The sequence below is a fragment of the Eubacterium sp. 3_1_31 genome, from assembly GCF_964249515.1.
Lineage (GTDB): Bacteria > Bacillota_I > Bacilli_A > Erysipelotrichales > Erysipelotrichaceae > Longicatena > Longicatena caecimuris.
This window is the reverse complement of record NZ_CAXUBY010000001.1, coordinates 115,343-173,013: the sequence shown is the minus strand read 5'-3', so window position 1 is coordinate 173,013 and position 57,671 is coordinate 115,343. Positions and strand designations below refer to the sequence as shown.

The 57,671-nt window shown below is 39.6% G+C and carries 42 protein-coding genes and 1 pseudogene (2 of these 43 running past the window's edge); 38 read left to right on the top strand and 5 right to left on the bottom strand.

Annotated features, from left to right (window positions below; all coding sequences use genetic code 11):
• From ACESSZ_RS00780 to ACESSZ_RS00635, 30 genes and pseudogenes are all read left to right on the top strand, one after another.
• On the top strand, window positions 1-589 hold the end of the coding sequence (locus tag ACESSZ_RS00780; RefSeq protein WP_023922641.1) for a CD1107 family mobile element protein. Its footprint begins 842 nt before the window's first position; only the last 589 of its 1,431 coding nucleotides appear in the window; its start codon lies off the left edge, out of view; its stop codon occupies window positions 587-589.
• Entirely contained in the window at window positions 590-2,662 is a 2,073-nt protein-coding gene (locus ACESSZ_RS00775) for a DNA topoisomerase 3 (protein ID WP_012744292.1), read from the top strand.
• 68 nt (window positions 2,663-2,730) lie between these two features.
• Window positions 2,731-9,060 carry a SpaA isopeptide-forming pilin-related protein gene (locus ACESSZ_RS00770; protein WP_499842661.1) on the top strand — a complete coding sequence of 2,110 codons (6,330 nt, stop codon included), beginning with the start codon at window positions 2,731-2,733 and terminating at the stop codon, window positions 9,058-9,060.
• A gap of 14 nt (window positions 9,061-9,074) precedes the next feature.
• Complete coding sequence (locus ACESSZ_RS00765) at window positions 9,075-9,314, top strand: hypothetical protein (RefSeq protein WP_499842660.1); 240 nt, start codon at window positions 9,075-9,077, stop codon at window positions 9,312-9,314.
• Window positions 9,289-10,377: a DUF5688 family protein gene (locus tag ACESSZ_RS00760; protein WP_227199199.1), complete on the top strand. Its 1,089-nt coding sequence runs from the start codon at window positions 9,289-9,291 to the stop codon at window positions 10,375-10,377. Before ACESSZ_RS00765 ends, ACESSZ_RS00760 begins: the two co-directional genes overlap by 26 nt.
• A 68-nt stretch (window positions 10,378-10,445) precedes the next feature.
• Entirely contained in the window at window positions 10,446-18,128 is a 7,683-nt protein-coding gene (locus tag ACESSZ_RS00755; RefSeq protein ID WP_499842659.1) for a helicase-like domain-containing protein, read from the top strand.
• An 81-nt stretch (window positions 18,129-18,209) separates the two neighbouring features.
• A complete protein-coding gene (locus ACESSZ_RS00750; protein ID WP_161286444.1) occupies window positions 18,210-20,969 on the top strand; it encodes a YodL domain-containing protein in 2,760 nt (919 codons plus the stop codon).
• 27 nt (window positions 20,970-20,996) lie between these two features.
• A complete protein-coding gene (locus tag ACESSZ_RS00745; protein ID WP_161286443.1) occupies window positions 20,997-21,203 on the top strand; it encodes a PIN domain-containing protein in 207 nt (68 codons plus the stop codon).
• Window positions 21,204-21,487: 284 nt separating this feature from the next.
• Window positions 21,488-21,727, top strand: a complete 240-nt coding sequence (locus ACESSZ_RS00740) for a helix-turn-helix domain-containing protein (protein ID WP_054337273.1) — start codon at window positions 21,488-21,490, stop codon at window positions 21,725-21,727.
• An 87-nt stretch (window positions 21,728-21,814) separates the two neighbouring features.
• On the top strand, window positions 21,815-22,552 hold the full coding sequence (locus tag ACESSZ_RS00735; RefSeq protein WP_227199131.1) for a LytR/AlgR family response regulator transcription factor: 738 nt from the start codon (window positions 21,815-21,817) through the stop codon (window positions 22,550-22,552).
• Window positions 22,549-23,844 carry a sensor histidine kinase gene (locus ACESSZ_RS00730; RefSeq protein ID WP_499842658.1) on the top strand — a complete coding sequence of 432 codons (1,296 nt, stop codon included), beginning with the start codon at window positions 22,549-22,551 and terminating at the stop codon, window positions 23,842-23,844. Before ACESSZ_RS00735 ends, ACESSZ_RS00730 begins: the two co-directional genes overlap by 4 nt.
• Before the next feature lie 102 nt (window positions 23,845-23,946).
• Window positions 23,947-24,105 (top strand): cyclic lactone autoinducer peptide, encoded by a 159-nt coding sequence (locus tag ACESSZ_RS00725; protein WP_015528432.1) that lies wholly within the window; start codon window positions 23,947-23,949, stop codon window positions 24,103-24,105.
• Complete coding sequence (locus tag ACESSZ_RS00720) at window positions 24,105-24,674, top strand: accessory gene regulator B family protein (RefSeq protein ID WP_499842657.1); 570 nt, start codon at window positions 24,105-24,107, stop codon at window positions 24,672-24,674. The genes ACESSZ_RS00725 and ACESSZ_RS00720 overlap by 1 nt, the downstream gene beginning before the upstream one ends.
• A 114-nt stretch (window positions 24,675-24,788) precedes the next feature.
• Entirely contained in the window at window positions 24,789-25,535 is a 747-nt protein-coding gene (locus ACESSZ_RS00715) for a thioesterase II family protein (protein WP_499842656.1), read from the top strand.
• Window positions 25,525-27,801 carry an AMP-binding protein gene (locus ACESSZ_RS00710; protein WP_499842655.1) on the top strand — a complete coding sequence of 759 codons (2,277 nt, stop codon included), beginning with the start codon at window positions 25,525-25,527 and terminating at the stop codon, window positions 27,799-27,801. The genes ACESSZ_RS00715 and ACESSZ_RS00710 overlap by 11 nt, the downstream gene beginning before the upstream one ends.
• 14 nt (window positions 27,802-27,815) lie before the next feature.
• Window positions 27,816-32,306: an amino acid adenylation domain-containing protein gene (locus ACESSZ_RS00705; RefSeq protein WP_499842654.1), complete on the top strand. Its 4,491-nt coding sequence runs from the start codon at window positions 27,816-27,818 to the stop codon at window positions 32,304-32,306.
• Window positions 32,306-34,441 (top strand): bifunctional Gfo/Idh/MocA family oxidoreductase/class I SAM-dependent methyltransferase, encoded by a 2,136-nt coding sequence (locus ACESSZ_RS00700; protein WP_186582096.1) that lies wholly within the window; start codon window positions 32,306-32,308, stop codon window positions 34,439-34,441. The genes ACESSZ_RS00705 and ACESSZ_RS00700 overlap by 1 nt, the downstream gene beginning before the upstream one ends.
• A 1-nt stretch (window position 34,442) precedes the next feature.
• A complete protein-coding gene (locus ACESSZ_RS00695) occupies window positions 34,443-35,168 on the top strand; it encodes a VOC family protein (RefSeq protein WP_499842653.1) in 726 nt (241 codons plus the stop codon).
• A gap of 2 nt (window positions 35,169-35,170) precedes the next feature.
• The gene (locus ACESSZ_RS00690) at window positions 35,171-39,442 is read left to right on the top strand and encodes an amino acid adenylation domain-containing protein (RefSeq protein ID WP_499842652.1); all 4,272 of its coding nucleotides are present in this window, start codon (window positions 35,171-35,173) and stop codon (window positions 39,440-39,442) included.
• 54 nt (window positions 39,443-39,496) lie between these two features.
• Window positions 39,497-40,198 carry a cyclase family protein gene (locus ACESSZ_RS00685; RefSeq protein WP_499842651.1) on the top strand — a complete coding sequence of 234 codons (702 nt, stop codon included), beginning with the start codon at window positions 39,497-39,499 and terminating at the stop codon, window positions 40,196-40,198.
• A gap of 41 nt (window positions 40,199-40,239) precedes the next feature.
• Entirely contained in the window at window positions 40,240-40,929 is a 690-nt protein-coding gene (locus ACESSZ_RS00680) for an aspartate/glutamate racemase family protein (RefSeq protein WP_161286439.1), read from the top strand.
• A gap of 628 nt (window positions 40,930-41,557) precedes the next feature.
• Window positions 41,558-41,809 carry a hypothetical protein gene (locus ACESSZ_RS00675; RefSeq protein WP_161286437.1) on the top strand — a complete coding sequence of 84 codons (252 nt, stop codon included), beginning with the start codon at window positions 41,558-41,560 and terminating at the stop codon, window positions 41,807-41,809.
• Between the two features lie 302 nt (window positions 41,810-42,111).
• Window positions 42,112-42,351: an ErpK protein gene (locus ACESSZ_RS00670; RefSeq protein WP_161286435.1), complete on the top strand. Its 240-nt coding sequence runs from the start codon at window positions 42,112-42,114 to the stop codon at window positions 42,349-42,351.
• Window positions 42,352-42,546: 195 nt separating this feature from the next.
• Window positions 42,547-43,509 (top strand): helix-turn-helix domain-containing protein, encoded by a 963-nt coding sequence (locus ACESSZ_RS00665; protein ID WP_161286434.1) that lies wholly within the window; start codon window positions 42,547-42,549, stop codon window positions 43,507-43,509.
• Window positions 43,510-43,622: 113 nt separating this feature from the next.
• Window positions 43,623-44,219, top strand: a complete 597-nt coding sequence (locus tag ACESSZ_RS00660) for an MptD family putative ECF transporter S component (RefSeq protein ID WP_161286433.1) — start codon at window positions 43,623-43,625, stop codon at window positions 44,217-44,219.
• A 3-nt stretch (window positions 44,220-44,222) separates the two neighbouring features.
• Complete coding sequence (locus tag ACESSZ_RS00655; protein ID WP_161286431.1) at window positions 44,223-44,906, top strand: energy-coupling factor transporter transmembrane component T family protein; 684 nt, start codon at window positions 44,223-44,225, stop codon at window positions 44,904-44,906.
• Window positions 44,894-46,315 carry an ABC transporter ATP-binding protein gene (locus tag ACESSZ_RS00650; protein ID WP_161286429.1) on the top strand — a complete coding sequence of 474 codons (1,422 nt, stop codon included), beginning with the start codon at window positions 44,894-44,896 and terminating at the stop codon, window positions 46,313-46,315. The genes ACESSZ_RS00655 and ACESSZ_RS00650 overlap by 13 nt, the downstream gene beginning before the upstream one ends.
• A complete protein-coding gene (locus ACESSZ_RS00645) occupies window positions 46,308-48,074 on the top strand; it encodes an ABC transporter ATP-binding protein (protein ID WP_161286428.1) in 1,767 nt (588 codons plus the stop codon). Before ACESSZ_RS00650 ends, ACESSZ_RS00645 begins: the two co-directional genes overlap by 8 nt.
• On the top strand, window positions 48,059-49,792 hold the full coding sequence (locus ACESSZ_RS00640; protein WP_161286427.1) for an ABC transporter ATP-binding protein: 1,734 nt from the start codon (window positions 48,059-48,061) through the stop codon (window positions 49,790-49,792). Before ACESSZ_RS00645 ends, ACESSZ_RS00640 begins: the two co-directional genes overlap by 16 nt.
• An 11-nt stretch (window positions 49,793-49,803) precedes the next feature.
• Window positions 49,804-49,956 (top strand): annotated as a pseudogene (locus ACESSZ_RS00635) (metal-dependent transcriptional regulator); the annotation flags it as partial.
• 209 nt (window positions 49,957-50,165) lie between these two features.
• On the opposite strand, the gene ACESSZ_RS00630 reads toward ACESSZ_RS00635, so the two are convergent.
• Window positions 50,166-51,545: a relaxase/mobilization nuclease domain-containing protein gene (locus ACESSZ_RS00630; RefSeq protein WP_161286425.1), complete on the bottom strand. Its 1,380-nt coding sequence runs from the start codon at window positions 51,543-51,545 to the stop codon at window positions 50,166-50,168.
• Window positions 51,512-51,835: a MobC family plasmid mobilization relaxosome protein gene (locus ACESSZ_RS00625; protein WP_161286424.1), complete on the bottom strand. Its 324-nt coding sequence runs from the start codon at window positions 51,833-51,835 to the stop codon at window positions 51,512-51,514. Before ACESSZ_RS00625 ends, ACESSZ_RS00630 begins: the two co-directional genes overlap by 34 nt.
• Window positions 51,836-52,085: 250 nt before the next feature.
• On the opposite strand from ACESSZ_RS00625, the gene ACESSZ_RS00620 reads away from it, so the two are divergent.
• Window positions 52,086-52,457 carry an MmcQ/YjbR family DNA-binding protein gene (locus tag ACESSZ_RS00620; protein ID WP_161286423.1) on the top strand — a complete coding sequence of 124 codons (372 nt, stop codon included), beginning with the start codon at window positions 52,086-52,088 and terminating at the stop codon, window positions 52,455-52,457.
• Window positions 52,454-52,888 (top strand): flavodoxin domain-containing protein, encoded by a 435-nt coding sequence (locus tag ACESSZ_RS00615; RefSeq protein ID WP_330585611.1) that lies wholly within the window; start codon window positions 52,454-52,456, stop codon window positions 52,886-52,888. The genes ACESSZ_RS00620 and ACESSZ_RS00615 overlap by 4 nt, the downstream gene beginning before the upstream one ends.
• A 58-nt stretch (window positions 52,889-52,946) precedes the next feature.
• Here the strand turns inward: ACESSZ_RS00615 and ACESSZ_RS00610 are convergent, their stop codons facing one another.
• Window positions 52,947-53,147, bottom strand: a complete 201-nt coding sequence (locus tag ACESSZ_RS00610; RefSeq protein ID WP_054335619.1) for a helix-turn-helix transcriptional regulator — start codon at window positions 53,145-53,147, stop codon at window positions 52,947-52,949.
• Between the two features lie 57 nt (window positions 53,148-53,204).
• A complete protein-coding gene (locus ACESSZ_RS00605) occupies window positions 53,205-53,939 on the bottom strand; it encodes an XRE family transcriptional regulator (protein WP_117457278.1) in 735 nt (244 codons plus the stop codon).
• A 192-nt stretch (window positions 53,940-54,131) separates the two neighbouring features.
• On the opposite strand from ACESSZ_RS00605, the gene dinB reads away from it, so the two are divergent.
• From dinB to ACESSZ_RS00580, 5 genes are all read left to right on the top strand, one after another.
• Window positions 54,132-55,379, top strand: a complete 1,248-nt coding sequence (gene dinB, locus ACESSZ_RS00600) for a DNA polymerase IV (RefSeq protein ID WP_161286422.1) — start codon at window positions 54,132-54,134, stop codon at window positions 55,377-55,379.
• A gap of 14 nt (window positions 55,380-55,393) precedes the next feature.
• Entirely contained in the window at window positions 55,394-55,606 is a 213-nt protein-coding gene (locus ACESSZ_RS00595) for a LexA family protein (RefSeq protein ID WP_161286421.1), read from the top strand.
• Window positions 55,607-55,618: 12 nt separating this feature from the next.
• Entirely contained in the window at window positions 55,619-55,858 is a 240-nt protein-coding gene (locus ACESSZ_RS00590; protein ID WP_161286420.1) for a hypothetical protein, read from the top strand.
• 250 nt (window positions 55,859-56,108) lie between these two features.
• The gene (locus ACESSZ_RS00585) at window positions 56,109-56,681 is read left to right on the top strand and encodes an ArpU family phage packaging/lysis transcriptional regulator (protein WP_161286419.1); all 573 of its coding nucleotides are present in this window, start codon (window positions 56,109-56,111) and stop codon (window positions 56,679-56,681) included.
• Between the two features lie 9 nt (window positions 56,682-56,690).
• Window positions 56,691-57,062 (top strand): hypothetical protein, encoded by a 372-nt coding sequence (locus ACESSZ_RS00580; protein ID WP_055059686.1) that lies wholly within the window; start codon window positions 56,691-56,693, stop codon window positions 57,060-57,062.
• A 76-nt stretch (window positions 57,063-57,138) separates the two neighbouring features.
• Here ACESSZ_RS00580 and ACESSZ_RS00575 read toward each other — a convergent pair whose 3' ends face one another.
• On the bottom strand, window positions 57,139-57,345 hold the full coding sequence (locus ACESSZ_RS00575; protein ID WP_161286417.1) for a DUF6219 family protein: 207 nt from the start codon (window positions 57,343-57,345) through the stop codon (window positions 57,139-57,141).
• A gap of 179 nt (window positions 57,346-57,524) precedes the next feature.
• Here ACESSZ_RS00575 and ACESSZ_RS00570 point away from each other — a divergent pair, with 179 nt between their 5' ends.
• Window positions 57,525-57,671: the beginning of a helix-turn-helix domain-containing protein gene (locus tag ACESSZ_RS00570; protein ID WP_008688152.1), read on the top strand. Its footprint extends 171 nt past the window's final position; 147 of the gene's 318 nt are visible here — the first part of the coding sequence; its start codon is at window positions 57,525-57,527; its stop codon lies beyond the right edge, outside the window.

Below are 57,671 nucleotides of genomic sequence, written 5' to 3'. Positions count from 1 at the left end.
TAATAAAGAAGGCGAGACAGCAGATTCTGTTACTAAAACAGCTACGGAAGGCACAAAAGAGTTTTATACCATTTCAACTAAGAGTGGTAAGATTTTTTATCTGATCATCGACAATTCAAAATCTCAGGATAATGTGTATTTCCTTACAGAAGTCAGCGAGAAAGATCTGATGAACTTCACACTTTCTGATTCCGTGACACTTCCGGAAGTAGATACTGTTTATGCAGAACCAGAGAAACAGGCTGAAGAAGAAAAGCCGGAAACAACTGAGACAGCTGAGAAAGATAAGGTAGAGGATGAAATCCAGATGCCAGAAGATAAAAGTCCATTTGGAACGTATCTTCTGATTGCACTGGTTGCAGTAGGAGCTGCGGCAGGAGGATATTACTTCAAAGTCTATAAACCAAAGCATGAATATGATGACGAGGATGAGATGGAAGAGGATGAAGATGAATCCGAAGATTCAGAATCTGAAAAGCGGGAAGTAGACGATGCAGATGAGCAGGAAGAAAGTATAGAACCAGAAATCCTGAGAGACGAGGATTTTGATGATGCTGTGCTGGAAGATGAAGAAGAGGAGCAGGAGTAAATGAAGTTAGTGATTGCAGAAAAGCCATCGGTTGCGATGGCACTGGCTTCCGTGATTGGAGCCAGAACAAGAAAAGATGGCTACGTGGAAGGAAACGGTTATCTCGTTTCCTGGTGCGTAGGACATCTGGTTGGATTATGTGATGCATCAGAATACGATGAAAAATATAAAAAATGGAGATATGAAGATCTGCCGATTGTGCCGGAATGTTGGAAACACAGGGTATTGGAAGGCACGAAAAAGCAGTTTGGAATCTTGAAAAAACTGATGCGAGATTCCAAAGTAGATGAAGTAATCTGTGCTACAGATGCCGGGCGGGAAGGAGAACTAATCTTCCGTCTGGTGTATGAGCAGGCAGGATGCAAAAAGCCGATGAAGCGGCTCTGGATCTCTTCCATGGAGGAACAGGCAATTAAAGATGGATTTGCGTCATTAAAAGACGGTTCGTGTTATGACAGTCTCTATCAGTCAGCACTTTGCAGGGCAAAGGCAGACTGGCTGGTGGGAATCAATGCGAGCCGTCTTTTTTCCGTTCTGTATAACCAGAATCTGAAAGTTGGAAGAGTACAGACACCAACACTTGCCATGATCGTGGATCGAAATCAGAAGATCAAGGAATTTACCAAAGAAAAATATTATATGGCTCATATCAAGTTTGACGAGATGGATGCGGTCACAGAGCATTTTCAGAAAAAAGAAGATGCAGATAGAGTGGCTGCGGACTGTATGGAGCGTATGTGCGAAGTGGAAAAGGATGATGTGAAAGAAAAAACGGTCCGTCCTCCGAAGCTCTATGATTTGACCACTCTGCAGAGGGAAGCAAACAGAATGTTTGGTTATACCGCACAGCAGACATTGGATGCCGTGCAGGAGATGTATGAGCAGAAGCTGGTCACTTATCCGAGAACAGACAGCCAGTATCTGACAGATGAGATGGGAGAAAGCACTGAAACACTGATTCAGATGTTACTTGGGAAAATGCCTTATGCTGAAGGTCTGGAATATCACCCAGACGTGAGTAAGGTATTAAATTCAAAGAAAGTATCCGATCACCATGCGATTATCCCAACCATGGAAGTAGCCAAAGCAGATATTGGTGAACTGAAAGAACGAAACCGCAAGATTTTGTATCTGATCAGTGCCAGGGTTCTGACAGCAACTGCAGATCCTTATATTTATGAAAGCCATAAATGCCAGATCACCTGCAATTATCATACGTTTTATCTCACAGCAAAGAAAACAAAGCAGGAAGGATTCAAGGCGATCGAAAATAAATTGAAACAGTTCTTTGGCGTAAAGATTGAGAAAGAAGAGCCGGAGCTGGATATCTGGGCAGGCAAGCATTACGGTCCCTGTGATTCTTTGGTATCGGAGCATTTCACACAGCCACCGAAACAGTACACAGAAGATACCCTGCTTTCTGCGATGGAACGTGCAGGGAATGAAGAACTGACCGAAGATACAGAAAAGAAAGGACTTGGTACTCCGGCAACAAGGGCAGCAATCATTGAAAAACTGATTCAGTCTGGTTTTGTGAAAAGGGAAAAGAAAAATCTGGTGCCGACAGATGATGGTAATGTATTGATTACAGTTCTGCCAGATGAGATTAAATCTCCGAAGATGACCGCAGAGTGGGAAATGGCATTGAATCACATTGCCCAGAATACAGAGACAGCAGATGAATTCCTAAATGGGATTACAGAACTGATGCAGGAACTGGTTGCCAGGTATCAGGGAATTTCAGAAGAAAAGAAAAATCAGTTTCAGGGAAAGGCAAAAGGAGAAGTCATTGGCAAATGTCCCCGATGTGGAGCAGATGTCCAGGAAGGGAAAGTAAACTTTTACTGTTCTGACCGGAACTGTACTTTTACCTTATGGAAGAATGATAAATTCCTTGCGAGTCAGGGAAAAAAGATGGATAAGACGGCAGCAAAGAAGTTCCTGTCTAAAGGAAAAATCCATTATAAGGATCTGGTATCAAGAAAAACAGGGAGACAGTACGAAGCAACTGTGGAGATGGTTGATCCCGGAGAGGGAAATGTACAGTTCAATCTGATTTTTCCACAACGATAAGTAGTGTATTGCAGGCAGTCTAAGGACTGTCTGTTTTAATACAAATATATGAAAGAGAGGACCTTAGCATGAAGAAAAAAGGTAATTTTAGAAAAGTAGTATCTGGCTTGCTGGCAGGCATGACAATGCTTAGTACAGTGCTATCTCCGATGACGGCATATGCAGCGGAGATCCAGCCAGAGGAGAAACCTCCACTTTATGAGGAAGTGAAAGACCTTCTGGATGAAGATGAGGTGGTGACTGCCAAAGATTATGAAATCGAAACAGGCAGTGTATTTAATGTGAAATCAGATTATACCGGACTGGAAATCAAGGATGATAACAAGGTTAAAGTCACATTTGAGGAAGCAAAGAATGATAAGAATGAGGATTTTACGACAGATCATGCGGACACTTACAAAGCGGTCTATTATGTGGAACCGGTAAATCAGGAGCATCCGAAGTACCAGATCAGCCGAAAGCTGATTGTGCGTGAGAAAGAAACAGAAGTGCAGACAGAAACTGCAGGGAGTGAAGCAGTAACCGAATCAGAAACAGCTGGCAGTGAACAGCAGACAGAGGAAACGGAGAATTCAGAAGCAGACTCGGAATTGCTTCCAACAGAGGAAGTGACGGAAAGCGAGATAGAAGAATTTGATTCTCAGGCAAGCGAACTATTACCGGATATGGAAGAAGATACTGAAAATACAACGGATTCGGAAACAGGTCTTACAGTATCGGATGCAATGGAGCAGGCGGAAGAGGAAGGAATTGATTTATACGCCATGGAAGCTGGTGAAACAGTCACTTTTATGGCAAAGACAAGTGCAAGAAGTGTACAGAAAGTATCTGTTACAAGAGGAACTCTGTATCGTTATGCGGATTATGGTTATGGTTCTTATCTTACCTATCAGTATACGGTTCAGTTTGGAAATGTATCTGCGACTGCTTACTGTGTACAGCCATCAAAACCGGGACCAGGAACAGGTAATTACACGATTAGTAAAGTCGGAGATGGAAAAACATTAGCTAAGGTATGTTATTACGGAACCAAGGCAGCAGGAGATGAAGGATTCTTTACAGAAGAGAATGGTTATGGAAATCTTAGTGCTGGAGCAAAATTCATTCTTGTTCATCTGGCGGCTTCTTATGCTAATGGAAGTGGCGACGCTTTTTCCGGAGCGAATAGTACAGCCAAGAATTTAGCAATGAAATTGTATAATTATTGTGTTTCACAGCCAGAAATACCGGATGTAGCAATGTCATTTTCTGATGGAGATGTAAAAGCTTATGTGGATGGCAATTCACAGAGAACCAAAGATATTACATTCAAAGCAGATAAGCTACAGACAATTACGATGAAGCTTCCGTCTGGTGTGAAACTTCATAATCTAAGCACAGGCACAACAAGTAAAGCTGGTGCAAGTGTAGAAATTTGCGGAGGAACAAAGTTTTATCTTTCTGCACCACTGACACAGGTGAGTGACGTGGCACAGAGCTGGTCTTCTACAATGAAGGGAAGTATTACAAAAGATTACTCTGCTTATAAAATCACCACCGGATCTGACACGCAGGATCTTGCGTTGGTATTTGGTGAAGGTGTGACAGATGAAAAATATATTGATTTCAAAGTGTCTTGGATTGAACAGGCTACGATCGAAATCGTAAAGAAAGACGATACAGCGGATGTCAATCTTGCAGGTGCAGTATTCGGTGTATACAGCGATGAGGCATGTACAAAGCTGATCACTCAGATGCCGGCAACAGATAAGAATGGAAAATCCTCTGTTACGATCATCAAGACACAGGATACCGTTTATCTGAAAGAGATCACAGCGCCACAGGGATATGTAGTAAATGCAACGGCAACAAATGTGAAACTGGTAGCAAGTAAGACCTCGGCTGTGACCGTGGAAAACAAGGAGCAGCTGGCAGAGCTTACCATTTACAAAGAAGGTCAGGTTCTTATCGGTGCAGAAGTCAGTGAGAGTGGAACCGTATTCCAGTATGAGAACCGCAGACAGAAAAATGCAGTATATAACGTGTATGCCGGAGCGGATATCGTAACTGCTTATGGCACAAAAGTGTACAGCAAAGGTGACTTGGTAAAAGAAAATCTGACAACAGGTGAGAATGGTTCTGTCACACTGAAAAACCTGCATCTTGGAACCTATGTGGTAAAAGAAGCAAAAGCACCGGACAATTTCTATAACGGCAGCGAAGAAAAGCCAGTGACTCTGACCTATGCCGGACAGAATAAAGAAGTTGTATTTGCAGATGTGACTTTTAACAACGAGAGACAGAAAGCAGATGTTTCCGTAGTAAAACAGGATAAAGACACCAAGAAACCACTGAATGGCGGTATTTTTGCTCTGTATGCATCCGATGATATTAGAAATGCAGACGGAACCGTTGTTGTGAAAAAAGGAACACTGATTGAGAAAGCAACTACTGGAGCAGATGGGAATGCAAAATTCACAGCGGATCTTCCGATTGGATATTCCTATTTTGTAAAAGAAGATCAGGCACCGGAAGGCTATGTAAGAAATACAGAAGATGTGTATACGTTCAAGTTTTCTTACACCAATGATAAAGAAGCAACCGTATCTTTTGCCCATACCTTCAGTAATGACCGTGTGACAGCAAAGATCAATTTATTCAAAGTTGATAAAGAAACAGGAAAAGCAGTACCGCAGGGAGATGCCACACTGAAAGGTGCAGTTTATGGTCTGTATGCCCGTGAAGATATTGTGCATCCGGACGGAGCAACCGGAACTATTTATAAAGCAGGAGAACAGATAGCATCTCTTACAACAGATGACAAAGGACAGGCTTCTGTAAATGGCTTGTATCTTGGCAAATATTATATCAAAGAGATTACACCTCCGACCGGATACCTGGCAGATACAGAAGAGCATGATCTTACGTGCAGTTATGAAGGAGATATGACAGCAGAAGTGAAAAGAGAGTGCACTTCCAGTGAGCAGGTCATCAAGCAGCCATTCCAGATTATTAAAGCAGCCAACAATGGAAAGACAGATGCAGATCTGTTATCCGGAGCTGGATTTACAGTTTATCTGAAATCTTCCCTTACAAAGAAAGCAGATGGAAGTTATGATTTTGATTCTGCAAAACCAGTAGTGAGTGGAGAAAAAGGAGCAACTGAGATTTTCACAGATGAAAAAGGGTATGCCTGCAGTATTCCATTACCATTTGGAAGCTATATCGTGCGTGAGACAACAACACCGCACAACTACAAGCCAGTCGATGATTTTGAAGTGAATATCACAGAGCATCATCCAAATGAGCCGCAGATCTGGCGTGTGCTTCTGGATGAAGAGTTTAAGGCAAAACTGAAAATCGTGAAAAAAGACGATGAAACAAAAAAATCCGTCCTGATTGCAGGAACAGAATTTAAAGTGTACGACCTTGACAACAAAAAGTACGTGGAACAGGTAACAACTTACCCAGTGACAACCACTCACAAGTCCTATTTTACCGACAGTCAGGGATATCTGATCATGCCGAAGAATCTGAAAATCGGACATTACCGGATTGAGGAAGTCAATGCACCGGAAGGGTACACAATCAACAAGAACTATGTAGAGATTGCAGTGGATGCAAACACAGCATACAAGATGGATTCTGAGAGCGGAGATGCCATTATTACGGTAGATTACGAGAACCATCCAGTAAAAGGAAAGCTGACAATCTATAAAAAAGGTGAGATGCTGACCGGATTTAAAAAGGATTTTGTTTATGAAGAAAGATACCTGAAGGGTGCGGAATTTAATGTATATGCAGCTGAAAATATCTATACACCGGATTATCAGAAAGATGAAAACGGAAACAGGCAGCTGATCTATGCGAAGGATGCACTGGTAACAACTGTTACGACCGGGGAAGATGGAAAAGCAGTTGCAGAGAATCTGCCGCTTGGTTCTTACTATGTGGTAGAAAAGACTGCACCGGAAGGATTCGTTCTGAACCATGACAGATCAGAAGTCGCATTTGTCTATGCCAATCAGGATACACCTGTGATCGAACAGGAAGTGACTGTTGGTGATGACCGACAGAAAATTGCGATCCAGGTAGAAAAACAGGATGCAGAAAATGGTACAACCGTAGCTGGAGCTGTCTTTGGTATCTATAACAAAGAAGATATCAAGGCAGATGGAAAGGTGATCGTAAAAGCAGAGACACTCTTACAGGAAATGACTTCTGATAATGATGGTCTTGCAGCATGTACGCTGGATCTGCCACTTGGACAGTATTATGTAAAAGAGTTAAAAGCACCGGCTGGATTTGTATCCTCTGATGAAGTTCTGAATCTGGATGCTTCTTACCAGGGACAGGATGTGAAGACAGTAAAACTGAAAACAGTGAAAAAGAACCAGCCGACAACAGTAGAAATCACGAAATCTGATGTAACAACAGGTGTGGAGCTGGATGGGGCAAAACTCACCGTTCTTGATAAAGAAGGAAATGTTGTGGATCAGTGGACTTCTGTAAAAGATCAGCCACATGTGATCAAACGACTGACAGTTGGTGAGGAATACACTCTTCGTGAGGAAATGGCACCTTATGGATATCTGAAAGCAATGGATGTGAAGTTCACGCTGAAAGATACAGCCGAGATTCAGAAAGTAGAGATGAAAGATGAAGTTCCGACAGGACTTCTGATCATCAACAAAAAAGGAGAGTTTTTGGATAAAGTGACACTTCTGGACCATGTAAAAGGTACTGTGGAGCATCTCTTTGAATATGTAACCGGAAGTATTACAGATGTAACTTTCGATGTATTTGCTGCGGAAGATATCAAAGCGGCAGATGGTGTCAGCGAAGATTATTTCAAAGCAGATGAAAAAGTGGGAACTATTACTACAGATTCCAATGGCATTGCACAGATGGGAGATCTCCCGGCTGGAAAATACTATGTGAAGGAAGTAAAAACAGCCCATGGTTATGTGCTGGATAAAGAGCCGAGATATGTTGACCTTTCCTACCGGGACCAGAATACACCAGTCATCACTTATGATGAAAAATGGCAGAATGCCCGTCAGAAAGTAAAGGTTACGGTTCTGAAGAAAGAAAAAGACACAGAACGTGTTCTTGCAGGTGGTGTATTCGGTCTTTATACCAGTGAAGATATCAAAAATGCAAAGGGCGAGGTACTTCTTGAGAAAGACAGTTTGATCGAGCAGCGAGTAACAGATGAAAAAGGACAGATTACTTTTACGGCAGATCTTCCGGTAGATGGAAAATACTATGTGAAAGAAATCTTTGCGCCGGACGGATTTGTTACAACAGATGAAGTACAGGAGTTTACCTTTGAATATGCCGGAGAAGACCAGGCAGAAGTAAGCTACGACTTTACTTTTGAAAATCAGCCAACCACAGTAGAGCTGACCAAAACAGACCTGACTACAGGTAAAGAACTTCCAGGTGCACACCTGAAAGTAACGGATTCAGATGGCAATACAGTGGATGAATGGACTTCTACGGAAGAATCCCATGTGATCAAAGAACTGGTTGTTGGTAAGGAATACACCATGACAGAGACAAAACCGGCAGATGGATATGTCACTGCAGAAAGTATTACTTTCACAGTAGAGAATACAGCAGAGGTTCAGAAGCATGAGATGAAAGATGATGTGACAAAAGTGCAGATCAGTAAGACGGATATCACAGGAGAAACTGAGATTCCAGGTGCAAAACTGACGGTTCTTGACAAAGACGATCAGGTAGTAGAGAGCTGGATTTCCACAGAGGAAGCACACTATATCGAAAAACTGCCAATCGGTAAATATACCTTACGTGAAGAGCAGGCACCGAAAGGATATCTTCTGACAGCCGATGTGACGTTTGAGGTGAAAGACACCGGAGAAATCCAGAAAGTGGCTATGAAAGATGATACTGCCAAGGGAAAAGTGATTCTCAATAAGACAGATAAATCGTCAGGAGAACCACTGAAAGGGGTAGAATTTGAACTTCGTGACAGCAAAGGCAAGGTTCTGGAAACCTTAAAGACAGACGCTGCCGGTCATGCTGAAAGTAAGCTGTATGAGATTGCCACATTTAAGAACGGCAAATATGATACAGCAATCAAGTATTATCTGGTGGAAACAAAAACACTGGATGGATACACACTGGATCAGACCAAGCATGAAGTGACATTTGCTTATGCGAATGACAGTACACCAGTCGTGGAAGTTACTTTCAATCTGACAAATGAGAAACCGGAAGTTCCAGAAACACCGAACACACCGGATACACCACAGTCCCATGAAGAGACAAAAGTATCAAATGCACCAAAAACAGGTGACAGCACGAATATTTGGCTGCCGATTCTGCTTCTGGTAATTTCCACAGGAGGTATGGCAGGACTTTATATCTGCAGAAAAAGGAAAAACAAATAAGGAAACCAACGGTTATGATTGGGAGCTTCTATGTGAGGCTCCCTTTTTCATACAAAAAATTACAGAAAGGAACAGAAAACTATGATGAAAGCAATGGAAAAAAGACAGGAAGCACGAAAAAACCAGGAGAAAACTTTAAAGAGAATGATGGCTTATCAGAAGAAAGCCGAGCAGATGGTCAGCAGAAAAAGAATGAACCATCACATGATCAGAAAGGGGTAAAAGCGTATGATGAACAGAAAAGAATTTTATGAATATGTCAAAGACAATGTAAAGGAGTATCTGCCAGAGTCTTATAAGGACGCAGAAATTAAACTGCAGGAAGTAGAAAAAAACAACGGGTTGAAGTTGACAGGTATTACGATTCCAAACGGAGATCAGAGAATCGTACCGACAGTCTATCTGGATTCCCTCTACCAGGAATATATTCATGGAAAAGATGTAGACTCTTGTGTTGGCGATGTGGCTGATATGCGTATTGAGGCACAGGGAAAAGCAGAATTTTTTGATATGGGAGTTCCGGATATTCTTGATTATGAAAAGATGAAGGACAAATTACAGGTGAGAATTTGTGACAAAGAATGGAATACCGATCGTTTGGCAGACAAAGTAGTCACAGAACACGGAGATTTTGCAGCTTATTATGCAGTAAATCTGGAGGAAAATGGAGAGGGAATCAGCAGTATTCCGGTAACTGTTTCTCTGATGAACGAATGGGGAGTATCTGTCGAACAGATTCAGGCAGATGCGATGATGGCAGATAAGAACAGAGGAGTGCAACTGGTGGATATGACACAGATTGTCGAATCCATGATTTTTGGAGGAACACCAAAGAATCTTTTGAATGAAAAACTGGATATGGAAACTGTGGAGAATCCAATGTTCTGCCTTACCAATGAATCTAAGATGAATGGGGCTTCCCTGTTACTGCAGGAAGATATTCGTAAACAGATTGGGGAATGCCTGGGTAGTGATTACTTTGTCATCCCATCTTCCGTTCATGAAGTGCTGATTCTCCCTGATAACGGAATTTTTCAGGTCCCGGAATTAAATGCGATGGTACAGGAAGTCAATGAGACACAGGTGGAAAGACAGGAACAGCTTTCAGATAAGGTTCAGTTCTGTGACAAAAAGACCGCAGTAATGGAAAATGCTGAGCGCAGGGAAACTCGTCTGGAGAAGGAAAAAGCAGCCGAGAAAGCGGAAGTAAAAGGTGGAATCCATGGAAAACTGGAGAAAGCTAAAGCAGAGATCAAGGCAAAAGAGGCAGACAAAGTGCCAAAGAATAAGTCAAAAGATCTTGCCGCAGCATTATAAAGAGAAGTAACGATGATTTTTAGGGGACTGTGCTAAGCAGTCCCTGATTTTATGAAAAGGAGTAGCGCATGGCAAATAAATTATATGCAATGGAACAGCTGACGGAAGAGGTGGCAAAAGATGTAGCTGCCAGTCCGCAGGAATGGATGCGATTCCTTAACACGGCATCCAGACTGTACAAATACACTTTTCCAGAACAGCTTTTAATTTATGCACAGCGGCCGGAAGCAACTGCCGTAGCATCCATGGAAATCTGGAATCAGAAGATGTACCGCTGGATCAAAAAGGGATCTAAGGGGATTGCCTTGATTGACAATACTTCCGGACCGAAAACAAAACTTCGGTATGTATTTGATGTGCAGGACACTTATAAAGTGCGGAATCTTGGAAAGGATCCTCAGTTATGGAATCTTCCGGTGGAAGGAGAACATCTGGTGGCAGATTATCTGCAGGAGCAGTTATCACTGGAAGATACAGAAGGAGGACTTGCTGAAAGTCTGCATCAGGCAGCGAAGGAGAGTATGCAGGAATGGCTTCCAGATGCATTGGAAGAACTGAGACTGGATGTGACAGGGACATTTTTGGAAGAACTGGACGAACAGAATCAGGAAGTAGAGTTCCGGGAATTGATGACCAATAGTGTCTGGTATGTATTACTAAACCGGTGTGGACTGGATGTACAGGAATATCTGGATGCAGAGGATTTTCGGCATATAACAGACTTCAATCAGCTGAAAATATTAGGACATCTGGGAAGTGCAGTCAACGAGATCAGCAGACCAGTCCTGATGCAGATTGGACGATATGTTCTGAATGATCTGGAAAATGACCTGAAAACGGTTGCAAAAGAAAAAGAAGTAGCTTATAATGAGTTTAACACGTTAATTCGTGAAAATAATGCGAGTAACACAGAAGATAGAGAAGAAAATAAGGAGGAAACGGATTATGAGAGAGATCAGTTACAGCCAGAACGGAGAGTATCAGATTCCAGATATCAGCCTGGAAGAGACGAGAGGAACCATCGGGAAGTACGGAATGATGAGGAAAGAGTATCTGAGAAACCACAAGGTAGCCAGGTTCAACATTCTGACACTGCAGAACCGTCTGGACAGTCACCTGATGGAGATCGACAGTCAGGCAAGGCAGAGAGTAGACAACCTGATGAACGAACTTCTGGAGAAAGATCCGGCACCGGACAAAATGGCAGACGGGATGGCATGGACCAGACACATGAACCAGATCAAGGCACAGGCAGAGGAGCTGGTGATTCAGGAGATTATTTACAGTTAAGCCTGTTCCTAACAGAAGAGGAACAGTTAGGAGAAATAAGGAAAGCGGCAGCTGCATTGGAACAGCCAGCCGCTTTTCTTATTTCCGATGAAGTGGTAAATGATATTCTCCGCACGGGAAGCGGACAGAAAAATACACTGTTTCATATTACAGCAAGACTGATTGAAGGTCTGGATAATGAAGAAATGCGGAGTTTTCTGAAAGATGAATATGGAACTGGTGGCAAAGGATTTACCATAGATGGTCAGAAAATCAGTATCTGGTATGACAATGATGGTATCCGTATCCGGCGAGGGGACTCTGCCAGAAGAAACTTTGACCGCATGGTTACGTGGGAAGAAGCAGCGAACAGAATTCGGGATATGTATGAGGATGGAAATTACGTGGATAATTTGATTTCCAATAATGCCATTGAACAGGAGCAGGAAGAAATGACCAATCTTCTTGCACTTCATTTTCGGGATACTTGCAGAAACTGGGAAAAGAAACAATCATATTCAGACTGGCAGGATGTAGTGAGTGGAGCATGGACAGATCAAGAGGAAGCAGATGCGATTGTCTATCGTTTTGAATGGCTGCAGAAATATATGGATGAGAATCCGGGAGATTATCACCGCTGGGAGATTCAGCATAATCCGGAATATCTCCAACGCTTTCAGGATCTTCAGAGGGAGCGTTCCTGGGTAGACCAGAAATTTACGGTCGAACGTCCGGCACTTTCCTTTATTACACAAGATGAAATAGATGCTGTCCTTAGAAGAGGCGGCATTACAGCCGGAGGGCGCAACCGGATCTATGAGTATTTCATGGAGCATCATGATATGAAAGATGCAGCAGAGTTCCTGAAAAATGAGTATGGAACAGGTGGTGCATCACCTGGGATACCGGGAGCGTATGAATCTGATGCCTCACATGATGCAAAAGGATTAAAACTTGCGAAAGGAAAGATTGGCAGTCCAGAAGTAGAAATTCTATTAAAATGGAATAAGGTTGCAGAACGTGTCCGTCAGCTGATCCGCACCGATGATTTCTTATCACCGGAAGAATTGGAAAAGTATGAAGAGCGGCAGGAAGCACAGAGACTGGCAGATTTGGAAGAAGCACAGCAGATGTTAGGAGAACAGCTGGAGCAGGATACTTTGACAGCGGAAGATATAACTGATTTGCGATTAGTTGATTCAGAATATATGTCTGGTACCAGAACAAAAATCCACGATTTTGATTGCAAAGTTAAGGGAGAAGCGAATCGGCTTCAATACACATTAGAATATCATGATGATGGAGAAGGTTTCACGATTCATACGGAAAAAGATGATATTTGGAATCGAATGTCAACACAAGAATTGGAACGTCTGGATGTAAAACTCGGACAAGAAGTACTTTATTATCATTATCACAACAAAACTGTAAATGCGGATACTTTAGATGAATTACGGGAAATCAGGGAAGAAATTATGGAGGAAGAGTCCTCGTATTTTACTGCTATTTCTCAACGTGTGTGGACAGATTATGATAAAAAAGAAAAAGAATTATCTGGAGAAGTTGAGGTATCGGAAGAAAAAGAATCTTTGGAAGAGATTAACGGAATATCAGAAACGATTCCAGCAACGAACTTCCGCATCACAGATGATGAGCTTGGACAGGGTACAGCAAAAGAAAAGTTCCGTGCCAATATCATGGCTATCCAGTTGTTAAAGAAATGTGAGGATGAGAATCGCAATGCAACACCGGAAGAACAGGAAATCTTATCCAGGTACGTTGGCTGGGGAGGTCTTGCAGATGCATTTGATGAGACAAAAGCTGCATGGGAGACAGAATATTTGGAATTAAAGACGGTTCTTACACCAGAGGAATATGCTGCAGCCAGAGCTTCCACCTTAAATGCTCATTATACACAGCCGATTGTGATTGAAAGTATGTATCAGGTGTTGGAGAATCTGGGATTTACAAAAGGAAATATTCTGGAGCCGTCTATGGGAGTTGGTAACTTCTTTGGAATGCTTCCGGAGAATCTAAACCAGTCCAAACTCTATGGTGTGGAACTGGACAGCATCAGTGGTAGAATTGCAAAGTTGCTCTATCCAGATGCCAATATTCAGATTAAAGGTTTTGAGAAGACAGATTATCCTAATGATTTTTTTGATGTGGCGATTGGAAATGTGCCATTTGGTGCATACAAGGTCAATGACCGTCAGTATGATCGCTACAATTTCATGATTCATGATTACTTTCTTGCCAAGACTATAGATCAGTTACGTCCAGGCGGCGTGGCTGCACTGATCACAACAAAGGGAACCATGGATAAAGCATCACCGGAAGTTCGGAAATATCTGGCAGAGCGTGCAGACCTGCTGGGCGCAATCCGACTGCCGAACACAGCTTTTAAGGCAAATGCAGGAACAGAAGTCAGTGCTGATATCCTGTTTTTCCAGAAGAGGGAAAGCCTTACGAAAGAAATGCCGGAATGGATAAATCTGGATAGTGATGTCAATGGCATTACAGTCAATCAGTATTTTGTTCAGCATCCGGAAATGATTCTGGGTGAGATGAAAGAAGTGTCCGGTCCGTATGGTATGGAAACAACCTGTGCTCCAATGGAAGGAGCTGATTTAGAATTACAGTTAGCAGAAGCAGTGAAACACATCAAGGGAAGCATGGCACCGGTAGTAGATGTGGAGACAGAACTGGATGAGATGCCAGAGAGTATTCCAGCAGATCCAAATGTGCGAAATTACAGTTATACGGTGGTAGATGATCAGGTATATTACCGTGTCAACTCTTTGATGAATCAGGTGAAAATGCCTGCCGCTACTGCAGAACGTGTAAAAGGGATGGTTGCAATCCGTGATACTGTCCGAGAGCTGATCGCTTTGCAGATGGAGGAAAACGTCACAGATGAAGAAATCCAGAAACAGCAGGAAAAACTGAATCAGGTGTATGATACCTACACAGCAAAGTATGGAGTTATTGGAAGTAATGCTAATAAACGGGCATTTTCTGATGACTCTTCTTATTGTCTGCTGTGTTCCCTGGAAGACTTGAATGAAGATGGAACATTGAAGCGGAAAGCGGACATGTTCACCAAACGAACCATCAAAAAGGCGGTTGCTGTGACAAGTGTGGAGACAGCCACAGAAGCACTTGCTCTGTCTTTAAATGAAAGGGCTAAAGTAGATCTCCCATATATGGCACAGCTGACCGGAAAGACCGAAGAGAAAATTACAGAAGAGCTGGTTGGAGTTATCTTCAAAAATCCACTGACAGACCAGTGGGAAAGCGGAGATGAATATCTCTCCGGAAATGTTAGGGATAAATTAAATACTGCGAGAACTTTTGCAGAGAATCATCCGGAATTCACATCGAATGTGCGTGCACTAGAGGCAGTTCAGCCGAGAGATCTGGAAGCATCGGAGATTGAAGTGCGTATTGGAGCTACCTGGATTGAACCTTCGGATTATCAGGATTTTATGCAAGAAACATTGCATACACCATGGTATCTGCTTCAGAAAGAAATACAGGTGAAATTCTCTGAGGTAAATGGTGAGTGGAGGATTACAGGAAAGAATGCCGACAGTCCCCAAAATGCGTTTGCCTATGCAACGTATGGAACTGAGAGAGCAAATGCCTATAAGATTCTGGAAGATACCCTGAACCTGAAAGATGTACGCATCTATGATAAGAGTGTCAATGAAAATGGTGATGAGATCCGTGTCCTTAATAAGAAAGAAACCATGCTGGCATCACAGAAGCAGGATGCCATGAAAGCAGCATTTAAGGACTGGATTTTTAAAGACCAGCAGAGACGTGAACGACTGGTAAAGGTGTACAATGAACGATTTAATAGCATCCGTCCCCGTGAATATGATGGCAGTCATTTGACTTTCCCAGGAATGAATCCGGAAATAGAACTTCGTCCGCACCAGAAAAATGCAGTTGCACATCAGCTTTACGGAGAGAATGTACTTCTTGCTCATGTAGTAGGAGCAGGGAAGACCTACGAAATGGTAGCAGCTGCAATGGAAAGTAAAAGACTGGGATTATCACAGAAGAATCTCTTTGTCGTGCCGAACCATTTGACGGAGCAGTGGGGTGCAGAATTCCTACAGTTATATCCGGGAGCCAATATCCTAGTAGCAACCAAGAAAGATTTTGAACCGGCAAACCGGAAAAAGTTCTGTGCCAGAATCGCTATGGGAAATTACGATGCTATTATTATCGGTCATTCTCAGTTTGAGCGTATTCCAATCTCTGATGAGCGGCAGGAAGCCATGTTACGGAAGCAGATTGATGATCTGGAAATGGCAATCCAGAGTGCAAGGTATGAACAGGACGGCGGGCGTTATACCGTCAAACAGATTGAAAAGACCAGAAAAACATTGCAGACAAGATTGGAAAAACTGAATCAGAAGGAGAAAAAAGATCAGGTAGTTACGTTTGAAGAACTGGGCGTGGATCATTTGTATGTAGATGAAGCACACAGCTATAAAAATGCGTTTCTCTATACAAAAATGAGAAATGTAGCCGGGATTGCACAGAATGAAGCACAGAAATCCGCAGATATGTTCAATAAATGTCAGTATCTGGATGAGATTACCGGAGGGAAAGGCATTACCTTTGCTACAGGCACACCAATCAGCAACAGCATGACGGAATTATATGTTATGCAGCGGTATCTGCAGAACAGCAAATTACAAAATATGGGACTTGGATTGTTTGATTCTTGGGCTTCCACTTTTGGAGAAGTTGTCACGAGTATCGAACTTGCACCGGAAGGAACAGGTTATCGTGCAAAGTCCAGATTCGCACGGTTTTATAATATTCCGGAACTGATGAATATGTTCAAGGAGATTGCAGATATCAAGACTTCCGATCAGTTAAAGCTTCCTGTGCCGGAAGCGGAATATGAAACAGTGGTGCTGAAACCAACGGAACAACAGAAAAAAATCGTAGAAAGTCTGGGAGAACGTGCAGAAGTTGTCAGAAACGGCGGGGTAGATGCCTCGGTCGATAATATGCTAAAAATCACCAATGACGGAAGGAAGTTAGCATTGGATCAGCGTTTGGTGAATGAATTATTGCCAGATAATCCAGAAAGTAAAATATCAGTTTGTGCAGAGAAAAGCTATGAAATATGGAAAGACACAGCAGCACAGAAATCCGCACAGTTGATTTTCTGTGATTTGAGCACACCAAAAGGTGATGGCAGTTTCAATGTTTATGATGACTTGAAGCAGAAACTGATGGAGAAAGGTGTACCGGAAAAAGAGATTGCTTTTATTCATGATGCAAATACAGAAGCAAAGAAGACGGAGCTGTTTGGAAAAGTGAAATCCGGGCAGGTTCGTTTTTTGATTGGCTCAACAGCAAAGATGGGTGCAGGAACCAATGTGCAGGATCGTTTGATTGCCCTGCATCATCTGGATATTGGTTGGAAACCATCTGACTTGGAACAGAGGGAAGGACGTATTATCCGTCAGGGAAACCATAATAAAAAGGTTCATATCTTCCGGTATGTAACAGAATCCACATTCGACAGTTATATGTGGCAGTTAATCGAGAACAAGCAGAAATTCATCTCCCAGATTATGACGAGCAAAGCACCGGTCAGAAGTTGTGAAGATGTGGACGAAGCGGCGCTGTCTTATGCAGAGGTCAAAGCACTTGCAACCGGAAATCCGGCAGTAAAAGAGAAGATGGCATTGGATGTGGACGTGGCAAAGTTGAAACTTTTAAAAGCCAACCACATGAATAATCAGTACCGTTTGGAAGATGACATTGCAAGGAATTTTCCGCAACAGATTGCAAAACTGATGGAGATCATTGACAGCTACAAGGCAGACATCGCTCATTTTTCTGAGCATAAAATCACAGATCCAGAGCAGTTTTCTATGGAAATCAGTGGCAAAGTGTTCACAGAAAAGAAAGAGGCAGGTACGGCACTTCTGGCGGTCTGCAAAGACATTAAGTCTGTAGATGCAGCTATGGACATTGGAAGCTATCAGGGATTCAACATGAGAATCCAATTCGACAGCTGGAGCAAAGAGTTTATCCTGTCTGTAAAGCATGAATCGGTAGCTAAAGTTCGGTTGGGAGCCGATGCTCTAGGAAATATCACTCGTATCAACAACCTTTTGGAAAGCTATCCGGAGAAACTGGCAGAAGCAGAACAACGGCTGGAAACGGTTCAGGAGCAGATGACAAATGCCAAAGAGGAAGTCGGGAAGCCATTTCCAAAAGAAGAGGAACTGAGCCAAAAACTGGAGCGGCTGTCAGAATTAAATGCACTTCTCAATATGGATGAACGGGAAGATACAGAAACAGAGCAGTCGGAATCAAAAGAGAAAGAAGAAAGACCGGCACGAGGTTCTATCCATGAGAAGCTGCAGATTTATAAAGAAAAGAGTCAGCGGGAAAGTGAAACTGGCAAGGAAAATAGAAAACGGGACTTCGGTCTGGAATAAGAAAACAAGGAAGATGGCATAATCTGGCAGAAAGAATGTTCTGTGGGTTATGCCTTCTTTCAGAATACGGGAGGAACTTATATGGCAAGAAGTATGATAACAGGTAGAGAAACACAGAAAATGCAGGAATATACGCAGGAACGGATCAATCAGGCAGAGCGTAGAGGCGTAGAATTTTCAACAGATGTAAAAGAACAGATTTTTGAATATGCGAATCTGATCGGCGAGGAAGAGAAAGTTAGAACTTTGGTAAGAAATCTGGCAGATGCAGTGAGTCAGGCAGATCAAGAAGGTGTAGAGGATTTGCTGGATGACGCAAGAATGGATATTCAGGAACTGCCGGATCCAACCATAGGTAAGCTAGAATTACGTGACTATGGATATACAGCAGAAGATATGGTACCGCTTAGAAAAGAAGCAGCTCTTGATTATCACAGAATGGGTTCTAAAATTTATTGCCTTGGTAGTGATGACAGTAAAGGTGAATATGCGAGTAAAGAAATGATACAGGCATACGATGGTTTGTTTGGAATGGAATCGCAGATGTGGGAACGGATAAAGGATAACAACCTGGATTATGCAGAAGAAAATTTAGGAGCATTTCAGGAGCCTATGAGTGTCATTGAGCAGGAAGAAGCACTGAAATTATACGATGCCGGAGCAGATATCTATCTGATCACTAGTTTTTCATCACCGATGTATGTCACGGAACGCATGGAAATTGAACGAGGACCAGAGCATTATCAGATGTCTATGACAGAACTGGAGCGTTTCCGTAAGCTGGAATGGGAAATGCAGAAGTATCCACAGATTCAGTCATTGAAAGAAGCAAACCTGTTGTTAGGAACAAGAAGGACATTTGGTATTTATCAGATCCGGGATGATTCACCGGGCGAAAACTATGCTTTCATGAATATGAGCTTTATTGAAAGTCATGGTATGCAGATAAAAAAAGAAGATTATAAGCTGGTCTATGTTGGTGAATTATCAGGAAATATGTCACTGGATGATATTTTTGAAAGGTTCAACATTGACAGACCGGAAGACTTCCGTGGTCACTCCCTGTCTGTCAGTGATATCGTAGTTCTGAATGACGGGGAAAAGGTAACTGCCCATTTTGTAGACAGTATCAGTTTTGAACAGCTGGATTCTTTCCTGAATCTGGAAGAACAGGTTCTTAATGAACTGGCATATGAGGTAGGAGAACGGTATTTTGCTATTCAGAGAACAGAAGAAGGATACGATTATTCTTTTTACGATGAAGATTTCCGATTGATGGATGGTGGCGTTTATGAGAATGATGAAATTTCTATTGAAGAAGCGGCGGCGGAACTTTTGGAAGACGAAGGCTGGACTGGAGAACGCATCCGTGGAGATTATGATCAGTTGATGGAGAAAGTAGAAGAAATGGATGAGGTTGTAATGGCAGAGATTCAGAAAAGCCAGGGCGAATATAAGCCACTGGCAAAGGTGGAGGAACTGGAAGAAGCAAATTACAACATGATTGATAACGTCCTCAACAATATGCCACCGAAGAAAGAACCGTATCTGGAGTATTTCGCCACAGAATGCGATGAGTTTCACGATATGGGGGCTTATGAAAAAAGTACCGATGTTAATCAGATAGCTGCGGTCTATGAAAAATATAGGGAAAATCCAGAAACTGCGTATCTTGGATGCTCAATGGGAATTATTTATCGTGATCCGGAAGATAGTTACTATGATGAAGCTGAATTTGCAATTGTTAAAGGAAATACCGTATTTGGAAATCTAATGGACGATGTTCGATTTTATGGGGAACTTGCACTGGTACGGGAAGGGATTGAGAAAATTCATGAAGCATTGCCGGACTATAAGTACGTTCCGATGCAAGATGTTCGAGAAGCAATGTATCCAGAGAAGATGACCACAGAACAGCTGGCAGAGGCACTGGATGAGATTGCAGAAGCTTTTGATCCGTATGATTACCGGGATCATGTAGAACCGGGGCAGGATACCTTACAGGAAGTCATGCTGGATCTGCAAAGTGGAAATGTTGGTTCTTATATTTCCTTTCTGAAGGATGTGATTGAAGAAGACTGTGAGCAGTCCGTGTGGGCAGGTGTTTTGCTGGAACGGCTGAAATCCTACGAACCAGATATATCCAAAGAAACAGAGCCGATGGTGTATGTGAATTACTGTGAAAAGCGGGAGCTGATGGAACCACGCTGTCAGAAGCTCTCAGATCTGGATTCCCGTACTGCACAGAAGGATAAGGAATGGTACGCAGACCGTAATCCGAGGACGGATGAGCCGATGGTAACAGCCCAGATGTTTTTTACTATATATTATGCGGAAAAAGGCGATAAAATGCTGCAACATTTCAAAGGGAAAATAGATATTGGAACAGGAAATGGCGGTATTTTAAGTCAGCTGAAACTCCAAAATGAACTGAAACTTACGGATGAAAGCTGGATTGGTTATCTGAAAAACAAGGGAAATGAAGAGTTTCAGAAGTGTATGGAAGATCTGACCGATATGCAGAACCATGTGCTGCCATATTTGCAGAGCTTTTGCAGTCTGGAAGAAAAAAGTGTGCAGGAAAAGCAGGAACGGCTGGTTGCAGAAAAGCAGGACAGCAGAGTAGAAGCGTCAAGAGCAGCGAATGTGACAAAAGGGGATAATGACAAAGCTGTGAAAAAGGTAGTTTCGAGTATGCAAACAGAAAAGAATAAAGCAACTACGAAGGCAAAGAAGCCATCTATTCATGAACGACTGGAAATCAATAAGAGAAAAATCCAAGAAAAGCAGGGAAAAGATGAGCCGGAGAGAGGAGCTGATCGGGATGTAAGAACGGTATAAATTTATAGAAAGGCACTTGGCTCCGTTTTGGACATAGCAAAAGTGCTGGCAGTGACGAACGAAGATGTGCTGTCTGCTTATTTGCAGAGAGTATCTGATTTTGGAGACTGCCTACTTGCAACTTGTACGAAGGCGAATCAGTGTGATGCGATTGTGACAAGGAATAAAAAGGATTTTCTTTCCTTTTGGATTACACTGCTTTCTCCGGAAGAACTGCTGAATATTTATTCGTAAAAATATGTTTTTATAATCGGTAGCAGAAGGAAAGTTGAATGATAACTCCGATCCAGCATACTGGAAAATATAAAAATTTTATAACAAAGTGGAAAACCCTGCGTAGGATCAGAAATGTTCTCACAGGGTTTCATGTATCTAATAAAATATAGAAATTTAGCGGATTTCTGCTAGAATAAGAAAAACTGTTAAAAAAATATCGTACATAGATCAAAAAGACTATATATGGGCGACCTTTTAAAGCCGATTTATATAAAATAGAAGAAAAAAAGGTGGTCGATACCGTGGATATAAAAACAGCGGTCATATATCGTTTAAACGATCTGATTAATCAGAAAGATATCACAGTGAATGAGGCGGCGGTATGTTCTGGCGTTCCTCCTTCGACATTAAAGAATATTTTGTATGGTCAGAGTAAGAATGCTGGCGTAGTTACAATAAAAAAGATATGCGATGGATTGGATGTCACAATACAGGAATTTTTTGCTGATCCCATCTTTGCAGATTTGGAACCCGAACTATAGGAAGAGTAAATGCTCATAGGATTCAGATTCTGCAGGATGGATTTTTTATGAAAAAGGGTTAGGAAAAACTAACTTAGAAGGACATAGATGTATAAAATAGCAATTTGCGATGATGATAAAAATTACAGGGAGAAAATAGAGAAGGTTATAGAAACGGAAGGGATTCTTCCTAAGAGCGAGATACGGTTTTATGAATACGAGTCAGGAAAGGAACTACTGAAAAATGCTGATATTTTGCATGATTTGGTCTTTATGGATATGCGTATGCCCGGATTGGATGGGAATAAATCGGTACTGAAGCTGAGGGAATACAATAGGGCAGCGATATTGGTGTTCTGCTCCGGATACTTTGAACCGACTTCAGACAGCATCAATATTGGGCAGCCGTTCCGGTATATTATGAAAGACTTGCATGACAGAAGTCTGAAAAGGGAAATCCCTGCAATTTTATCAAAAGTAAAATTGCACTGTGGAGATTCTTCCGTGACGGTTACATCAGCGGGAAGAGTAATTCGTATCTATACGGAAGACATTTTATATATCTGTCTGGCGAAAAGGGGTTGCTCTATATACGTTGCTAGGCAGGGGGAGATAGATGAGATGCATTGTAAGGAATCTTTAGGCGATTTATATGAACGTCTGGCCGGAAGGGGATTTGAGTATGCACATAACAGTTATATTGTAAATCTGGCGAAAGTGGAAGGATTGGAAAAGAATGTGGCGCTGCTACAGATGGGAATCCAATTGAATGTTTCAAGGTCGAAAAAAGGTCAGTTTGCTGACGCTCTGATCATGTTTCTTGGGGAAAGGAACGGCATGGTATGATAGTAAGAGATTTTTTGATCTGCCTTCTTCAGATGTATCTGTTGGAAGATCTGGAAAAGAACATGCTTCCATACAGAAGAGAAAACTTTTTGGGAAAATTTCTCGTATATTTTGTCGCAGCGCTGATAATGCTCGGAATCAACCACTTGGAATCCTCAATATTTAATATGGTAATGATTCCGGTAACGTATATGATTGTGTCAATGGTTGTGTTCCGGGGAAATATATGGAAGAAGCTGGTTATAGTATGCTGCTATTATGTGCTGGCAATTATTCCTGAATTTCTCTTTGCAACGCTTACGAATGCGTATGGCGTGACTGGTGCATCTGAGGGTTTTGGGACGGAAATAGAAAAAACATTAGCACTACTACTGATGAGTACCATGACATTTCTGTTTATTAAATGCATTAATCAGGTAACGAGAAAAAGGGATTATCTGACGATTGAGAATAAAACTTTTACTGTGCTGCTCATGCTGCCAACCGCTACGATCATTATATTAGGATGTGTGTTTTATTCAAATATTTCTTTTGAAGGAATGAACAGGGTTATGGTTCCGGTAGGAGCTTCGCTGCTGCTATTGACGAATATCTTCATTTTCTCAGTGTTTGACCGGTTTGTAGAGAAATCAGAAGAAGTGAAGAAGATGGCTCGGCTTTACCAGAAAAGCAGGGCGGAGATTGCTAATTTACAGTATATGAATAAGGTCAATGAGGATAACAGGGCATTCTTACACGATATAAATAAATTTATTTGTACAGTAGCCGGTTTGATGGAAGAAGGAGAAAATCAAGAGGTTAAGGAGATTATGGAACATTTAGGTGTCCGGATTCAGAGCCTTCAAAAAGGTGCGTATTGCGAACATCCGATCTTGAACAGCATCCTGTGCGAAAGGAAATTCCTTGCGGAATCTAAGAATATTTCCTATAAGATTACCCTGGGTAATGATCTCAGGCTGGACTTTCTGGAAGAACTGGATATGATCTCAATCGTAGGTAATCTTTTGGATAACGCACTGGAAGCGGCAGAAAAGACAAAAGATGGCCGATATGTGGAATGCAGGATGTATATGGGAAATGAGGAACATTTCCTTGTTATGGAATTTTGCAACGGGTATGTTGTTCCACTGTTAAAGGACAAGGACCGGTACATAAGCACCAAAAGAGATGCAGACAGTCACGGGATCGGACTGCATACGGTTGGAAAACTGGTTAAAAAGTATGCTGGAATTATGAGAGTGGAGGTCGGAGAACAGGAGTTCTCTGTTAAGCTGATCTTTACAATAAAATAAAGATGTGCAAAAATCGCCCAAAAAGTTACCGTTTTTGCCACGGTAATTGAAAAAAGGGCGATTTTTGTGTAAACTTTCGGAAAAAAAGGGAGGCATGTAACTATGAAAAAAACAATCAGAAAAAGCTTGGGTATCAAAGTACTTGGAGTTGTAAACTGTCTTGCGCTCTGTCTGACGGCATATACGGCAAATCTGGCGTGCAACTGGCTGTACTATCAGGAAGAAGAGCCGGAAGAAGTTAAGAAAATGAGGAAATTCTAGTGTGGAAAAAAACTACCGGCTGGCTTTTTGAAGTGCAAAACAGGAACGGGATTCTTGAAGAGAAAGACCGCAGGCTGTATGAATATGCTTACGGCTTACTGCTGGGCAGGGTGGCGATATACCTTATCATTGTCATACTTGGCATTGTAACGGGGAATTGGCTGGAGATGCTAGTCTTTTTATTGCCCTTTACTGTTCTAAGGCAGTATGCTGGAGGGATTCATTTAGAAAAAGCAGGGAGCTGCATGGTTGTTTCCAGTATCCTTGTCCTTCTGTGCGGTCAGTATCTGGCGTCTGGTTCGGCTGTGATGTGGCAAATACGGATCATATGGCTTGCTGCAGTTGGAGTCATATTTGTTATGGCACCGGTGGATGCCAGCAGTAAGAAACTGGATGAGAAAGAAAAGAAAGTTTATGGTATGCGCGCGAGGGCAATTTTAATTATTGAATGCGCGATAGCAGGTGTTTTTTCTGTAACCGGATATTCCCTGGTCGTAAACGGGATTATGGTAGCGCATATTGTTTTGGCGTCCGGTTTAATATTGGGATGGATCAAAAATTTTTTTTGACAAAGAGTTAGAATTAACTAATCTTGGATAGGAATAAGAAACGCTTGGGAAAAGCATATCACAAAATGATAATAAACAGAATAAAAAAGAACATGATGCAAGAGGAACATAAAAGTGAATTTGAAGTTGATAAAAAATACAGAAAATATTAACAAAGAGAAAATAACTTTGTTTTGTCTGCCGTTTGCGGGGGGCGGCGCTTCTGCTTATAACCAGTGGGCGAAAAAGATGCAGGGAAAAGTAACGGTATGTCTGGTTCAGCTTCCGGGAAGGGAAGAACGGATCATGGAGAAGCCGTATATAGATATGCCGGTTATGTTAGATGATCTGGAAGAGGCAGTAAGAGAGGTTGTGGATGGACCGTATGCCTTATGGGGGCACAGTATGGGCGGTAAGATTGCCTATGAGCTGGAAAAGAGATTGGAAGCGGTCGGATATACAGCGAGCTGTCTGTTTATTTCCGGCAGCCGGATTCCCAGTATTCCGGAGCCGAAGCCGATCTATCATCTTCCGGATGAAGAGTTTAAGAGGGAACTGGGAAGATTTGAGGGGACGCCAAAAGAGATACTGGAGAATCAGGAATTATTGGATTTCTTTCTGCCTATGCTACGGGCAGATTTTACCATGGATGAAACATATTATGACAAGACGGGAATAGTACTGCATGCGCCTATCGCTGCATTTGGCGGAGAAAAGGATGGCGAAGCGGATGAGAGCGCAATCTGCGAATGGGGAAAGTATACGGATAATGATTTTAGCTACCGGATATTTCCGGGAGGACATTTTTATTTGCGGGATTACGAAGACGAAGTAATAAGTGAAGTTATGAGGCGCCTGCCGGGAATAAAAGATGGAGATTAAACGGTATGGAGCGAAGGAATTTCTGGCGGCAGGCAAACTTTGTATCCGTGAAAATGAGATACATATATGGTGCATCTGCTGGCCGGAAATGACAGATTTCTGGGTGAACCATGAATATATCCTGAGTGGGCAGGAATCGGAGCAGGTCGGAAGATTCCGCTTTTCGGAAGACAGGATGCGTTATATAGCCGGGAAGGTTGTAGTGCGGCTTCTCTTGAAAAGATATTTAGATGTGGAAACGATTGATTTTTCTGTCAGTGAACGGGGCAAGCCTTATCATAAAAAGATTGCAGGAAAGCAGACCGTAGATTTTAACATTTCGCATTCGGGAGAATTCATACTGGCGGGATTCGCTGTTGGAATGGACATCGGAGTGGATGTGCAGGAAATGGCGGGATGTCCGGATTACAGGGAGATAGCCGGGAATTTTTATACGGAAGAAGAAGCGGAAGATGTAATAAAGGAAGGAGCGGCTTTGTTTTTCCAGTACTGGGCGGCCAAAGAAGCGTATGTAAAGGCACTCGGTATTGGATTAGGAAGAGGAATGGATTTCTTCTCTGTCAGAAACGGGAAAATTGCAGAAAAAGATAAGAAAGATCAGGACTGGTTTCTGTATCCGGTCAGGATCAAAGGATATGCTGCGTATGTGGCGGCGCATAAGAAGGAGGCAAATCAAATGGGTTATAAGAAAGATATGAGCAAATATGAGAATCTGGAAGGCTGGGAGAGATGTGGCGTTGGAGAACAGCTTGATAGGTGGGCGGAAAAATATGGAGAAAGAACTGCGGTTACGGACAGTGAAGACGAGATCAGTTATATGGAATTAAAGCAAAAAGCAGATTGTCTTGCGGCAGCTTTTCTGCGTAAAGGAATTTTAAAAGGAGACAAAGTGCTTGTGCAGCTTCCGAACAGGATTTCTTTTGTGATCGTGTTTTTTGCGCTTTCCAAGATTGGGGCGGTGCCAATCATGATGCTGCCGGCCCACAGGGAGGCGGAACTGGAAGGAATTATTGAACTGGCAAAGCCGGCCGCTTATATTGTGGCGGAGAAATATCTGGGATTTTCATATGTGCCGATGGCAAATGCGATGAAAGAGAAATATTCATGTATCCGGCATATATTTGTAGATAGCGAATCCGGGGATATTAGTGGAATGATTGCGGAAACGTGTGGAGAAAATGGGGCATTTCCGGCTGTGGATGGATATGAAACGGCGGTGCTTTTGCTGTCCGGCGGGACGACAGGGGTTCCAAAACTGATTCCGCGCACCCATACGGATTATATGTATAATGCCCGCATGTCCGCGAAGAGATGCCGCCTGGATAGCAGTGACGTTTATCTGGCGTCTCTTCCGGTAGCTCATAATTTCCCGTTATGCTGCCCGGGGCTTTTAGGCACGCTGGACGTGGGAGGAAAAGTTGTGCTTGCGTCTGCGACCAGCCCGGATGATATCCTTGACGCAATTACTGAGGAAGGTGTCACGATAACGGCATTGGTTCCTGCTATGGTTACTGTGTGCATGGAAATGCTGGAATGGGATGAAGATTATGATATATCCAGCCTGCGGATTTTGCAGGTGGGTGGCGCAATGCTGGAAGATTCCCTTGCGGATAAGATCATTGAAGAATGGCCGTGTAAACTGATGCAGGTATTTGGTACGGCGGAGGGGCTATTGTCCTTTACTAGCCCGGAGGATGAAGGTTCCCTGATCGCAAGATGCCAGGGAACTCCGGTGTCTCCTGCGGATGAAGTGAAGATTGTGGATGATGAAGATAAGGCCGTACCGGAAGGCGTTTTTGGGGAATTATTATCCAGAGGCCCGTATACGATTGATGGTTATTATATGGCGGAGGAAGCGAATAAAAAGAGCTTTACGCCGGACGGATTTTACCGGACGGGCGATAAAGCTATGTGGACGAAAGACGGAAGGTTACGTTTGGGCGGGAGGATCAAAGAGCAGATTAACCGCGCCGGAGAAAAGATCATGCCTTCAGAGATTGAAGCTTACCTTTGCAGGCATTTGAAAATCAAAGAGGCAGCCGTTGTCGGCGTTCCGGATGAAACCCTTGGAAACCGGATATGTGCATTCCTTGTGACTGATGATGAAGCCGGGATCGATTTACAGGAAATCCACAGGTTCCTGCGGGAAATAGGCGTTGCGGCGTATAAAATGCCGGATCAGATAGAACGGGTAGAGACATGGCCGCTGACCAGCGTAGGAAAAATAGATAAGAAAGCATTAGAACGGATGGCGCAGGAAAAATAGAAGGAGACAGAATCATGGAATATATAGAGATAAAGGAACAGATCAAACAAAAGTTGCCGGTAGCCAGAGATTTGGGGGATTCCGAAAATCTGCTGGAGCTTGGGCTTTCATCCCTGACGATCATGCGTCTGGTAAACCAGTGGAGAAAACAGGGGGTTAAGGTTTCATTCGGTTCATTGATGGAAAATCCTACCCTTGAAGGCTGGTGGGCGCTGATCCAGCGCAGCATAAAGAAAAAAGCGGGCAAAAAACGGGCGCAAGAATCTAAGATAACGCCGGAAAAGGATATGAAACAGCCGTTTCCTTTAACAGACGTACAGTATGCATATTGGGTTGGCAGGGACGAAGAACAGGCTCTGGGAGGGATAGACTGTCACGCGTATTTGGAGTTTGATGGGGAAAATATAGAACCGGAGCGTCTGGAAAAAGCATGGAATGTACTGCAGTATCATCATCCCATGCTGCGTGCCTGCTTTTTGGAAGATGGAACGCAGAAAATCCAAGATAAACCGTATTGTGAAACTATAAAGGTTCATGATTTTTCTAAGATGTCATCTGCGGAAGCGGAAAAGATGGCAATATCTGTCAGGGAGCGCTTATCCCATCGAAAGCTAAAGATCGAGGAAGGCGAAGTGGCAGGAATAGAGCTTACGCGTTTTCCTGAAAATAAGGCACGCCTGCACGTGGATATGGCACTTTTGGTTGCCGATGTACAGAGTTTGCAGATCTTATTGAGGGATTTGGCGGCTGCCTATCGCGGAGAAATCCTTCCGGCAGAATCAAAAGGGTGGAATTTTGCTTCTTATCTGGAACGGCAGAAAGAGGAAGATAAGGAAGAGAGAAACAATGCAGAAGGATACTGGAAAAAACGCTTGGAGCATTTGCCGAAAGGGCCAGGCCTGCCACTGGCAAAACGGCCGCAGGAAGTGACAAAGACTGTATTCAACCGCAGGATTGTAAGGATTGGCAAGGAAGAGTGGGCTCATCTGCAAGTACGGGCAAAGGAATATCAGACAACTCCGGCAATGGTTCTTCTTACTGCATATGCGACGGTTTTGGAACGGTGGAGCAGGAATCATCGTTTCCTCATTAATATTCCATTTTTTAACCGGAAAACAGAGCAGCAGGGGTTAGAAGAAGTAATAGCAGATTTTACTACTCTGTTATTGCTGGAGATTAACTGCGAAGAAAATCCGACTTTTGCGGAATTGTTGGACAGGATTCAGAGGCAGCTTCATGAGGATATGAAGTATACGGCATATTCCGGCGTACAAGTCCAGAGAGACCTTGCACAGATGTATGGGGACGCGTCGGCGGTGGCGCCGGTTGTTTTTGCCTGCAATCTGGGAACGCCGTTGGTAAATGATACCTTCCGGAAAGAATTGGGGCAGTTTTCTTATATGATCTCCCAGACGCCGCAGGTGTGGAATGATTTTCAGAGTTATGAAGATGAAAATGGTGTACAGCTTACATGGGACAGCGTGGATGAGTTATTCCCGGAGAATATGATTCCGGATATGTTGGAGAGTTTTGAGATTCTTCTGCATGAATTAGGAAAGAAAGACTGGAATCAGAGATTTGATGTGTTTCCGGAAAGACAAAAACAATTTGTTGAGGAACAGAAGAAAATAAGAAGAGTGTATAAACCTGATTGTATTCATTCGGATTTTTTTAATATTGCAAATACTGTATCAGCGAAAGTGGCAATAATTGATACTGGAGAAGATATAACACTTTCTTATGGTGAATTGTCAGAAAAAGCTTTATCTGTTGCGGCTTTTTTAATAGATAAAAATATTAAGGATCAACCAATTGCAATATCGACTGGAAGGGGCTGGCGTCAAGCTGTAGCGGCCCTTGGAATATTAACTTCTTGTAATTTATATGTTCCGGTCACGACATCTCAACCAGAAGAAAGAAGAAAACTTATACATGAAAAAACAGGAATACAGTATGTCATTACTGATAAGAGGCATTATGCTACCTTAACTTGGCCGAAAAATACTATTGTATGGTTAATAGAGGATATTCTACTTAAAGAAAAAACAGAAGATCTTCCGAAAGTTACACCAGAAGATGCGGCTTATATTATTATGACGTCAGGAACAACAGGGATTCCTAAAGGTGCAGAGATACGGCATAAAGGAGCGTGGAATACAATAAAAGATGTTAATAGGCGCATCAAGATTACCGGAAATGATGTATTACTCGGCGTATCGGCTCTCGACTTTGATTTATCTGTATATGATTTATTTGGCATACTTGGAACAGGCGGAACTTTGGTTATGATTCCAGAAGAGAAAAGTAGGGATGCTGAGTATTGGCTGCAACTTGTAATTAGATATCAGGTAACAATATGGAATTCGGTACCAATTTTGTTGGATATGCTATTAATATGTGCGGAAGAAAAAAAAGTGAAATTGCCATTAAAAACAGCATTATTATCAGGTGATTGGATAGGGATGGATCTGCCACAACGCTTGGCGGGTTCTACTTCAGACTGCAAATTTATTGCTATGGGTGGTGCGACAGAAGCAAGTATTTGGTCAAATTATATTGAAGTAAAGTTACCACTTCCTTCAAATTGGCAATCAATTCCATATGGACGTCCACTTTCAGGGCAATCATACAGAGTTATGGATTTTAGGAGAAGAGATGTTCCATTCTGGGTAGAAGGAGAACTTTGGATAGGCGGTGATGGAGTAGGTACTTATAGAGGTGATGAGGAATTAGTACGTCAAAAATTTGTGGAAGATTCTGGAACGGTATGGTATAGGACTGGAGATAAAGGTAGATTTTGGGAGGATGGAACGATTGAATTTCTGGGAAGAGAAGATTTTCAAGTGAAAATACGTGGACATAGGATAGAATTGGGAGAAATAGAAACGAGCATAAAATCTATAGATGGCATAGATGAATCAATTGTAATAAGTAATAAGGGGAAATTAATAGCCTTTTTTTATTCGAAGGGAAGTGAAATTAATGATCAAAAAAGATTTTTAATTGATAATGAAGAATATATAACGGACGAACTGGAAAAAGTGCTAGATGATTTAGGGATAATTATAATTGTTGATATTTTAATCTATGAAAAGTGTTTTATTGAAAATGGGTTGTATTACACATATAACGATTTGTGCAAAATATGTAAAATTGATACTCATTATAAAAAATTGTTTGGGATATGGTTAAATATGTTAGTAAAAACAGGAAGTATTCGCTTTATTGAACAAAAATATTACTGCCCGGGTAATCTGATTGATATCCGAGATAGCATTGTAAAATATATACAAGATCTATCTGATAGCAACATTATTTTAAAGCAAATATACGAACTTGTAATTAATAGTGAAGATGTTATTAGAAAGATTATCCAAGGGTGCTTAGAAGGTACTTACACTCTAGAACCTAATAAATATGATCTTAGACCTGATAAATTGAATGAATTGTTTGAACAGGGTCAAGATTACATTGCGGGAATAAAAAACATAATAAAACAGATGAGTGAGGAGAATAATAGAAAAATTAATATTTTAGAGATTGGAGGTTATAGCAAATCTATCGTTAATAATGTGAGTTTTGAATTAGGCTCATATATAGAGAAATATACTTATCTGTCTCCCAAAAATAGTGAAATGGGTAAAGTAGATAATGTTGCTTTTGAGATAGAATATATTGATTTAGATATTAATAATGAATTGTTTTCTTATAGATGTGGGAAGAGCAAATACGACATAGTTGTAGCATATCAATCAATTCATTGTGCAAATAATATTGATGAAGCTTTTAAGGTAATTAGAAAAGTTTTAAAAAGCGGAGGGCTTCTAATAAGTGTTGAACCTACGAGGAACAGTTGCTTTTTCAACGTAGTAATAGGTCTTTTAGAAAATAATTTTAATAATTACACAGATGAACGATCAGAGAATGAAGAATTATTGTTTGATAAACAAAAATGGAGGGAATCTGCAATAAAAGCTGGACTGCAGGAAATAGCTACCAAGAATTATGGAACAATGGATAAAAAGGTTATGTTTATATGGGAAAATAAGAAAGAACTAGAGGAAATGTTTGAAAGTGAAATAAAAAAAATATTGAAGAAAAAATTGCCTAATTACATGATTCCAGAGTTTTTTGTAGAAATGGATGTATTGCCGCTATCTAAGAATGGAAAATTAGATCGGAAAAAAGTTTTTTCGTATTTAAAAGAATGCAAATTTGGAAGAAAAGATGGGACAACGGCTACAACATATATTGAGATTGAAATAGTCAATATATTAAAAGATATATTGAAGCAAAATGAAGTTTTTATGGAAGACAACTTTTTTCAACTCGGAGGTGACTCTTTGCGTGCTATAAAATTTAAAAATAGTATACAGAAAAGATTTAATTCTAATATTTCGATAGCACAGATATTTGATAGTGCAAATATACAAGAAATGGTATCAAAGGTCGAACAGAGTATGCTGCAAAATGTAGAAGAGTCGATAGTCGTGGGAGATATATGATGAAAAGATTAAAAGTTATTGTGGTTGGGGCAAAATTTGGAGAAGTATATTTGCAAGTATTATTAAGGCGAAAAGATTTAGTTGATGTTGTCGGAATTTTAGGGAAAGGTGGACAACATTCTTTAGAATGTTCTACCAAATATAATATTCCACTGTATACATCAGTTTCTGAACTTCCCTCTGGTATTGATTTGGCCTGTGTAATTGTACGAGCTGGTGTAATGGGAGGGGAAGGTATCCAGTTATCAAAGGAACTTTTACAAAAAGGAATAAGCGTTTTGCATGAGCAACCTATTCATTATAAAGAATTAAAAGAGTGTTATGTTATTGCAAAAAAGCAAAAATGCTTTATGGGAGTTAGTAATTTATATAGATATATTGATGCTACACAATCTTTTATTGATTTGGTAAACCATTTGAAAAAAGAAGAGTATGTCGAATACATAAATGTAGAATGCGGTCATCAGATTCTATATTCGGTATTGAGCATATTGTTTGATTTAACGGATTATGCTCGGCCATTTGTTATTGAACAAGTAATTACTGACATTGGTCCATTTGATATTCTGTATTGTAGGATTAATGATATTCCGTGTATTTTAAAAATTCATAATGAAGTTAATTCTGATGATCCGGATAATTTCTTTTATTTATTTTATAAAATGCAGGTAGGATTTAAAAGTGGAGAACTACAGTTAGAAGATCCAGCAGGGCCAATTTTATGGTATTCACGTTTTGTCATACCACCTGATTTTAATTATGAAGAAAAAAATTGCAAGGAATTTGATAAAAGTAATGTTGTTATAATTAGCGAAGGAAGTAAATATTACGATATTTTTTGGAACAAATGGGGGGAGGCTATAATAAAACAAGTAGTTATAGCTGGTGATTATATTATCTATGATAAAGCGTACAATTCTAACATACAAAAGCAATTATATCAATCAAAGCAATGGCATGAAGTAATGAAAAATATTGGTTATCCAAGGGAAAAAAGTGTATGCTCTTATGAGGAAAATACCATTGATAGAATACAAGAATTTATTTATAAAAAAAATATACAAAAGTGTGATTTTGCATCTATATTTTCTAATCTAAACAGAAAAAAAATACTTGAAATCAAGCATAAGCTTGATAAGGCATGCCTATATTCTATGTTATTTACCTTGAAAAGTGAAGAAAAAGTTTTTGTGGGAGATATATTGGAAGTTAAGAAACCATATATCTCAGAGAGGGGAAAGAAAGACTTTTCATATGTTATAGATCGTTGGATAAAAGCATTGATAGATAACCACATGATAGGGCAAGAAAACAATTGTGCAATAAGTAGAATAGAATTATGTGCTTTAGATGTAGAAGAGGCGTGGAAAGAAGCAAAGAGAACTTGGATTGGAACTTTATCAGATTCTGTTGTGATTGACTACTATTACAGAAATGCGAAACATTTAGAGGAATTGCTTGCAGATAATCTTAATGCGACATATTTGCTCTTTACAGAGGGAAAGATGGATGTTGCGGAAGATTTTTATACAAACACCCTTATAGCAAGATATTTAAACCATATTATTAGTGACAAGATTTTCCATTTCTACAATCCTGGTATGACAATTTTAGAAATTGGAGCAGGAACAGGAGCTAGCACTGAGCTAATCTTGAAAAAAGTTGGGGTAGATGTGAAGTACATTTTTACTGATCTTTCGTCATATTTTTTAAATGCGGCACAAGATAAATTCTCAGTTTTTCCCAATGTGGAATATCAAATACTAGATATTGATCAAGATTTTTCTGGACAAGGAATAGATCAAGATTCTGTGGACATTGTGGTAGCATCAGGGATGTTAAATAATGCATTAGATACAGAATTCACTATTAGTAATATATGGAAAGTATTAAAAAAAGGAGGAATTATTTTTATCGCTGAACCGGTAGAGGAACTTTTGGAACTTCAGATTTCACAAGTTTTTATGATGACAAAGCCTGTTGATATGAGATATCTAAATAATCAAACTTTTTTTAATGAGAAACAATGGATAGATATTTTAGAAAAGAGTAATTTTGAAATAGTTGATATCGTTCCTGATGATAGTGATATGTTAAGTGTTCTACAGCAAAAATTAATTATAGGGAGGAAATAACATGTTAAAGTTAAGTCATATTTCGTGTAGGGTTGATAATTTATATGAAGTTGCGAAACAAGTGGAGGAAATGGGTTTCACAATTGAATGGGGTGGTTTACCTGGTAAGGAGAATAATTTTTTTATTTGGTTTGGAGAGGAAGCCTTCTTAGAAGTGTTTTGTATAAAGCGAAAATTTGCACCATTAGTTGTTGCTATGCAGCTTGTGTATGGCACTGTACCAGCAAAAAAATGGTGGCGTTGGTTTAGTGCTAAAAATATGTGGTGTGATTTTGCCTTAGAAGACGATAACGACAATATGACAAAAATAGTGAGGAAAAATAAGAAAACTATTGTTGATATCGAGAGCATAAAGAAGTATGTAAAAGATATGGGTATTAACGTAGCTCCAAAAACATTACACTGGAAAAGAAAAAATTGCAAAGGCAAATATGCTAATTATAGTTATTTTATTCCTCGAAATGTCAAACTGCCGTTTATAGTTTCAAGATATGAACCTAGGCAAAAATCCTTAGAAACAGTGCATCAAAATGGTGCAAAAAAGATAGCTTATATAAAAATCGAGGTGGGAAAACAGGAATATAAAGAACTGTTTAAACTTGTAAAAGATGACGATAGAATTCAATTGATTAAAGGTAGAGATACACATATTTGTGAGATTGGAATAGAGGGACTTTCTAATAGTATTAAAATTTGCAATGTTCTCATAAAGGCAGTAGAGGTGTAAGAATGGAAAGCATATCAAAAAAGATAGTAGATTTAGAGAAGAAAAATATCATCTTAAAAACAGATGGTCTTAAATTATCATATGAAGCTCCAAAGGATAAAATAAATAAAGAAATTCTTGATTTTTTGAAGGAAAATAAATCGGAGATTATAAAGCTTTTATTGAATGATACTACAGAAAAGTGGAATTCTATGGGGATCTATGAAAGTAAATCCTTCCCATTAACAGATACTCAAGCTGCATATTTGATGGGACGAGAAGAGTGCTTTTCGTATGGCAACGTAGGATGCCATATATATTTTGAAATAGAATATAGTTGTTTAGATTTTAATCAAGTTCAGAATGTCTGGAATGAATTACTTGAAAGACATGAAATGCTGCGTATGGAAATAACTGCGGATAAAAAGCAGATTATTTCTGAAATAGTTCCAAAGAATATTGTGACATTTTGGGATACAACAAATGAAACTGAGGATCAGATTCTGAGCATGGTCAGAGAAAAATTTGGAAATAAGCAATATAATATTTATAAAGCACCATTATTTGATGTCGGCGTCATAAGCAGAGAAAAAAAGAATGATATTTTATTTTTATCCGTAGAGATGATGGTAGCAGACTGGACAAGTATATGGCTTTTGGTAAAGGAATTTGAGGATATCTATTTTGGAAAGAAAACTTTGCCTATTTTAAATAGTTCATTTAGAAGATATGTAGATTTCTTGCTGGCTGAAAAGGAAAGTGTAGCATTTTATCGTGATTTAGAGTTTTGGAAGAGTAAAATTGAAAGGATACCAGAAGCCCCCTGTTTGCCGACCGTAGAGCAGGCTTATGACTCCAATAGATTCAAGCATTTTAGTCATTCTCTGAATAGGGATTCATGGGAAAAAGTTGTTGCATATTCAAAAAAATATGGAATTACACCAACAGTAGCTGTTTTACAAGTTTATGTACAGATCATCAGAATGTGGAGTAGTAATAAGGATTTTTCATTGAACTTAACAATGATGAACAGAAACAATCTGCATTCTGACTTAGAGAATATTGTGGGGGATTTTACAGAACTGTGTGTGTTGGAGTGCTTCAATTTGGAAACTGATACTTTTGTAGAAAGTGCAAGGATACTACAAAAACAATTATTTGATAATTTGGATCATAAAGCATTTTCCGGAATAAAAGTATTAAGAGAACTAAATAAAGAAAAAGGGATTGACAAGGCACTGATGCCATATGTATTTACAAGTGCGGTAGGATTAGTTGGAAAAACATTGGAAAGTAACTTTGTGGGGCGAATGAATGAGTTTGGAGTTAGTCAAACACCTCAAGTATTCATAGACTGTCAAGTAATGGATGATTTAGAGGGATTAAGGATATTTTGGGATGTAAGAGAAGGGATTTTTCCGGATGGTTTGGTAGAAGATATGTTTTTCCTTTTTGGAAAACAGATCGATAAGATGGAGAAGGAGTGTTTTTGGACACAGGAAGATATAGTGGAATTACCAGAATGGCAAAAGCAAGTGCGAAATAGTGTAAATAATACCGCGGTAAAAAGAGAACTATATCGTATTGAAGAAGGTATCATATATTCATGTAGAAACAATCCTAATAAAATAGCGTTAGTAGATAAGGAACGATCTTTTACCTATCAAGAGACCCTTGAATATGCAATGGTTATAAAAAGCGAATTAGAAAAAAAGAACTGTAAGGTTGGAGACTATGTAGGAATAATGGTAAATAAGTCTGCGTTCCAAGTAATAGCAGCGATAGGAATTCTTTGTACAGGCGCAATTTTTGTACCCATTTCAAGTGATTTGCCTAGTGAGCGAAAACGGAAAATTATACAAAATTCAAATATCCACATAATTGTGCTAGATATTCCTTTAACTGAAAGTATAGAAGTACAAGATGTTGTTTATGTTGATGAATTATTCAGGGATCAAAAAATAATAGAATCAGCGAAATTGCTAGAAAACACACAAAGTGCTTATGTAATATATACATCAGGGTCTACAGGTGAACCCAAAGGTGTAGAAATTAGTCATGAATCAGTTATGAATACCATTCTTGATATGAATGAACGGTTATCTATAACGGAAAATGATGTTTTTATTGCTATATCAAAAATGAATTTTGATTTATCGATTTATGATATGTTTGGTTGCTTAATTGCGGGTGCAACATTAGTTATTCCTGATGATGATACAGTAAATCCTGAAAGGTGGGCTGAATTAATAAATCATTATGGGGTGACAATTTGGAATAGTGTTCCTGCACTGATGCAAATATTGTTTGTGAATGAAGAAGCTAAGGGATGTAAAAGAATAAGTTCCTTGAGAAATATTTTACTATCCGGTGATTGGATACCCATTGATTTACCTGCTCGAATTTACGAATTTTTACCGGATACAAGAATAATAAGTTTAGGTGGTGCTACTGAAGCATCCATTTGGTCTGTCTATCATGAATGTAATATAAATGAACAATATAAGAAGAGTATTCCATATGGAAAACCTTTATCAAATCAAACACTTTATATTTGGGATGAAAATATGAGGGATTGTCCTATCGGTGTCAAAGGTGATTTGTTTATAGGAGGCATAGGATTAGCCAAGGGATATATGAATAGCTCTGATTTAACTGCTCAAAAATTTATTGTTAAAGGAGGAGAACGATTTTATAGAACAGGAGATAAGGGGCGATATCTATTAGGTGGAGAAATTGAATTCTTGGGCCGAGAAGATATGCAGGTTAAAATAAATGGCTATAGGATAGAACTAGGTGAAATAGAATCAATATTATGCAATTATGAACCGATTTATCAAGCGGTTGTGTCAGTAATCAAGAATAAACTGTTGGTTGCAGCGGTTGTGTTTCATAATGGAAGTAATGCTTCTGAAGCGGATATATTGATATATTTAAAAATGCATTTACCTCAATATATGATACCAAAAAAAATAGTAGTTTGGGATTCATTTCCATTGACGTTTAATGGAAAGATAGATAGAAAAAGAATAGATGAGAACTATAGTATTGAAGAAATGCAAAAGCACATGGAGGGAATGAGTGTTGATAATAATTCGGCAAATGAATTACTTTTGATGTGGAGGGAAGCACTGCATAATTCTGAAATTCAACTACAAGATAATTTGTATGATTATGGAGTTGATTCATTGATAATGGCACAAATGGCAAGTAAGATAAGAAATAATTATACGAAAAATGAAATACCTTTTGATGTGTTACTTCGCCAATTATTAAACCATCCTGATGTTCTATCCCTTTATCAGTATATTGAAAATTATAGTATGCCAGATAAAAAATTGGTTCAAAATATAAAGAATGATGGAATCGGAACAATTAATATTTTTCATGAGAATAAAAATGATACTTTGCAGGTATTATTGCATGCAGGATTTGGAACAATGAATTGTTTCCGATACTTGATAGAATATATGAGACTAGATAATAAAGGAACGATTGCCGGAATAGCGATAAAGAATAGCAAACGGTATTGCGAAATGAATCCAGATAATTTGATTGAAATTCTAGCCGATGAATATGTGAATTTAATTATTGGATTAAACAAGAAAAAAATACAAATTATTGGATATTGTATAAGTGGACTTATTGCAGTAGAAATAGCTAGAAGATTAATGGAAAGGGGGTTAGAAATATTTGACCTTGTTTTAATCGACAGTCACCCGATTCAATATCAGTTAGAAGATGAATTGTTAATGGAAATCACGTTTTTACCAAGTTTGGGTATTGAAATATCACAACTGGGTTTGGGAGAAATAAGCAATGAGGAATTATATAAAGCAGTTCTATATTTATATAATGAATTTAAAAAAGAAATCCCATCGAGATCCATACAGTACTTACCTGATGAATATATAAATCTGAAAAAAATACTGCTTAAATTAGATTGTATGGAAAAACGACAAAGATTTGAATTATATTCGAAAATGGCTTTAGAAAAAGCAGAAAACCAGTTCCCTGTAGATATGTGTATTGATTTATTTGCGGCGTATAAACAAAGTTTTAAGGCGGCTCAGTTTGTGCCTGAAGTTTATGCAGGAAATATACGTTTTTTATTAGCAGAGGAATCAACTAGTTTTATTCCAGATAATGACGAAGAAACTTTGGCATTTTGGAAAAATACTTGTTTGGACGATATGAGCGTAGAAATGATAAAGGGTAATCACATAACCTGCACGGAAAATAAGGAAAACGCATGTACTCTTTGTAAGAAGATATCAAAATGTTTTCAAGATTAATAATTAAGGGAGATGAAAATGGAGTTGTTGAGTTTATTGAATGAGCTGAAGCAGATGAAATGGATTGATTTGTCACATGAATTTGGTGAAAACACACCAAGATGGCCAGGTTTTGAGTCATTGAGGAAAGAGATTAAATTGGAATTTGGTGAATATCCAGTAAGAGCATATCAATATTCGTTTCCAGGGCAATATGGAACACATGTAGATGTACCAGGTCATGCTGATGTAAATGGACGCACCTTGGAAAAAATTGATATTAAGGAATGTGTATTGCCATTATGCGTAATTAATTGTAGTGATAAGGTTAAAATGAATAGTGATTATGCATTATCGCTAGATGATATTCATGATTATGAAAAGATTTATGGAAAAATTCCAAAGGGAGCTTTTGTTGCGATGAGGAGCGATTGGGGAAAAAGGTGGCCTAGTCAGGAAAAGTTTCAAAATATGGATGAATACGGAGAACAGCATTATCCTGGCTGGAGTTTAGAGGCTGTAAAATATTTAATTGAAAAAAGAGATGTTACTGCAATTGGACATGAAACATTTGATACAGATCCACCATTTTGCAAAGAACAGCGTTATTTCCAAGCGGAATGTTATGTCTTGAAACAAGACAGATATCAAATTGAGATGCTTACAAATCTGGATAAAATTCCGGAAAGAGGAGCTATTATATTCTGTATTTTTGTAAAGCAGACAAATGGAACGGGGTTCCCTGTTAGATGTTTTGCAATTTGCCCAAACAAATAATATATAATTTATGAGATTATAAAGAAAGGAATAGAATGCTCATGAAAAAAGCAGGTTTAATAGGAGGCATGAGCTGGGAAAGTACGGTGCCGTATTATAAAATAATAAATGAGGTAATCGGGCAACAATTAGGCGGATTATACTCTGCAGATTGTATTTTACATAGTATAAATTTCTATGAGATTGAATCAACAATATCAAAAGGAAATTGGGACAAATCGAATGAGTTATTAGCAAATGCAGCGGAAAGCCTTGAAAATGCAGGTGCAGATTTTATCGGTATATGTTCTAATACGATGCATAAATGTCTTCCGGCTATAAAAAAGAAGGTAAACTTACCTATTGTTCACATTGTTGACGCTACAGTGGAGGAGATGAAAAGAGAGGGAATGTCTGAAGGGCTGCTGTTAGGAACAAGATTTACAATGGAAGAATCGTTTAATAAGGAGCGATTTTATAAAAATGGAGTAAATATTATTATCCCTAGTTTAGAGGAGCGACAATTGGTACATGATATCATTTTTGCAGAATTATGTAGGGGTATTATAACCAATAATTCTAAAGAACAATACAAAAAAATAATATATAAGTACTGTAAAGGAAAAGAAACTGGTGTAATACTTGGGTGTACAGAAATAGGATTGCTAATTCAACAAAATTTCATGGATGTTCCGATTTTTGATACAACTCAAATTCATGCAAAAAAAATTGCGATGTATATGATTGAATAGTTTGTGTGAACAATGGTCGTTTGCGCCAGTCGAAAATATGCTTATAATATAGGGGAATAGTATATTCCGGATAAGTTTCCATCATCTGTTCGATAATATGGAAATCACTTTTGAGATTCACGTTTATGCATATTGAATCATAATTTCTATGAGAATATTGATAAAGACTGCTATATGTCGTAGTTGCGGCAAGGTCTTGATTAATATTCTTATAGAAAAAGCAATTTCCGAGTAACGAAACTTCGATTTCTATATTGGGGTGCTGATTTTGGGCTGCAAGAATATTCAATCAACTTTCGTTTTTGAAATAGCATTGAAGTGGTATCTACGATGTTTTGATGTGAAATGGATTCTGCGGTATATTGTTTCTGAACTTCCGAAAAAATCTCCCCTAAACAAATTTTAGGGCTAGTGAGGAATAAAAAATATTGATCGTTATGATCTGTATGGAACAACTGTCAGGAACCTGTTATACGAAGGGGATGCGAAAAAAAGAAATATCCACATTTACTACAGTGATGGAAAAGCATATGGTGAAAAACAGGAGATCAAGCAGAAGATACGCCGGCTGAAAAAATATCTAGACGGATGTGTTGGGAAAGAATGTGTAGCATTTGGGCCAGAGATCATGAAGTATTTTTACCTGAATTTTGAAAAGGATAGGAAGACGCTGAAGCTTGCAGAAGAGAACGCTTCAGCAGTAGAAAAGGAACTGTCTCCGGCAGGATATTTTGCCATTGTTTCATCAGAAAATATGACGCACGGGAAGCAATTGAGTTATATAAAAGCAGAGATGCATCAGAAAAACTGTTCCGCAGTGACAAATCTTATCTTGGAAATAAAAGCATGCGAGTATATAGTGATGAAGCATTGTCATTAAAGGTATTTATCCAGTTTATTGCCCTGATTCTGCGAAGCAGGATCTATTAGCATTAAAAGAAAAAAGCGAAAAAATGTTGAAAAGACCGAACTAACTAACAGTTCCAGCAGCATTAAAAGAACTGGAAAAGATAGTAATGATACGTCAGCTTGACGGCGTTTATCGTCTGGAGCATGCTGTCACCGCAACCCAGAAAACCATACTGGATGCCTTTGGTTTAAACGAAGGTAATGTACGGCATTAAGCGAAAGAAATCGAAAAATCCTACAGAGCAAGTAAGAAAAACAAAGGATAAAAAAGATATGGCAAGAATGAGAAGAAGCAGCGAACAGACCCTGGAATACAAGATTGAACAGGCAGAAGCAAAGGTTGCAAAAACGAAAGAAGCACATGAAAAAGCGGTTGATGAATTAAAAAAACTGTACGATATAAGAATGGCATATCAGAGAGATGAACTGTTAAAAGCGATGAAAAACAGCAGCCGTTCTTATGGAGAGATCCTGGCATTTATTACCTCAGGAGAGACATCAGAGGATGAGTAAAACAGGACTGAATAAGTCTATAAATAGGCACGACAGGTGAATTTAGCCTGGTTGTTTGGGGGAAATCCTACATTTAGGGGATTTATTTTCGGAAGTTCACATTGTTGATAAATTGACTTCGATAGATAAATAATATATACTTACGATTAGATACCACTAACTTTTGACTGTGAAAATGATGGAGTGCTTAATATTATGTATGAAAAAATCGAAGAAAATTATGGACTTTTTGATTCGGGTGTAGTTGTTCTTGAAAAGACTCAAAATGTGACGAAATATCAAATTGACTGCAATACACCGGATGGTACAATGTATTGTTACCATCTTTTTCAGGGCATTGATTTGGCTTATACGACTTTTTATGCTAATTCCTGCTTTCAACGAAAAAATTCACTTCCTCATATAATTGAAATTGCATATTGTAGATCGGGGCGATACGAATGTGAATATAAGCGAGGATTTATGACATATTTAGGTGAGAATGACCTTGCTGTGAGCATCATAAACTCACAAAGAAATGAGCCTATATTTCCTACGGGAATTTATGAAGGGGTGGCCCTTATTATCAATACCGACATCATAGGGGAATGTTTTCATGCTCCGGTTATTGGGATTGAGATTGATTTCGCTGGACTTATTCAGAAATTTTGTTACGAACAATGCTGTGTAGTAATGAAAACGCCCCCTGAATTATTACATGTATTTGAAGAAATTTGTGATTGTACCTATAGAGGTAATCTTGGTTATTTGCGTTTGAAAGCACTGGAGATATTCTTTTTGTTGTCTAATTTATCAACGCAGGATAATATTGAAACCTCTGCATACTATTCTGGCGAGACAATTGCAAAAGTAAAGGCGTTGAAATCGGCTTTGATGGAACAGTTGGATAGAAAAATTTCTTTGCCAGAACTTGCCGAGCAATACGGATTAAGTCTTACTATGTTGAAAGATTGTTTTAAGGCTGTTTATGGAAAACCGGTGCATGCCTTTAGACGAGAATACAAAATGCAGGTCGCAACAAAACTTTTAACGACAACAGATATGTCCATTACAGAGCTTGCTGGGGAATTTGGCTATGAGAATCCAAACAAATTCTCGACTGCGTTCAAAGAAGTGATAGGTGTTTCTCCGAGAGCGTATCGGGCAAAAAACAAATAAATGGCTTTTTGGATAGAATTTGGCTGTTTGGGAAGGAAAAAAACGAGATTATGTTGTATTCTAATTGCGGTTAGTGAGGACTGACCGCACTATTTTTTAGGAGGAAATTTGTCATGGGAAACAAATTAAAAATGAAAGACATTATTACTTTGGCCATATTTAATGTGGCAATCCTTGTTGTTATGGTTGTAGTTAAGATGGTTATTATGATGGTTGCGACACCGGCATTTAACTATCTGGCATATGTTGGAGTCATGGCACTCTTTTGCGCTCCTTTGTATGTTGTTATGTCAAACAAAGTAGCAAAAACAGGAACTCTCTTTGTAACCGCATTATTTTCTGGTCTTATGATGTTGCTTTTTGGTTCTGGTTGGTTTCTGATTGTTGAACTAATTGTTGGTGTGATTTGTGAGTTGCTTATGTTGGGCGAGAATACATATAAGAATCCGATTAGAAATGGAATTGGTTATATTGTGTACTGGGTTCTGTATGCTGTTGGTAGTGCAATTCCGCTTTATCTGTTCAAAGATCAATATCTTGCAAGTCTAGCCGATTCTTATACGGAAGAAGGACTTGAAACGCTTGTATATTATGGTTCGCCCGCTATGGTTGCGCTCATTAGTGTTATAACGATAGTATTTGCCATTGTTGGTTATTTGATTGGCTGCTATTTCTTGAAAAAGCATATTAAAAAGGCAAAACTGGTGTAATCAATGGAAAAACTGGACATTAGAACACACTTAATTGTTTTAATCAGTGCTACTCTGTTTTGGTTTGTATTTCAAAGCAACGCGGAAATACATGGTCTAGTGGTTCTATGCGCCTTGTATATGTGTGTAGCAGGATATTGGGAGAAAGCTCCAGGCTTTATTATGACATATATTATTATGTTGTTGTTAGCTTATTTGACGGCTCCTATTATGGGGATTATGTATGTTGTTATTTGCACATTTGCACGTGCTATACCGCTGACGATGGTGGCTGCACCGATTCTGTATGCAAATCCGAGCCGCATGATGTATAGTTTTCAGCGAATACATGTTCCTAAGAATGTATTGGTAATGTTGTGTATATTGATTCGTTTTTTTCCAGTTATAGAAAAAGAAATGTTATCTATCAGGAACGGAATACGTGCAAGGGGTATTTTCCCTACTTGGTGGAGTATCCTAAAGAATCCTATTATGGCATATGAATGTTTTTTCGTTCCCTTGACGGTTCGATGCTTGAAATTATCTACTGAACTTGGGGCATCTGCGGAGCTGCGGGGATTGGATTCATCTAATCCCCGTTCCTGCATATACAATATTGGTTTTACTTACAAGGACATTTTGGCAATTTTGGGATTTGTGTTAGGTTGCATTGGTGTTATGTTGGGGGTGAGAACTTGGTTGAGTTAGAAAGCGTTTCCTTTCATTATGGACGGGAAGATGCGGGAATGCTCCTGACCGGGGTAGAAGATATTTCTTTTAAAATTGAAAAGGGTCAGTGCGCTGTCCTGTGCGGACGTTCTGGAGCTGGAAAAAGTACTATTCTCCACCTGATTAGCGGGTTAGTTCCTGGATTTTACGAAGGGCAGTTAAAAGGCCGTGTTATAGTAAATAATGGTTTTCCCAGCAGTTTCACACCGGAAGAAAGGGTTGCAACACTGGGAGTAGTCTTTCAAGACCCTCGAAGCCAGTTTTTTATGGGAAAGGTACTTGATGAAATTGCATTTTCTGCTGAAAACATTGGGTTGTCTCCCGAACGAATATTACCGCAGGTTATGGAGTGCGCGAAGAGACTTGAAATAGAGTCCCTGTTGGAGAAAAAAGTCAATGAATTATCCAGTGGGCAGAAGCAACGTGTGGCGATTGCTGCCGCCACTGTATTCGCTCCGCCTGTATTGATATTGGATGAGCCAATTTCTAATTTGGATCGGGGCGGAATTAAAATCTTGCTTGAAATTTTGGGAGAGATAAAGCAGAATGGTACAACCATTATTATCAGTGAACATCGTCTGCATCAGTTTTTATCTATTGCGGATGTATATTTGCATATTGATGCCGGCAGATTGGTAAATAAATGGACAAAAGCCCAGTTTGAACGGCTTACTTGTAGTGATTTGATTGAGTGGGGCATCCGACATCCGGATTTGGCTGAATATGTACAAAGACCGCATCGACAGATTTTATCTGCTGATAAAGATTTGACTGTGGAGGGAATTTCTTTTCGGTATAAAAAAGCTGTGTGGGGAATTGAAGACTTGTCTTGCTGCTTTCCTGCCGGGACTGTTACTGCCATTCTTGGCAGAAATGGAATAGGGAAAACTACGTTTTGCAAAATTTTGTGTGGACTGTTAAAACAAAAGGTCGGAACAATAAAAAGAGAAAATCAGGTATTATCTTGCGCAGAGCGTCGTGCATCCAGTTATCTTGTTATGCAGGACGCGGATTATCAGATTTATGCGGATAGTGTCGGGAATGAGCTGGTATTAGGTAAAAAGGTAACAGAGGATTTGAGAAATCGTGCCTATGATGCGTTGGATGCCTTTCATCTGACCGCATTAAAGGATCGGCATCCAGCGTCTTTGTCTGGTGGCGAAAAACAGAGAGTAACAATAGCTGCCGCATATTGCTCGGATGCCGATATAATTATCTTAGATGAACCTACAAGTGGAATGGATGGAGAAGGTGTACTAAGTCTCTCAAAATGGGTAACATTCCTTGCCCAGAAAGGAAAAACCATTATCATTATAACTCATGATGATTTACTGTGTGATATGGCTTGTGACAACAGATTCTACATGGGAGGTAAGGAAAATGAATAAATCAGAAATTGCAAAACAGTTATTAGGTTTTATGCGTGCGCATAAAAATCAGTTTGTGCTGTCAATTCTGCTTGCTATTTTGGGCGTTGCTTCTGGTATGATTCCGTATTTTGCAATTGCCAGAATTATGCTTTATCTGCTGGAAGGTATAAGGGAGATGTCTATTTATGCCTTTTGGTGCATGATGGTGTTGCTCGGATTTTCTTTGAAAATTATTTTTGCGAATCTTTCAACTGCTGTATCACATACGGCAACATTTTATACATTGAAAGAGATTCGAATGCAGATTATAGATAAGCTGTCACGGGTTCCGATGGGCTATATCTTGGATCAATCATCGGGTAGTTTTAAAGACACGATTGTGGATAGGGTGGAAAGTATGGAGCCGATTCTTGCGCATTTAGTTCCTGAAATGACATCTAATTTGTTTGTGCCAGTATGTATGCTTGTTTATCTTTTTGTTCTAGACTGGCGTATGGCTCTTTTATCACTAGTTACGTTGCCCATAGGATTTTTCTGTTATATGGGAATGGCAAAAAATTATGAGGAACGGTTTTCTGGGCTTATAAAACGGGTTAAGAAAATGAATACAACAGTCGTTGAGTATGTGAATGGGATTGAGGTAATAAAAGCATTTAATCAATCTGCAAATTCTTATGAAAGATACTCTGATTCTGTGAAAGATAACGCCGATTATGCGGTTGGCTGGATGAAGGACACACAGCTTTTTATGTCGATGAGCAATACCATCTGGCCAAGTGTGTGGATTGCTATTTTACCGGTCGGAGGAATCCTTTACAAAGCAGGAATCCTTTCTGCTCCTGTTTTTTTAACCGTGATGATTTTATCACTTGGAATTGTTGGGCCAATTTTAGCGGCAATCAAATTTACGGATAGTGTAGCGCAGCTAGGAACGATAATAGGCGCTGTATGTAGTTTGCTGTCGGCTCCCGAAATGAAGCGCCCTTCTATACAGACCGACATACAGGATTTAACGATAAAATTTCAGGATGTTTCTTTTTCCTATGATGAAAATGTGGAAGAGCCTGTTTTGAGTCATGTTAATCTTATATTTCGCCCTAACACTATGACTGCGATTGTGGGACCGTCAGGTTCCGGAAAATCCACCATTACGAAACTTATTACTGGTTTTTGGGAAGTGACATCAGGCAAAATCACGTTGGGTGGCAAGGACATTCGGCAAATGCCGCTTTCACAACTCACATCGTATGTATCTTATGTTTCACAGGATAATTACTTATTTGATGTGAGTGTGCGTGAAAATATCCGAATGGGTCGTCTTACGGCAACAGATGATGAAGTAGAGGAAGCAGCCAAAAAATGCGGTTGTCACGATTTTATTGTAGAGCTGGAGCATGGCTATGAAACAGTTGTTGGCAGTGCAGGAGGACATTTGTCAGGCGGAGAACGGCAACGAGTAGCGATTGCGCGGGCAATGCTCAAGAATGCACCGATTGTAATTTTTGACGAAGCGACCGCTTACCTTGACCCTGAAAATGAGAGTTTAGTGCAGGATGCAATTTCAAATTTGGTTCGAGGGAAAATGTTGATTATGGTTGCACATCGTCTTTACACTGTAACAGGGGCAGACCAGCTTGTTGTGGTAAATGACGGTCGGATAGAAGCGACTGGAACACATGAGGAGTTGCTTGAGGTTTGCCCACTATATAAACAAATGTGGATGGCTCATATTGGTAGCCGTGATGAAGGAGGTGCAGACAGATGCTTACCGCATTGAGAAAAATATATGACTTTGCAGGAAATTGGCAGGGAGTATTAAAGAAATCTGTTGCTTTCAGTCTGTTGCACTCCATTTTTGATATGTTTCAGATTGCTGCGCTTTTTTTGATTTTAATTGGTTTAACGGAAGGAATGACATTGCAAATAATAGTATTTACGTTATTACTTCTGATTATCGGCATATTGGGGAAAATTTATTGCAGTTATATTTCTGATTTTTCGCAAACGAAGGTTGGTTATTATATGTGTGCGGAAAAGCGGATTCATGTGGGTGATCGCATGAAATATATGCCGATGGGGTATTTTAACGATCATAGTCTTGGAAAGCTGACTTCGGCTGTTACTACAACAATTGGAGATGTGGAAAATAACGCACCGTCTGTTTTAATTACAGTTGTTCACGGATTTGTTCATGTAGTTGTTATTACTATCGTGATGTTTTTCTTTGACTGGCGCATAGGTTCTTTATGTTGCTTGGGAATTCTTCTGTTTTTGGTATGCAATTCAATGATGCAGAAAAAATCACAGAAAATATCGCTGGAAAGGCAACGTGCACAGGAAGATTTGGTTGGTGCTACATTAGAGTACATACAAGGAATGAATATTGTAAAATCATTTAATCTTGGTGGTAACTCCAATCAAAAAATGAAACAGGCCATAGAAGAAAGCAGGGTTCGTAATACAAAACTGGAAACTGTTTTTATTCCTTATGGTGCTGCACAACAGTTTGTGTTAAGATTAATAAGTGTATCTATTATGTTCTGTTCTATTTTGTTTTATTTGCAAGGCAGTATGACACTTGTGTATTGCCTATTGATGTGTGTGGCTTCATTTTTGATTTTTAGTGAATTAGAAAAAGCGGGCGGTAAATCATTTGCGCTTCGTCTCATTGAAAGCTCGATTGATAAAATAAATGAGATTGATGAAACGCCGATTATGGATTTATCGGGACAAAATATAACGCCTCCAAATATGGATATTGAATTAAAGGATGTTAGCTTCTCATATGGTGAACATCAAATTTTCCGATGTATTAATCTTTCCGTTCCAAGCAGAACAACGCTAGCAATAGTCGGACCATCAGGAAGTGGAAAAACAACATTGTGTAGTTTAATTGCACGATTTTGGGATGTACAGTCTGGAAGTATTACTTTAGGCGGTACGGATATACGAGATTATACGTTAGATAAATTGCTTTCTAATTTCAGCATTGTCTTTCAGAATGTTTATTTATTTGCTGATACGATTGAAAATAATATCCGTTTTGGAAAGCCGGATGCCAGTCACGATGAGGTTGTCCGGGTTGCTAAGAAAGCTTGTTGCCATGATTTTATCATGGCACTGCCCCAAGGTTATGATACTGTGATTGGTGAAAGTGGTGCAACTCTTTCTGGTGGTGAAAAACAGCGTATTTCCATTGCCAGAGCGATTTTGAAAGACGCACCTATCGTTATTTTGGATGAGGCAACTTCCAGTGTTGATCCTGAAAATGAATCCGATTTACAGGCAGCCATTGAAAGTTTGACAGAAAGTAAAACGGTTATTACGATTGCCCATCGCTTGAAAACAGTCAAAAATGCGGATCAGATTGTAGTAATTGCAGATGGAAAAATTACACAGCGTGGAACGCACGAACAATTGAAAATGCAATCTGGTATTTATGCGGATTTTATCAATATTCGTCATAAAACAACGGGCTGGAAATTGGTTCAGTAAAGGAGGCGATTATGAAACTTCATGTATCCGGAGAAGATTATTTGGAAGCTATACTTGTATTACAAAAGAAAAGTGGTATGGTGCGTTCTATTGACCTTGCCCGGCACATGGGATTTAGCAAACCCAGTATCAGTCACGCAGTAGGCGTATTAAAGAAAGAAGGATTGCGAAACAAAAGAAGCAGCAGAGGCGAGCAAAACAGAAAAAAGAAACAAGAGATAATCTGGCTAAAGAAGAAATCTTGAAAGATGACAGATTTTTCTTTATTGCCGGTTATACCTCCTGAGGTGCACCGTATGGTGTCACCTGGGAGGAAATGGGGCTGAAACCTTGGGATGATGTGGAAGAGAATAATTGGGTTGTCAGTGCAATTTCATTTATCTCTTGTGACAGAAACAGATTCCCGTTTTGCCTGAAGTAAGTCAGAACTGATCTCAGGAGCATCGAGCAGTGCAGTGAAATTTTGCTGAATGATCTCTAGGGTTTTCTGCTTTTTCTGCAATTCCTGTTTTTCCCGGACAGTAGCATCCTGTTCAGATTCAAGATTTTCAATCCGCTTCTGGATTTTATTAGAGCTTGGGATTTTGGTGACACCGAGATCCTGAAGCTCTTTTTTTAGTGAATCGTGGAGCTGGTATTCTGTCTGATGCTTGGTCCGGTATGCTTTTGGATTTTTAGAAAATTTGCAATCTTCAATCACTTTACGGCAGAGACGGTAAGAATCACAGTGTTTCTGGATGACTTTCTGTGTAGTCAGTTCATTGCTGATTTCCACTATCTTCTGATCGGCAGCTTTAACAGAAGCTTCAATGTCAGAAACATGCTGCTGGAAATCTTCATAATTCAGCAGATTATTTTCAGAAAGATAGTTGAAGGTACGAGCCGCTTCTTTCAGGTTATTGAGTTTTGCCCATCGTTCAAATCCTTCACGTTTGCCTGTTGTTACATAGGTGGAAATATTGATATACAGGCGAGCTTCTCTGGACAGATGCCTTGGAGTTTTTACTTTGTTACGATTTTTAGCCAGACGGATGCGGACATTTTCTTCTGAATAATAGTTTCCAAGAGATTTTATATAAGTAAAGTTTTTCTGCTCCGGTGCACGGAAGGATAAATGTTTTCCCTGTCGAACTTCATATCCTGCTAACTGCATCTTTTGTAGGAATTCCTCATAGTTGATGGAAGTCCAGATTGCTTTATCAACTGCGACACGCAGTTTGGCTTTCCAGCTGGTGCCACGATGGTATTCCATGTTCTCTTTATAGCTTTTACCTTTTTCTCCGGTTGGCATACTGGTGACAAGTCCATTTTCATGGCAGATACGATTACTGATTCTGCAGAGTTTGTGGTAGCTCCGCTTATTGGAAACATACTTGTGATGATCAACAAAGCTTGCAGCGTTGAAGATGATATGATTGTGAATATGATTTTTGTCAACGTGTGTGCTGATCACGTACTCATATTTTCCTTTCAGCACTTCGTCAGCAAATTGTTGACCTAAGCGATGGGCAGTTTCGGCATTAACTTCTCCAGGTTTAAATGACTGGATCAGATGAAATGCCAGGTTATCGCCTTTGTCCATTACGTTCTTTTTTGCTGCTTCTCTGGTGAGAGCAAATTCCAAATCTGCAGTTTCCGGGGAACAGCCAAAACTGGAAACTAACAGTTTTTCATCTGTTTTATCTGGATTCGTGATGTAGTCCAGAGCTTTCTTGTCTGTTACTTTAATGGGGAAGATCTTAAGATACGCCATAATTCTTTCACCATCTCTTTCAATTCTTGCATTTCTTCTGGATATAGATCTCCGGTGGTATTTACCTTTTTTGCAATCTGGTTGATATTTACACCAATCTTGTGCATTTCCTCATACTGTTTCTTAAGTGGAGTGGTATCTGTGTTGACGATGTAACCGTCGATTGCCATTTTGCGCAGATAAGCTCCCATGTTTTTTGTCTTTGATTCTATCATCTTCCTGCGGATTAGCTTTCGTTCTTCTTCGGTGACATAGAAATGGATTTCTTTGTTTCTCTTTCTTTCAGCCATTGGCGGGTTCTCCTTTCTGAGAGGGCAGTAGTATCGTTGCTTTCAGCGTTTTTTTCAATTTAGGGCAGGGTTCCCTAAATTGGGATTTCCCGGAAGTGTATCCTCACTTCCTGTCCTTGCTGTTTTACCCCTCTATTAGTTAAAGTCAGGAGAACCGGGAAAATGCAAAAGAATTTGGCAGGTAGTACGGGAACCGAAAATATGGTATGATTATGGCAGGATATCAGAAGAATCAGGAGTTGAATAGATTGTGAAGAAAGAAGAAATTTTTGAATATGTGAAGAAACAGTATGGAACGATGCCGGAGTATTTATGGGCACAATCACCAGATAATGCTGTGCTGCGACATAAGAATGGAAAATGGTATGCTGTGGTCATGAGCGTTGAAAAATGCAAACTCGGATTAGAAGGAAATGAATTTGTCGATATTATTGATGTAAAATGTGATCCGGAAATGACAAGTATGATTATTCAGACCTTTGGATTTTTGCCAGGATACCATATGAACAAACAGCACTGGATCACAATTTTACTGGATGGTTCAGTAAGTGAAGCAAAGACATTAGATTTTTTGGATATGAGCTATGATATGATTGATGGGAATAGAGGAAAGGAAGAATGATGAGAAAGGTAATCGTATATTCATCTGTGCATCATGGAAACACAGAAAAATTAGTAAAGAACATTGCAGAAGAATGTCAGGTTGATTTGATTGATGCTGTAAAACAGCCAGATGCAGATTTGAGCAGTTATGATATGATTGGGTTTGCATCAGGAATCTATTTTTCAAAATTTCATCAGTCTATATTGGGATTTGCAGAGAAGAATCTACCGGACGACAAAATGGTATTTCTGATCTGTACTTATGCTGGAAATGCGAATTATAAATCCATAGAGCAGATTTTGGACAAGAAGCATTCTACAGTAATCGGAAAATTCGGATGCAAGGGCTATGACACATTTGGTCCATTTAAACTGCTGGGTGGTATAGCAAAAGGGCATCCAGATGAAAAAGATATAAAAAATGCAGTTGAGTTTGTAAAAGGACTATAAATAGTTTGGCGAAAAAGAAAAACCGGGGAACAGTCCTCGGTTTTCTGATATTTGCGGTTCAGTCTTCAATTTGAAAAATCTCTTCTACTGGCATTTTCAGATAATGTGCCAGACGGATTGCAATTTCGAGAGAGGCATTTCGCTCACCACGCTCAATGCGTCCGATGGTATCACTGCAAGAACCGACAGCTTTTGCAAGATCTGCCTGAACGAGATTTCGTTCTTCACGGATATCTTTAAGTGTGTTGTTAATTGCCATTTTATCACTTCCTTTATTATTTTCAGCAAGAGCAGGCTAGAAGTCTGCAGTTGATCTTTAATGAAAACCAGGGATTTCTGCTCCTTTGCATTTTCCGATTACTTTCCCAAAGATTTTAAAAGAATCAGATTCATAAATCTGGATTGGATGATACTTTTCATTCAATGAAACCAGATAAACTCCATCCGGACCGTCATGTAGCTCTTTGATATAGGTATTGCCATTGAGATAGAAGATACCGATTTCACCGTTGGAGATACTGTCTTGTTTATGAACCCATGCAACATCTCCGGTATGATACATTGGTTCCATACTGTCACCAGATATACGGATTCCAAAATCCGTCTTTTCAGGTGCGAGATGACCGACATTGTAACTTTCTTTTACACTGTCTTCAATATAATTTCCAGTACCGGCAGAAGCTGGCTCTACTGCAATCGGCTGATAATTTTCAAATGGAATGATATCGGCTCTATGCGGAAGATACTTTCTGGACGCCCGCAGAAGATTGGCAAATTCAATAATCTTAGCTTTGCCGTCTTCATTCAAATTTTCCATGACATGATCAAATGGATTTTCACCTAAAAATTCTTCGTATATATCTTCAATATCTAAAATCTGACAAACTGTCAGGATTGTGTGTAAGGAGGGTTCTCTTGTTAGATTCTCCCATTTGGAGACTGCTTTCGTAGTAACTTCAATTCCTTCCTGAGCAAGTAAGTCCACCAGATCCGCCTGGGAGTAGCCTTTCCTTTTTCTGTTTTCTACTAATACTTCTCCGAAAGCACGCATATGTTCGCCTCATTTCTTTTTGATTTTTCTATATGCATTATAACCCGAATAAAATCAAAAATCAAGAAAAATCTCCAAAAGGGAGATAATACGACCAAGATGTCGCTTGACTATCTCCAATACGGAGATATATACTAAGCATACAGAAATTGATAAGACAATTAAGCAAACAGGGAGAAGGTGGTGGAGTTAATGGGAGACAGAACAATTCTTCATAGCGACATGAATTCATTTTATGCAAGTGTGGAAATGTTGCATCACCCGGAATTTGCCGGAATGCCTCTTGCAGTTGGCGGTGATCCGGAAGCTCGGCATGGAATTGTGCTGACAGCAAATTATATTGCAAAGCGAAAAGGTGTAAAGACCGGAATGGCATTATGGCAGGCAAAACAGATTTGCCCGGAAATCATATTTGTACCACCACGGATGGACTTGTATTTGAGATTTTCACAGATGGCAAGAGAAATCTATTCGGAGTATACGGACAAGATCGAGCCATATGGGATTGATGAAGCCTGGCTGGATGTATCAGATAGCAGAAATCTGAAAGGAAGCGGAATAACGATTGCAAGAGAAATCAGCCATCGGATTAAATATGAACTGGGTGTAACGGTAAGTATTGGAATTTCCTGGAATAAGATTTATGCGAAACTTGGTTCGGATTACAAAAAGCCAGATGCGATTACAGAGTTTAACCGGGAGAATTATAAAAGTATGATTTGGCAGCTTCCTGCATCGAATCTGCTTTATGTTGGAAGACAGACGCGGAAGAAACTTCAGAAGCTGGGGATCCGAACCATTGGGGAACTTGCAGAAAGTGATGAAACAATGCTAGAAAGCCATTTTGGAAAAATGGGAATTGTGTTATGGTCATTTGCAAATGGCTGGGACAATGATCCAGTTTGCAAAGACGGGTATGCAGCTCCGGTGAAGTCAATCGGCAATAGTACCACAACTCCAAGAGATTTGGAAGATGATCTGGATGTTTGGATTATTCAGATGGCACTAACAGAAAGCGTTGCAGCAAGATTGAGAAAGCATGGTTTTAAATGCAAAACGATAGAAATTACGGTTCGGGACAATGGCTTGTTTAGTTTTTCGAGGCAGAAACAATTACTTCATCCGACAAATATAACAGATGAAATTGTGACAGCAGCATTTCAGTTGTTTAAGGATCATTATAAATGGGAGCATCCAATCAGAAGCCTTGGTATACGAGCAGTAGATCTTGTGTTGGATGATATTCCCGTGCAGTTGGATTTATTTGGAAATCAGGAGAAAAAGGAAAAGTTAGAGAAGCTGGATCGTACTGTAGATGAGATCAGACGACGGTTTGGTTATTTCAGTATACAGCGAGCGGCAATGTATCAGGATAAAGTCTTATCCCACTTAGACGCTGGTACGCACACGATCCATCCACACAGTTATTTTCATGGGTAATTGGAGGGATAGATTTGAAAAAAGCATTAACCAAAAAACAGAAAGAAAGTTATCAGTGTATTTTGGATTATACGAAGGAGCATGGATATCCGCCGACAGTACGGGAATTTGGAAAAATGATCGGAGTAAGATCAACATCATCTGCTTTTTCCAGAATCAAACAGTTGGAGTTAAATGGATATATCCGCAGAATCCCGGCATCGCCAAGAGCAATTGAGATTTTATAGTGAGGTGTCGGCATGAACAAAGTATATGTAGATGTAGTAGCAGAGTTTCGGAAAGACGGACAGCTGGTTCCCATATTTTTTACATGGGAGGATGGAAGAAAGTATAGCATTGACAGAATTTTGAAAATCGAGCGATGCGCCAGCAGAAAGGCAGGCGGTGTAGGAATGATGTACATCTGTATGATACAGGGGCAGGAAAGCCACTTGTTTTACGAAGTGGATAAATGGTTTATGGAGAGAAAAACAGCATAAGGAGAGATTGGTATAGACGATATTATTTGGATTATTAACCGGCAGGGATAGTCACTTTCCCTTTATATTCCTGCAGGTTTTACATAAGAAGAGGGATTCCGGTCAGTAAAGGCAGCTCCCACAATGCCTTTTGGATATCCGCTTCTGCAAGTTGTAGTAAGTAATTGCTTCCCATCAAAATCATGGGGAAAGCGAACTGGTCTGAAAGACCGCCAGTTAGTGTGATGATGATAAGGAGATTTTGAAACTGATGACAGACAGAGATTATGCAATTAAATCAATGAAAGAAATTACCTTCCAGATGGCAAGTCATGCACAGGATTATCTGGAAGTTACAATCGAAAGACATTATACTGATATTAAAGAATTGATGACAAGCTATCAGAAATTGATTTTGGAAAATCAGATTGTGTTAGAAGAACTGGATATGGAATGCCAGGAGAAAATCAATGAAGATATGGCATATGCATTGAGTTATCTGAGCATTTATAACAGCCAGCTGAATGTGCCAAAGATGCACCGGGAGATGAATAATCTGATGATTATTTATGGATTGTCGGACATGATCTATCGGGGAATGACTTTGGTGAAGTTCTATGCACCGAATGGTGTGATGCTCAGTGAGATCCTTCATTCCTGTTTTTGCAGTCATTATAATAAGACAGATGTGGAAGTACAACAGGAGTTAGGAATAGGCAGGACTTCTTTTTATAAAATGAAGAAGCAGGCACTTGGGTATTTAGGATTTTATTTTTATGAGATCGTGGTACCGCAGGCAAAGGATAAAAGATTTAAACCGTCACTGGGCGTTGAGGAAGAGTAGGTGAATAATATGAGATACGAAGATTCGATGAAAGGTGTAGCTGCTCAGATAATCAAAGAACAGCTGAGAGCCAGTAAAATTAAAAACAATCCAGAAGAGTTCCATTGGCATGATGAATATGCAACGTTGAATTTCTTTCGGTTTATCTGCAAAAATATCGGTAACTTGGGAAATGGAGAAATTGAAAAAATGGTCACACGCTTGAAAAGCATAGATCAGAAAGCAGTGGAAAACCATGTGAATGGTGCTGTTTGGGCATTTGATTATGATAAGATGTTCTGTGTATTGATGGAGAATGAAATTTGCCGAAAGGTGTGTGAAAAGAATAAATATAATAGTTGGATGAAGCTGATTGGACAGTATTGTATCTCAATGGCTTAAAGATAAAGAAAGTTGCTGGAGAGAAAAAATATTCTCCAGCAACTTTGTCTTTGATGAATAAAGGTCAATTTTTTATTTAATTATTCTCACTATTATTTGATTCAGTGATTTTTTTCTTCTTTGGAGAAACCAGTTTGTGACCGGAATAAATGGACATGCCCATACAAAGCAATGAAGAATAGGCAAAGTATTTATGTGCAGTCATAGATTTTTTGATTCCAGAATAAATGCATCCCAACATACAGAAAAGTGCGCCTAAGGACCAGTATTTATGTGATTTCATGATTTGATACCTCCTTTGATTTAACTGATTCAATCATAACGCTTTTTTACGAAAATGCAAAGAAAAACTTTGAATATAGTTCTGTAGAATTAGAACTTGGCTTTGCGATTCTGTATATTTAAGATATCCACAAGTATACTAAATTCAGAACGATTATTCGTTCTGGAGGAGGTGTTACGATGGATTTGAAAGCAGTAGGACAGCGAATCAAATCAGCACGAGAAGCAAAAAATCTCACGCAAGAGGAACTGGCTGCATTAGTAAATTTAAGTCCAACGCATGTGAGTGTAATAGAGAGAGGCTTGAAAGTTACAAAATTGGATACC

Excerpts from the sequence above, each read along its gene's own strand:
- ACESSZ_RS00775 (WP_012744292.1), top strand. The coding sequence starts at position 590 with ATGAAGTTAGTGATTGCAGAAAAGCCATCGGTTGCGATGGCACTGGCT.
- ACESSZ_RS00770 (WP_499842661.1), top strand. The coding sequence starts at position 2,731 with ATGAAGAAAAAAGGTAATTTTAGAAAAGTAGTATCTGGCTTGCTGGCA.
- ACESSZ_RS00765 (WP_499842660.1), top strand. The coding sequence starts at position 9,075 with ATGATTGGGAGCTTCTATGTGAGGCTCCCTTTTTCATACAAAAAATTA.
- ACESSZ_RS00760 (WP_227199199.1), top strand. The coding sequence starts at position 9,289 with ATGATGAACAGAAAAGAATTTTATGAATATGTCAAAGACAATGTAAAG.
- ACESSZ_RS00755 (WP_499842659.1), top strand. The coding sequence starts at position 10,446 with ATGGCAAATAAATTATATGCAATGGAACAGCTGACGGAAGAGGTGGCA.
- ACESSZ_RS00750 (WP_161286444.1), top strand. The coding sequence starts at position 18,210 with ATGGCAAGAAGTATGATAACAGGTAGAGAAACACAGAAAATGCAGGAA.
- ACESSZ_RS00735 (WP_227199131.1), top strand. The coding sequence starts at position 21,815 with ATGTATAAAATAGCAATTTGCGATGATGATAAAAATTACAGGGAGAAA.
- ACESSZ_RS00730 (WP_499842658.1), top strand. The coding sequence starts at position 22,549 with ATGATAGTAAGAGATTTTTTGATCTGCCTTCTTCAGATGTATCTGTTG.
- ACESSZ_RS00725 (WP_015528432.1), top strand. The coding sequence starts at position 23,947 with ATGAAAAAAACAATCAGAAAAAGCTTGGGTATCAAAGTACTTGGAGTT.
- ACESSZ_RS00710 (WP_499842655.1), top strand. The coding sequence starts at position 25,525 with ATGGAGATTAAACGGTATGGAGCGAAGGAATTTCTGGCGGCAGGCAAA.
- ACESSZ_RS00705 (WP_499842654.1), top strand. The coding sequence starts at position 27,816 with ATGGAATATATAGAGATAAAGGAACAGATCAAACAAAAGTTGCCGGTA.
- ACESSZ_RS00700 (WP_186582096.1), top strand. The coding sequence starts at position 32,306 with ATGAAAAGATTAAAAGTTATTGTGGTTGGGGCAAAATTTGGAGAAGTA.
- ACESSZ_RS00695 (WP_499842653.1), top strand. The coding sequence starts at position 34,443 with ATGTTAAAGTTAAGTCATATTTCGTGTAGGGTTGATAATTTATATGAA.
- ACESSZ_RS00690 (WP_499842652.1), top strand. The coding sequence starts at position 35,171 with ATGGAAAGCATATCAAAAAAGATAGTAGATTTAGAGAAGAAAAATATC.
- ACESSZ_RS00685 (WP_499842651.1), top strand. The coding sequence starts at position 39,497 with ATGAAATGGATTGATTTGTCACATGAATTTGGTGAAAACACACCAAGA.
- ACESSZ_RS00680 (WP_161286439.1), top strand. The coding sequence starts at position 40,240 with ATGAAAAAAGCAGGTTTAATAGGAGGCATGAGCTGGGAAAGTACGGTG.
- ACESSZ_RS00675 (WP_161286437.1), top strand. The coding sequence starts at position 41,558 with ATGAAGTATTTTTACCTGAATTTTGAAAAGGATAGGAAGACGCTGAAG.
- ACESSZ_RS00670 (WP_161286435.1), top strand. The coding sequence starts at position 42,112 with ATGGCAAGAATGAGAAGAAGCAGCGAACAGACCCTGGAATACAAGATT.
- ACESSZ_RS00665 (WP_161286434.1), top strand. The coding sequence starts at position 42,547 with ATGTATGAAAAAATCGAAGAAAATTATGGACTTTTTGATTCGGGTGTA.
- ACESSZ_RS00660 (WP_161286433.1), top strand. The coding sequence starts at position 43,623 with ATGGGAAACAAATTAAAAATGAAAGACATTATTACTTTGGCCATATTT.
- ACESSZ_RS00655 (WP_161286431.1), top strand. The coding sequence starts at position 44,223 with ATGGAAAAACTGGACATTAGAACACACTTAATTGTTTTAATCAGTGCT.
- ACESSZ_RS00645 (WP_161286428.1), top strand. The coding sequence starts at position 46,308 with ATGAATAAATCAGAAATTGCAAAACAGTTATTAGGTTTTATGCGTGCG.
- ACESSZ_RS00640 (WP_161286427.1), top strand. The coding sequence starts at position 48,059 with ATGCTTACCGCATTGAGAAAAATATATGACTTTGCAGGAAATTGGCAG.
- ACESSZ_RS00630 (WP_161286425.1), bottom strand. The coding sequence starts at position 51,545 with ATGGCGTATCTTAAGATCTTCCCCATTAAAGTAACAGACAAGAAAGCT.
- ACESSZ_RS00625 (WP_161286424.1), bottom strand. The coding sequence starts at position 51,835 with ATGGCTGAAAGAAAGAGAAACAAAGAAATCCATTTCTATGTCACCGAA.
- ACESSZ_RS00615 (WP_330585611.1), top strand. The coding sequence starts at position 52,454 with ATGATGAGAAAGGTAATCGTATATTCATCTGTGCATCATGGAAACACA.
- ACESSZ_RS00610 (WP_054335619.1), bottom strand. The coding sequence starts at position 53,147 with ATGGCAATTAACAACACACTTAAAGATATCCGTGAAGAACGAAATCTC.
- ACESSZ_RS00605 (WP_117457278.1), bottom strand. The coding sequence starts at position 53,939 with ATGCGTGCTTTCGGAGAAGTATTAGTAGAAAACAGAAAAAGGAAAGGC.
- dinB (WP_161286422.1), top strand. The coding sequence starts at position 54,132 with ATGGGAGACAGAACAATTCTTCATAGCGACATGAATTCATTTTATGCA.
- ACESSZ_RS00590 (WP_161286420.1), top strand. The coding sequence starts at position 55,619 with ATGAACAAAGTATATGTAGATGTAGTAGCAGAGTTTCGGAAAGACGGA.
- ACESSZ_RS00585 (WP_161286419.1), top strand. The coding sequence starts at position 56,109 with ATGACAGACAGAGATTATGCAATTAAATCAATGAAAGAAATTACCTTC.
- ACESSZ_RS00580 (WP_055059686.1), top strand. The coding sequence starts at position 56,691 with ATGAGATACGAAGATTCGATGAAAGGTGTAGCTGCTCAGATAATCAAA.
- ACESSZ_RS00575 (WP_161286417.1), bottom strand. The coding sequence starts at position 57,345 with ATGAAATCACATAAATACTGGTCCTTAGGCGCACTTTTCTGTATGTTG.